The organism is Colwellia chukchiensis (assembly GCF_002104455.1).
Classification (GTDB): domain Bacteria; phylum Pseudomonadota; class Gammaproteobacteria; order Enterobacterales; family Alteromonadaceae; genus Cognaticolwellia; species Cognaticolwellia chukchiensis.
This window is the reverse complement of the sequence record NZ_NBOC01000024.1, coordinates 1-43,075: the sequence shown is the minus strand read 5'-3', so window position 1 is coordinate 43,075 and position 43,075 is coordinate 1. Positions and strand designations below refer to the sequence as shown.

Here is a 43,075-nt window from a genome sequence, read left to right as displayed (position 1 = left end):
AAATGGACAATGCCAATCCATAATTGGAACCTGACACTGTCACAATTAGCCATCCACTTCGAAGGTAGGTTAGATGGCGTATTAGATATTTAGCAATTTAGGCTGACACAGAATTCTGAACGCCCTCGATGAAAACGAACCAAATGATGGTCTAGCCTACGAAAAATTACTAGAGATTGATGTGATTTTTGTCGCAAGCAATGGTCACCCAGCACTAGAGCTTGTAAACCCTACCTTAAGCGATCTTGCCAAGTATCATTGGTTATTTCCAGGTGCAGGGGGCCCTCCTTTTCAGAAGCTCAGAGCAGCTTTTAAACGAACTGACACACAATTACCTGAAGATGTCTCAACAATAGCGAATAGACAAGTTATCTTCTCATTACTCGATGAGGGTATGTATTTGGCAGCAATTCCTTACCACCCTAGCTGCCTAGAGAGAAACTTAACAGACCTCAATATAATCAACGTTAATATTGAAAGAATCAGTTGGCCTATTCACCTGATTAGGCGAGAGCACACTATTTTGTCGCCGGCTTTGTTAGCCTTTATAGCCCAGATTAAAAATATCGTGGCTCAGTCGACCTGAGTATGGAGTTAAACGAAATCACCTTTGATGCCTCATTAATTCACTATACACTGCTTTTGTTCGGCAGCTTTGTGGCGACACTTACTGGCTCTCTTTTAGGCATTGGAGGTGGCTTTATTATTTTAGGTTTACTTTCCAGCCTATTTCCTATATCTGTTATGATCCCTTTACTTGCTGCAGTGCTAGCTTGCATAGATCTAAACAGAGCCATTGCATTTAAAGCTCACCTTCAAGTTACCATTTTCCATAGTTTCTTTATCGGTTGTGTCGTTGGCGTGATAGGTGGTGCCATTTTATTTGTATCATTACCTGAAAAATTAATAGGTACTGGCTTAGGTCTATTAATTCTTTTATCGTTAGTAAAACCAAGTTACAGGGTTAACTGGACATTTAAATATCCATTTGTTTGGGTTGGCACCATACATGCTTTTTTATCTTCGATGTTTGGCTATGGCGGCTTACTGCAAGCCGTTTTAATAAGAAAACGTCTGGGGAACCTGCAAATTACCGCCACTTTAGCCACCTGTTTTTTGATGCTAGAACTACTGAAGGTTAGCTCCTATGCCATTGCTGGCTTTGATTATCAGCCCTACATTGGAGTAATTATCGCCTCCGCTTTCGGAGCAATACCCGCTTCAATCTTAGGTAAAAAATTAGCACATCGGGTTAGTCATAAACTCTATCGCACAGTGCAAAAAATAATAATCATACTTATTGCCAGTAATATTTTATTCCGAGTTTGGACTTAACTTGCGCTTAATAACATCATCAGTAATGCCGAGCATCGAGCACTAATGAGATCTACAACATATCGCATTTTATAATTTTTACGCAACGTCGATGACAAATTTTTGCAAAAAACCAATTTACTGATTTAACGCAATACGCAGCACCGCTATTGGTAATAACGCCGTAAAATTTCTATGAAAGCCTTAGCAGTATTAGATATTGGAAGTCGTCGACGTGTAATAATCCCGACACGGCGACTAATTATTGGTGATGATAGCTCTCGATACGCTAGGTTTAACGCTTGAACTTGTTGTTTATAAAGGGCGGGAATTGCACTGATGCCTAAGTCGGTCGCAACCATTTGAACGACTGTTGCCAATTGATTGGTTTCCAAGGCGACGTTTAAGCCTATATTCTCACGAGCAAGCTCGCGCTCCATGAGCAACCTAATACTTGACGGGCGCTTCAACGTAATAAAAGGATAGTTAACTAAGTTTGACCAAGTGATTTTCTTTATGCTCACTAACGGATGTCTGCGAGGATAAACCGCAATAAATCGATCAACAAAGAGTGTTTCAAAGTTAAGGTCTTCAGTCGCATCTGGATCAAAGCTGATGGCAAACTCCACCTTTCCGGCTTGTACCATCTCTACAGCATCTTCTGCAATAACATCATGAACCTTCACTTTAATAGCGGGGTAGTATTGATGAAAAGACAGCAAATGTTGTGGCAATTGTGTGCTAGCAAAGGATGGCATAGCAGCAAGAGACAAAATACCACGCTGCGATAAAAATAGCTCTCTAAGCTCAATAAATGCGTTGTCAAAGTCAGAAAGCAGTCGTTTAGCAACCGGTAGAAAAAGCTCTCCCTCAGGAGTCAAAGCTAAGGTTCTAGTTGACCTTGTTAATAACCTTCCCCCTATGCTTTCTTCCAGATTTTTGATGGTAGTACTTAAAGCCGGTTGTGAAATATGCAATAACTCACTCGCCTCGACGAAGCTCTTGACTTCGATAACCGCCAGAAAAGCTCTAATTTGTTTAATGGTTACATTCATACATATTAATAAAAAAATACTATTAATCATTAATATTAATTAATTTTACAAATACTGGCAATTATTTAATGCTAAGAGTCTCAGTGACTAAAACAGAAGGGTTTCTCGACTTAGATTTAATTGAGTAAAGAAATACAAAATGACATGACAGGACTTAATAAAGTAGTGCAAAGTTATCAAGACGCAATGGCGGGCTTAGTTGATGGTATGACCATTATCTCAGGAGGCTTTGGTTTATGTGGCATCCCTGAAAACTTAATTGCAGAAATAAAGCGTAAAGGAACCAAAAGTTTGACACTTGTTTCTAACAATTGTGGTGTTGATGACTTTGGCTTAGGTGTATTACTACCCGAGCGACAAATTAAAAAAATAATTGCCTCTTATGTTGGCGAAAATGCTGAGTTTGAAAGACAAATGATGTCTGGTGAATTAGAAGTTGAGTTAACACCACAAGGTACTTTAGCGGAAAAAATGCGTGCTGGCGGCGCTGGAATCCCAGCTTTCTATACTGCCACAGGTGTTGGCACTTTGGTTGCGGCAGGTAAAACTGAGCGCCAATTCAATGATAGAGACTATATTTTAGAACAGGCCATCACCGGTGATTTTGCCATCATCAAGGCTTGGAAAGCTGATAGATTTGGCAACTTAGTTTATAGGAAGACTGCAAGAAACTTCAATCCGATGGCGGCAACGGCAGGTAAAATTACCGTTGCTGAGGTGGAAGAATTAGTTGAGCCAGGAGCCCTTGACCCTGATGAAATTCACACCCCTGGCATTTATGTTAATCGAGTTATTCAAGGCACCTTTGAAAAGCGCATTGAACAGCGCACCACTAGAGCTTCAGGAGAATCATAATGGCCTTATCAAGAGAGCAAATCGCCCAACGTGTTGCCCGTGAAATGAGAGACGGCTATTACGTTAACCTAGGTATAGGCATCCCAACTCTTGTCGCTAATTATATACCGGAAGATATCGCGGTGATGTTGCACTCAGAAAATGGGCTACTAGGTATGGGACAGTTTCCAAGCGAAGCAGAGCTAGATGCAGATCTTATCAATGCAGGTAAACAAACAGTGACCATGACAACGGGAGCATCAATATTTGACTCAGCAGAATCTTTCGCCATGATCCGCGGTGGTCATGTTGATTTGACGGTATTAGGCGCATTTGAAGTCGATGTTAATGGCAACATTGCCTCGTATATGATACCAGGTAAACTAATCAAAGGTATGGGCGGTGCGATGGACTTAGTTGCAGGCGCTGACAATATTATAGTCACCATGACCCATGCCTCAAAACATGGTGAGTCTAAATTGTTAACTCAGTGTTCGTTACCACTCACCGGCAAAGGTTGCATTAAAAAAGTGCTTACTGACTTAGCATTGATAGAGATTAAAAATGGTAAATTTCACCTGTTAGAACGTGCCCCTGGTGTTACGGTAGATGAAATCATTAAACTCACTCAAGGAGAGTTAGTGGTGCCAAAGTTTGTACCTGAGATGAGGTTCTGATAACTAAACTTAAATAAAAACGCACATGATTACTCAGGCCATACTGACGACCCCCAAATTAAGTAGCGCCAACAAACAAATATAATAGCTAAACGAAAGCTTAGATAAATAAAAAAGGCTGATTCTTGACGAATCAGCCTTTCAGTATTGATTAAGTTTAGTGGTGCGGTTGGGGGGACTTGAACCCCCACGACCTAAGTCACTAGCCCCTCAAGCTAGCGCGTCTACCAATTCCGCCACAACCGCGCATAACTAAACTTTTATTGTTTATTAATTTGGTACGTCGCTATCTTTTTCGGCCGCTATGTTGTCGCTAGCCGGAACATCTGCATTATCCGTTTTTGGCTCTATGCTTTCTGTTGGAATCGCATCAACAGCGGGAGCAACCTGCCCTGCTGGCGTATTGATATTATCCCATTCATCAGTAGCTTTCACGCGATTTGCCGTTAAGTTACCTAATATTAAGCTGATAGCGAAAAAAGCTATAGCCAAATAAGTTGTTGATTTAGTTAAAAAGTTACCAGAACCACTGGAACCAAAAATGGTTGCCGATGAACCCGCGCCAAACGATGCGCCCATATCAGCACCTTTACCATGTTGAATTAGCACTAGGCCAATTAAACATAAGGCAACGATCAAATACACTACAATTAACACTTGATACAACATTTTTTTATCCCTTTGCTGCCGAGCAAATTACGTTAAATTCTTCGGCTTTTAAACTAGCACCGCCGATTAATCCACCATCGATATCAGCTTGTGCAAATAATTGTTCACAGTTTTTTGCATTAACGCTACCACCATACAACAATGGTACTTTAACTGCGATACTTTCATCAATTTTCGCTATATATTCGCGAATAAATTGATGGGTTTCTTGGGCCATTTCTGGCGATGCTGTTTTACCTGTACCTATTGCCCATACTGGCTCATAGGCGATAACAACATCAGTAAATTTTTCAATACCAACTCGCTCAATCACAGGTTGTAGTTGCGCTGCCAATACTTGTTCGGTTTGTTCATTGGCACGCTCACTTTCGCTTTCGCCTATACATAAAATAGGCGTTAGACCAGCATTTAAAGCGGCTGCAACTTTTTCTGCAACAAGTTCGCTTGACTCATTATAAATACTGCGGCGCTCTGAATGACCAACAATGACATAGCTTACCCCAACCTCTTGCAGCATAGCTGTTGACACTTCACCGGTAAACGCGCCTTGTGCGTTCTCATTAAGGTTTTGTGCACCTAGCTGAATTGATGTCGACAGATTAAGCGCTGAGCTAGCCTGACTAAACGCCGCTAAGTAAGGAAAGCTCGGACATACAACCACGGCAACATTGTCATTTAAGGTAACCTTATTTAATTCTGAAACCATAGTGCTGACTAATGCTAAACCGCCATTCATTTTCCAGTTAGCTGCAACGATTGCGCGTCTATTCATTTTTCATTCCTAAATCAAAGCGGCGAGATATTAACTAACCTGCCGACAAGATACAAGTATTTCGCATCATATCTTGTTTAATTGCTTAATTATTGTGCTGCAAGGTCAGCTTTTTCGACCCGATATTAACAGGCAAGCTTTACCGCCTCGGCAATTTCATTGGCTAAAGCACTCACTTCCTCATGATCCGGTCCTTCAACCATTACCCTAATTAAAGGCTCAGTGCCTGATTTTCTCAGTAGTACGCGACCACGGCCCGCCAATCTAGCTTCAACGCTTGTAACGCTAGCTTTAACATCAGCATGGGTTAACGGGTCATTATCACCAGCAAATCTAACATTCACTAATACTTGTGGTAGCTTTTTCATGCCTTGGCGTAAATCAAACAACGATTTGCCAGTGTGACAAAGTGCTGTTAACACATTTAAGGCAGCAATAATACCATCGCCAGTGGAAGTATGTTTTAAGTTAATGACATGACCTGAGTTTTCAGCGCCTAACTGCCAACCTTTTTGCTTAAGCAATTCCATCACGTATCGATCGCCTACTTTACTGCGTGCAAAGGGTACGTCTATCTCAGCCAGTGCAAGCTCTAAGCCCATATTGCTCATTAATGTACCCACTACGCCACCTTCCATGGTGCCGTTATGTAAGTCATTACAGGCGATAACATAAACAGACTCATCGCCATCAACAACATAACCGGTATGATCTACCATCATTAAGCGATCACCATCACCATCTAGCGCAATACCTAAGTCTGCTTGATGTTCAACTACTGCCGCACTAATTGCCGCCATCGACGTAGCGCCACATTCATGATTAATGTTAGTGCCATTAGGAGAGGTGCCAATTTCAATCACTTGTGCGCCTAGCTCACGAAATACGTTGGGGGCAATATGATAGGTGGCGCCGTGGGCACAATCCACCACGATTTTCATACCATTTAAAGAGTACTGGCTTGGAAAGTTACTTTTACAAAACTCAATATATCGCCCGGCGGCATCTTCAATACGGTTCGCTTTACCCAAATGAGCTGACTCAACACAGCCCATGTCTTTATCTAACTCAGCTTCAATGGCTAACTCAACCTCGTCTGGTAGTTTTTGGCCATCTTGGGAGAAAAACTTAATACCATTATCATAAAATGGGTTATGTGACGCACTAATAACAATACCGGCTTCAGCACGGAAGGTTTTCGTTAAATAGGCAATACCTGGTGTTGGCATAGGGCCTAATAAACCAATGTTAATTCCTGCGGCAGAAAAGCCTGCTTCTAATGCCGACTCTAACATATAACCTGAAATACGCGTGTCTTTACCAATTAATACTTTTTTTGTACCTTGAGCGGCTAGTACGCGTCCGGCGGCATAGCCTAATTTCATAACAAATTGTGGCGTGATTGGGTATTGCCCCACTAAACCACGAATTCCATCGGTACCAAAATATTTTCTTACTGACATTTTTTTCTCCCTTTTGTTGAGCACAGGTGTTAATTTTAAAGACTAAGCGACTATTGGTATTGGTTAACCGCTTGCAATACCTTGAGCGCATCGACGGTGGCTTGTACATCGTGTACGCGAATAATATCTGCCCCTTGTTGAGCAGCAATAACAGCAGCACTAACGCTGCCCGCTAGCCGTTGGCTAACCTCTCTATTTAATAAATTACCTATCATGGATTTACGCGATAACCCCGCGAGAATTGGCAGTGAAAACTCACGAAAACGTGACATATTAGCCAGTAAATGATAATTGTGCGCCACTGTTTTGCCAAAACCAAAACCTGGATCTAAAATCAATCGCTCTCGGCCAATACCCGCCTCTACACAGGCATCAATACGCTGCTGAAAAAACGCCATGATATCACCAACAACGTCCGTATATTGTGGCTGAACTTGCATACTGCGTGGCAAGCCTTGCATGTGCATCAAGCAAATCGGAATGTTACTGTTAGCCACGGCCGCTAAACACCCGTCATTTTGTAACGCCCGTACGTCATTGATCAAGTCAGCGCCAGCTGCAATTGCCGCACGCATGACACAGGCTTTACTGGTGTCAATGGACACTAAAACCTGAAAATTTTGTTTAATGGCTGTTAAAATAGGAATAACGCGTGCTAATTCTTCTTCATCGCTAACACTGGCAGCACCGGGCCTAGTGGACTCACCGCCGATGTCTATAATCGTTGCACCATCTGCTATCATGCGGCTAACTTGCGCCATGGCTGGCGCTAATTGGCTAAATTGACCACCGTCTGAAAACGAATCGGGGGTAATATTGAGGATCCCCATTACCTGTGGGCTTGACAAGTCTAGTGTAGAATTTACACCCTTAAGTTGCTTAGTCACGACATTCTCTTGTTTACGTTGTAAAAATATGAATCTTAAATTGCACCAAAAAGAAAGCCTCAATAATGACTAAATCAACAGATTTAAATTATTGAGGCTGTTAGTTACGCTCGGTTACTCACTTGCTAATTATTTAGCAGGGGCATCTGAGGCGTCACTGTTATTGGTACTATCAGCTGATGATTTATTGTCATCATCTTTTTTAACTGACGGCTTATTAACATCACTGTTGCTGCCTGAACTGCCGTCTGAACTAGAGGCATCAAAATCTGCCGGTGGGCGCACTTTAACTCGATTCATCAAGTCATCAACTTGCAAAGCATCTATAGTTTCATATTCCATTAGCGCATCTTTCATGGCATGCAATATATCTTCGTTTTCTTTTAAGATTTTTTCTGCACGCTCATAATTTCGATTAACAAAGGCTTTGATTTCTTCATCAATTGCACGCGCGGTTTCGTCCGACATATTTAGCGATTTCGAAGAGGTTCGTCCTAAAAACACTTCACCTTCTTCTTCAGCAAACAACATCGGGCCTAATTTTTCAGAAAAACCCCATTGCGTCACCATCTTACGGGCAAGCTGGGTGGCACGTTCAATATCATTAGAGGCGCCGGTCGAGACTTTATCAAACCCGTATATCATTTCTTCGGCAATACGGCCGCCGTATAACGAGGAAATATTACTTTCTAAATGCTGTTTACTATGGCTAAACCTGTCTTGCTCAGGTAAATACATAGTCACACCTAAGGCTCTACCACGCGGCATAATACTGACTTTATAAACTGGGTCATGATCTGGCACTAAACGGCCAACAATGGCATGCCCTGCTTCATGATAAGCAGTCATTTCTTTTTCAGACTCTGTCATCACCATAGAGCGGCGCTCTGAGCCCATCATGATTTTATCTTTCGCTTTTTCAAATTCAGCCATACCAACCACACGACGAGCTGAACGGGCTGCAAATAACGCGGCTTCGTTGACTAAGTTAGCCAAGTCTGCACCGGAAAACCCAGGGGTACCACGAGCAATAACCGAGGCTTTCACATCGTCACCTAATGGCACTTTGCGCATGTGAACTTTAAGAATTTGTTCACGACCACGAATATCGGGTAAACCTACCGTCACTTGACGGTCAAAACGCCCTGGACGTAATAATGCAGGGTCTAGCACATCTGGGCGGTTAGTCGCAGCAATCACGATTACCCCTTCGTTACCTTCAAAACCATCCATTTCAACTAGCATTTGGTTCAGGGTTTGTTCACGCTCATCGTGACCACCACCCATACCGGCACCACGTTGGCGACCTACGGCATCGATTTCATCAATAAAGATGATACAAGGCGCTGACTTTTTCGCTTGCTCGAACATGTCACGTACCCGAGAGGCACCAACACCGACAAACATTTCAACAAAGTCTGAGCCTGAAATGGTAAAAAACGGCACTTTGGCTTCACCAGCAATGGCTTTTGCTAATAAGGTTTTACCTGTACCAGGTTGGCCTACCATTAATACACCTGACGGTATACGACCGCCAAGCTTTTGAAAGCGAGATGGATCTTTTAAGTAATCGACTAATTCTGATACTTCTTCTTTAGCTTCATCACAACCGGCAACATCAGCAAAAGTGGTTTTAATTTGGTCTTCGCCTAATAAACGCGCTTTAGATTTACCAAAACTCATCGCACCTTTACCGCCACCACCTTGCATTTGGCGCATAAAGAATATCCAGACCCCGATCAATAAAATCATCGGGAACCAAGAAACAAATATGGTCATTAAAAAGCTTGGTTCTTCAGGTAACTCGCCTGACGCATTTACACCTTGCTTGACCAAGTCATTGATTAAATCACGATCGTAACCACCTGGGATAACCGTAACAAAGTTTTCACCGCTGCGTTTAATACCATTGATAACGCCATTTCTATCAACGTCTACTTTTCTAATTTGCCCTTGACGGACATCTTGAATAAACTGTGTGTAATCTAGTTGCTGATCTTGGCCGCTTCCAGGGGTAAAGCTCTGAAAAACAGACATAAGCACAACTGCTATAACTAACCATAAAATAAGATTTTTCGCCATATCGCTCAACTTAATGACCTCTTGCTAATGTTCAAAATGGTGCGATGAAATAATTCCACCTAATTTACTACAATTTAAAGCCCGTCGCCACTAGATAAACTTCACGTGAGCGGGCACGCGATGATTCTGGTTTACGTGTTTTAACGGTTTTAAACGTCGCTCGAGCCTCTTTAACAAACTGCTCAAAGCCTTCTCCTTGAAACACTTTCACAACAAAAGCGCCATTTTTCTTTAATACTTGCTTACACATATCTAGCGCTAATTCCACTAAATACATGCTTCTTGCCGCGTCTGCGGCATCATTACCGGTAAAATTTGCTGCCATATCTGACATCACAACATCAATATTTTTACCATTAATACGGGTTAACAACGCGTCAAGCACCGCATCTTCACGAAAATCTCCTTGTAAAAACTCTACACCTGCAATCGGGTCCATGGCTAAAATATCACAAGCAACTACTTGCCCTTGTTCGCCGACAACCTTAGTGGCATATTCTGACCATCCGCCAGGGGCGGCACCTAAATCAACCACCTTCATGCCTGGCTTTAGCAGCTGATCTTTTTTGTTAATTTCTTCTAGTTTAAAAACTGCACGCGAGCGCAGCCCTAGTTTTTGTGCTTTTTTTACATATTCATCGTCAAAGTGCTCTTTTAGCCAACGAGCACTACTGGCACTGACCTTTTTTTTACTCATTCAATTCACTTAAATCTTGTGCTATTAACCTGATAATAACCATTAAGGTTTCGATAACTTTATTCACCACTAAAATAAGGTCTAGGCTATTTTACCAAAAACAAGCCAGAAAAGTACGTTAAAAGGCGAACACTTGCTAAACAATATTAGTATTACAAACTAGATGGAGGTAAAATAGCGATAATTCAAGCTAACTTGTAACGAAAATTGTTAATGAACTTAAATAAAAAACAAACTCAATATCTAAAGGGCTTAGCACATAGCCTTAAACCCGTTGTATTACTTGGTAATAACGGCCTAACGGAAGCGGTAGTTGCCGAAATAGACTTTGCCTTAAATCATCATGAATTGATCAAAGTTAAAATTCCAACTGATGACAGAGAAACCAAGGCGCTTATTGTCGACGCGATTTGTCGCGAAACTAATGCGATAAAAGTACAAGTAATAGGGAAAACCTTAGTATTGTACCGCGAAAGCCCAGAAAAAAAGATCAGAATCCCTAAGATTTAATCTCTTCACGACCTGAGCACTGTAGCTTTTACTGCTCTTTTGGATACCTAGATACATTAGAAAAAACTAATATACAATTGTACTAAACTCACTTAAAATAAGCGGTGATTTAAATCCGCGATTTTAGGAGTGTAAAGATGATTTTATCGGTAGCTGAATTAGTGGCACAAGCTAAAAAATCTGTGCAATGTGTCAGTGCAGCACAAGCTTTCGCCCGCAAAGATGCCACTTTTATAGATGTCAGAGAAGCAAGCGAAGTTGCCACATCGCCGGTTGCTAATTCATTGGCTATTCCGCGCGGTGTTTTAGAAATGAATATCGCTAAACATTGTGCAGATGCCAACATGGAAATTTATCTCCATTGTGCATCAGGTGGCCGAGCAGCTTTAGCCGCAGAGCAACTGCAACGTATCGGCTATAGCAATGTTAAAGCGATCAGCTGCGCCCATAACCAAGTATGTCAAGCACAGCAGACCCTTTAAAGCTGTTGGCTTTTGAAAATTTAATAACCATTAAAAAAACGCACTTACCTTTAGGTTAAGTGCGTTTTCATTTGTTCGCTATTTACTGTTGAGTTACACCAATTAAGGCTAACTACAGGCTAAATATGCTCCACCGCAATGATCTCATATTCAACCACACCACCTGGCGTAGTGATCTCTATTTCTGTATCAACTTCTTTACCAATTAGGCCACGCGCCATAGGTGAGTTAAGTGAGATGCGACCAGTTTTAAAATCGGCTTCATCGTCACCAACAATTTTGTAGGTGACTTCAACGTCAGTTTCAATGTTGAGTAAGGTTACCGTGGCACCAAAAATAACTTTGCCAGTATTTGGTATCTTAGTTACGTCGATGATTTGCGCGTTACTTAACCTACCCTCAATATCTTGAATACGTCCTTCACAAAAACCTTGCTCTTCTTTGGCCGCGTGATATTCAGCATTTTCTTTTAAATCACCGTGCTCACGCGCTTCTGCAATATCTTTAACAATACGTGGACGTTTTTCTGTTTTTAAAAACTTTAGTTCTTCTTTTAACTGCTCTGCACCAAGCAATGTCATTGGATATTTAGTCATTTTTCTCTTCTTTGTATAACAAGAAAGGTGGTTTACCTTTGCGACTTATAGTCGGTAACCACCTTGATAAAAAACTCATCGGCTTAGGCCTAGCTTGGGAGCAACTAAAAAGTGCTCCCAGCAAGCATCAGCTTTACTTACAACGTTGATGTAACTCTTGAATTGAGTTTACTACATTGCGGTCATCTGCAGCATGCGATTGGCAAGCAGCAAATGCAGCGTTCAATGTTGTAGTATAAGCAACTTTGTAACGTAAAGCACCACCGCGCAACACTTTAGAGTCTTCTATCGCTTTGCGGCCTTCGGTCGTGTTGATAATGTAGCTATATTCGCCATTTTTAATTCTATCTAGAATGTGTGGGCGCCCTTCATGTACTTTGTTCACCAAGCGACAAGGAATGTTAGCTTCACCTAACATGACAGCAGTACCATGAGTCGCATCTAATTCATAACCTAATGCTACCATTTGTTTTGCTAACTCAACCACGCGTCCTTTATCGCTATTACGCACCGAGATTAAGGCACGACCATCTTTAGGCACTGAAACACCCGCGCCTAAGTTCGCTTTCGCATAGGCTTCTTCAAAGGTATCTCCAACGCCCATGACTTCACCTGTTGAGCGCATTTCTGGCCCGACAAGTGGATCACTACCATGGAACTTGTTAAATGGAATAACCACTTCTTTAACGGAGAAATAAGGTGGAATAACTTCTTTAACAATACCTTGCTCTTTTAGCGATTTTCCGGCCATAACACGAGCGCCTACTTTGGCAAGCGGTACCGCAGTTGCTTTTGACACAAATGGAATGGTACGAGCAGCACGTGGATTAACCTCAATTAAATACACTTTGCCGTCTTTAACCGCCATTTGGGTATTCATTAAGCCGTTTACCCCCAACTCAAACGCGAGGTCGGTTACTTGCTTGCGCATCACATCTTGCACTTCTTGGCTCAAACTGTAGGCTGGCAATGAACAAGCCGAATCACCTGAGTGCACACCTGCTTGCTCAATATGTTGCATTATACCGCCAACAACAACATCAGTGCCGTCTGACACTAGGTCAATATCCACTTCAATGGCATCATCTAAGAAATGATCCAGTAACACAGGCGAGTCATTTGAGACACTCACGGCCTCGGTCATGTAACGTCGTAAGTCATCTAAGTCATAGACAATTTCCATGGCACGACCGCCCAGTACATAGGATGGACGAACCACTAATGGAAAACCTATGGCTTCTGCTTTCGCCATGGCTTCATCTAGCGAGGTTACTGTCGCGTTTTCAGGTTGTAATAAACCTAAACGATCAACGGCCTGTTGAAAACGTTCTCTATCTTCGGCGCGGTCAATGGCATCTGGTGAGGTACCAATAATCGGCACACCAGCCGCTTCTAGGGCGCGGGCTAATTTAAGCGGCGTTTGTCCACCATATTGCACGATAACGCCCTTTGGCTTTTCAATACGAACGATTTCCAGCACATCTTCAAAGGTGATGGACTCAAAATATAAACGATCTGAAGTATCGTAATCGGTTGAAACGGTTTCAGGGTTACAGTTCACCATGATAGTTTCGTACCCGTCTTCTCTTAGCGCTAAAGCCGCGTGTACACAACAGTAATCAAATTCAATACCTTGGCCGATACGGTTTGGGCCACCACCAAGTATCATGATCGATTCTTTATCAGTTGGGTTTGCTTCACACTCTTCATCGTAAGTTGAATACATATAAGCTGTGTCTGAGCTAAATTCCGCTGCACAGGTATCAACTCGTTTGTAAACAGGAAAGATGTCGGCATTATGGCGTTTTTTGCGCACTTCGGCTTCGGCAACACCAATTAAAGCGGCTAAGCGAGAATCGGCAAATCCTTTACGTTTTAATTGTCGTAAATAGGCTGGCGTCAGTACTTTTAAGCCACCTTCAGCGACTTTTGCTTCTTCGAGCACTATATCTTCTATTTGCACTAAGAACCAACGATCAATTTTGGTTAGGCGGAAAATATCATCAACCGATAAGCCTAAACGAAAGGCATCGGCAATATACCAAATACGATCAGAGCCCGCTTCTTGCAACTCGTGCATAATTTTAGTTTTAGCGCCTGGCTGCGTAACATCAACCATAGGGTCAAAGCCACTTACACCAACTTCTAAGCCGCGTAAGGCTTTTTGTAATGATTCTTGTTGGTTACGGCCAATCGACATCACCTCACCGACTGATTTCATTTGCGTGGTCAGGCGATCTTCTGCGCCGGCAAATTTCTCAAAGTTAAAGCGTGGTATTTTTGTTACCACATAATCAATGGTGGGCTCAAATGAAGCTGGTGTTGCGCCACCCGTTATATCGTTTGATAATTCATCAAGGGTATAACCGACCGCCAGTTTTGCGGCAATTTTTGCAATGGGGAAACCGGTTGCTTTTGATGCTAAAGCTGATGAGCGTGAAACCCGTGGGTTCATTTCAATGATCACCATACGGCCAGTATTAGGACAAATGCCAAACTGCACGTTGGAGCCACCGGTTTCAACACCAATTTCGCGTAATACCGCAATCGAGGCATTACGCATAATTTGATATTCTTTATCAGTTAAGGTTTGCGCAGGCGCAACGGTAATAGAATCACCCGTATGAATGCCCATAGGGTCGAAATTTTCAATCGAACATATAATGATACAGTTATCATTTTTGTCACGCACCACTTCCATTTCGTACTCTTTCCAGCCGATCAGAGATTCGTCAATCAATAATTCTGAAGTTGGCGACAGATCTAAACCTCGAGTACAGATTTCGGTAAATTCTTCACGGTTATAGGCAATACCGCCGCCGCTCCCCCCCATAGTAAATGATGGGCGAATAATACAGGGAAAACCTATCCGCTTAGAAGTTTCGTGCGCTTCTTCTAACGAATGCACGATTTCAGCGCGCGGTGTTTCTAAGCCAATTGCTTTCATGGCTTTATCAAAACGACTGCGATCTTCTGCTTTGTCAATGGCATCAGCAGTAGCGCCAATCATTTCAACGTTAAACTCTTTTAATACCCCTTGCGCTTCTAGCTCTAGCGCACAGTTTAAGGCCGTTTGCCCACCCATGGTAGGTAACACTGCACAAGGACGTTCTTTTTCAATAATTTTGCGCACCACTTCCCAATGAATAGGTTCAATGTAAGTGGCATCTGCCATTTCTGGATCTGTCATTATGGTGGCAGGGTTTGAGTTAACTAATATAACTCGGTAGCCTTCTTCACGCAGCGCTTTACAGGCTTGTGCGCCAGAGTAATCAAACTCACATGCTTGACCAATAACAATCGGGCCAGCGCCTAAGATCAAGATAGTTTTTAAATCAGTACGTTTTGCCATTATATAATCTCTCTTTTCTTGTCTTGGAACTAGGCTTGTTTAGCCGCTGCAATTAAGTCAATAAACTGGTCAAATAATGGTGCGGCATCGGCCGGACCAGGGCTAGCTTCTGGGTGACCTTGGAAGCTAAATGCTGGTTTATCGGTACGTTTGATACCTTGAATAGAACCGTCAAATAATGACTTATGAGTCACAGCAAGATTTGCTGGCATGTTAGTTTCATCTACTGCAAAGCCATGGTTTTGAGCAGTGATCATTACAACATTGCGGGCAAAGTCTTTCACCGGGTGGTTACCACCATGGTGACCAAATTTCATTTTCATGGTTTTTGCGCCACTGGCTAAGGCAAGTAATTGGTGACCTAAACAAATACCAAATACCGGAATATCTGTCGTTAAAAATGTTTTAATGGCGCTAATGGCGTAATCACAGGGTTCAGGGTCGCCTGGACCATTAGATAAGAAAATACCGTCTGGGTTCATTGCTAACACATCGGCCGCTGGTGTTTGTGCTGGTACGACGGTTAATTTACAGCCACGGTCCACTAACATACGCAAAATGTTACGCTTCACGCCAAAGTCATAAGCAACCACATGAAACGGTAGTTTTTCTGGTTGGTCGGCTAAACAGGTATGCCCTTGCCCCAACTGCCAACTACCTTGCGTCCACTGATAGGCTTCTTGGGTAGACACCACTTTGGCTAAATCCATACCCTTAAGGCCAGGAAACGCTTGTGCTTGCGTCAGTGCTTTCGCTGCTTCTTGCTCTTCGTTGGCTAGGTCACCTGCCAGAATGCAACCATTTTGTGCGCCTTTTTCTCTTAGAATTCTCGTTAATTTTCGGGTGTCAATATTAGCAATGCCTAAGATATTTTTTGCTTTTAAATAATCACTTAAACTTTGTTCACTACGAAAGTTACTTGCCAGTAGAGGTAAGTCTCGTATCACTAAACCTTTTGCCCAAATAGCATCAGACTCTTCATCTTCGCTATTAGTGCCTGTGTTGCCTATATGTGGATAAGTTAGGGTAACAATTTGCTCTGCATATGAGGGATCTGTCAGAATTTCTTGGTAGCCAGTCATTGAGGTATTAAATACTACCTCTCCAACGGCCGCCCCTTCTGCACCAATAGCGGTGCCCTTAAATACAGTGCCGTCTTCAAGCACTAACATGGCAGATTTAGTCAATTTGACCTCCGTTAAGAAGAAAGAATGTAAAAGGTAAAATAACGCGTTGGTTACCATTACCGAAAAAAGCGATACGCACAAAAAATGCCAAAAACTTTAGCCCGTTCATCATGAACCGTAAATTTTTGACAAAATCCACTTATTTTACGCTTCAAACCATCCTTCGTCTAGTTATAATTGTAAAAAACTATCTACTTTTAACGTAATTGATACCAAAGCATCAAAAGTAGCACTCATCTATTGAAAAAACGCAGTAAAAGGCTAACCAATTAGTCAACTTTTAGTATTTTACTGCTCGGGTAAAGTTAATCTTTTAAACCCAGTACATCTTGCATATCATAAAAACCTGCTTCTGCTTCACTTAACCAAAATGCTGCACGCATGGCGCCAAGTGCAAAAGTCATTCGAGAGCTGGCTTTATGGGTGAGTTCAATTCGCTCACCAAGGTCGGCAAAGTATGCGGTATGCTCACCAACGATATCGCCAGCGCGAATCGTGGCAAAACCTATGGTATTGCCATCTCGTTCATCAGTAATTCCTTCTCGACCATAAACGGCTACTTTATTTAAGTCTCGACCTAAGGTATCAGCAATAACTTGACCCATTTTCATCGCCGTGCCGGAAGGCGCATCTTTTTTAAATCTGTGGTGCGCTTCAAAAATTTCTATATCAGTATAGTCACCAATCGCTTTAGCGGTAACTTCAAGTAGCTTAAATAATAAGTTGACGCCAACACTGGTATTGGGTGCTAATATCACTGGCATAGTTTTAGCGGCGGTTTGAATGATTTCAATTTGCGGCTCAGAAAAACCCGTAGTGCCAATTACTAACGCTTTTTTATGTTGCTGGCACCACTTAAGGTGTTCAAGTGTCGATTCAATGGCGGTAAAATCAATTAAAACATCAGCGGCAGCTAATGCTTGAAGGTCGGTGCTGGTTTGCTTACCTATCGCGCCGATACCGGCTAACTCGCCAAGATCAAAGTCTTCAAATGACGAGCCTTTACGAACACTGCCACCGACAAGCTCAATCGACTTATGCTCGACAGCCGCTTGTATTAAATTACGCCCCATTCGGCCGCTACACCCTAAAATGGCAACTTTTACTTTCATGATTATTAGTTCCTACTTGTCATTTTATCTGAACTGTTATTGACAATATTAAAAGCGATAGCTAAATCCTGCGATTGACTTAGCTCTTGCGAGACAACGGTAAATATTTTCCATTGTCCGTCAGACAAGGTTAAATTGTAAAAGGCTGAAAATTCGGTAAAAACTTCATCGCTCGGGCCAATAAACTGCCAATCAACACAGGCTAACACTAAGTGCTTACTCAGCTGACTAAAGCTAGCCTTTAAGGTCGAAAAGTGTGAAATTTCGGCCTGCTTTAAAACGGTAAATATGTCAGTAAACTCGTGCTTAAATGCTTCGCTATTGTTAATTAATACGGTTTTATCCGGGGTATGTAAAGTAACAGGCATGTGATAACAGCGCTGAGCCATGGCAATATCTCGTTGCTCAAACGCGACCAGATAAGCTTGAAAGAACTGCTCAATCTTGGCTTTATCCATAGCGATAATAGTACTCCAACATTTTTCCAATAAACATCACAGAAAACACCCCGCTAACTAAATTAAGCTTATAAAAAAGCCCTCAATCGAGGGCTCTTAAAATTACAACGCTATTAGCTGACAATCGCTAATAACTCAACTTCGAAAACTAAAGTTGCATACGGAGGAATTGCACCTTGTGAACCACGCTCACCGTACGCTAAGTTGTAAGGTACATATAAGCGCCACTTAGAACCTTCGGTCATTAACTGTAGCGCTTCAGTCCAACCAGCAATAACGCCACCTACTGGGAATTCTGCAGGTTGACCACGATCAACAGAGCTATCAAAGATATCGCCATTAATAAAGGTACCGTGGTAATGAGTGCGTACGGTACTCGCAGCAGTTGGCTTATCACCGTCACCTGTTGCTAATACTTCGTATTGTAAACCCGATTCAGTCACTGTTACTTCTTCACGCTTGGCGTTTTCTGCTAAGAAGGCTTCACCTTCTGCTGATTTTTCTTTCGCTTGCGCTTGCTCTAGCTCTTGTAATTTTTTCGATACAATCGCAAAGGCTTCGTTAAGTGCTTCATCCGATACTTGGCTAGCAGTATTGGCAATAGCATCAGCTAAACCCGCTTGTACAGCTGTTACGTCAAAATCTTTAAAAGGGTTATTGCGCAACTGATCACCTAATTGACGACCTACACCGTAACTTACGCGTTGTTCGATTGTTTCAAATTTATTTTCAGACATTATTTAATCTTCACATTTATTTATACGATAAAAATTCGCGGTAGAATACCATAAAGTTAGCCTTCGCTGTAGTGCTAGCATGGCGAATTTTGTTATTTATTATACTTTTTATTTTTAGGACTCATTCTCGGCACTGGTTGACAACTTAGCTGCTTTGCTCAATGTTTAGCTGCGGATAGCTTGTAGCAATTTGCTCATAACATTGCTTTAACACCGGTGCCGATAGGTTAAGTTGCTGCACTAAAGTTAACGGGTAGGCAACCAAAACATCGAATTCAGATAAGCTAGCTGCTTTTAAATCACGCTGCATTGATGTTTCACTACTATCGGGTAGTCGGGCAAGAAAACTCAAAGTTTCTTTAATATTTTTTTCACTTAGCTTTACCCCAACAGCACGGGCGATATCAGCATATTCATTAACAATGCGTTCTAATAAAAAACTAAGATGACTTTGTGCGCGAATTTCACCTAAGGTTAAGTTTTTGGCGGCCGCTAGTGCCCCCCAAGCCGCCACGAAAATATATTTTCGCCATAAGGCTAGTTGCATATCGCGAGTAACACCAACGCTGATACCGGCTAGCTGCAAGCGCTTGGCTATTGCACTTAGTTGTTCTGTGTCAGCCGTTGTGGCCACTTTGCTACAAACCCCTAGGGTAATATGAGGCTTGGCGCCAGTATGGTGAATAGTGCCATCGGCAGTTTTTTCGGCGATAATTTTTGCTAAACCACCATAGATATTGGCTAAGTCAATACCTTGTACCTGCATTACATCAACAGCATTTACACCATTTAATAATGGAATAACACGCGTATGTTTTGCGATTAAAGGCTTTATTTGTGCCAGTGCTGACACTAATTGATAAGATTTTACAGATAAAAAAATCACATCAGCAGCCATTGGTAAGCACGCTTGTTTTAGCTTGTCTGGCGCTATAACATTCACCTTAGCAAGTTGGGTGTCACCTTCGATACTTTTTATCGTTAACCCAGAGCGCTGCATAATTTGCAACTGTTTGCCACGCGCAACAAATGTGACGTTTTCACCATGCTGGGCTAGCCTGCCACCAAAATAGCCACCAACCGCGCCGCAACCAACAATAACAAAATGCATCTCTGAACCTTTTCCACCATAAAGTAATGCTGAAGTTTATCACGACATCAAAGCAATGTTCAGCCGCTATGCTTTAATTTAACGCAGTGACTCGGTTAAATAACGCATAAAAGCTTTACTCGCTTGAGAAACATAATGGCTTTTCTTCCACGCTAAGCTCAGTTTAAAAGCAATTTTAGGTTGAAACGATACCGCGGTAAGCTCAGGCTCTGATGCTAAAATGCGTGACAAACAAGTGGTAATGCCAAGCTGATTTTTCAACAACGATTTTTGCAACTCAGTCAGGTTAGTCTCCATACGAATATCTAAGCTTAACTGGTGCTTTTTCGCATAGTGACTCACCACTTCTCGTAAATAGTAGCCTTGATGAAACAGTATCAAAGGTTGCTGACAAAACTCAGCCAACGATAAGGAGTTTTGCTTGGCAAACGGGTGTGAATTTGCCATACCAGCCACCACTTCTTCATTGATCAACTCAGTGTATCGCAGCTGTGGGTTTTCTAAATCACCGCGAATTAACGCCAAATCTAACTCTCCGTTAAGCAACATTTGCTCAAGCGCCGCGGTACCTTGGTCAATGACTTGGATTTTGATATGCGGGTATTTTTGCTTAAACTCACTTAATACCTTAGGAAAGTAATACGACCCCATCATGGCAGAAACGCCAAAGCGAATACTCCCTCGTGCTAAGTCTTTTAACTCTTTCAGTTCCAACTCAACTTGCTTTGCTTGGTTTAATAACTGTTTTGCTAATGTAAACAGCACCTTGCCTTCCGCGGTAAGCAAGGCATTTTTTTCCGCACGATTAATTAACTTTAACCCCACTTCCTGCTCTAATTTTTGCATCGCAATAGTTAATGCTGGCTGCGCAATACCAATTTTCTCAGCGGCGCGGGTAAAACTCCCAAGCATCGCTAACTGCGAAAAATATTCTAATCGTTTTAAGTTCACCCTTACACCATATGTAAATTATATAAAAACTATAAAAACTATATATTATATTTATCGCAAAATGAAAGCTAGAGTATCAAGTAGATTATGGCAGCGCAGAAATAAGCCACATAGTCGGTAACTAAAACGCTTTAAAAATACCCATTGAGTGAGAAAGACGATGAATACAAACGTAAAGCAAATTGAAAATGAAATTAAATTAAACTCACATGGTTTCTCAGTTACGCCATTTGCCGCCAATCCACGCTTACAAGTCGTAAAATTAAGCTCAGAAACGGTAAAAGGCTTTATCGAACAAGCATTGCCTTTTGGTGTACAAGCCATAGAGTATAAACCGTTTTTACGCTTTCATGTCGCGGATATACTCAATAAATTGACCCAAGACACATTAGGCCCGCTACTCCTTGCTACCATTAAAAACCGAGCAACCGGTGGCTTTATGTTGCAATGCGAACCAGTAACCATTGAATATCAACCACTTGAGTTCAATATTTTACTCTCCACTGCCGTCTCGCACCTGATAGGTGTTCCAAACCTAGACGCCATGTACGGCAAATTTTATGCGCGCTTTAGCGTTAAAAATGAAGATAACAGTGATAGCTATTTGCGCCAAGCACATCGCCGCATGGAATTGCATAATGACGGCACCTATGTAAAAGAGCGCACTGACTGGGTATTAATGCAAAAAATCGCCGAGAAAAATATGACAGGTGGTGACTCGTTATTATTGCATGTTGATGACTGGCAAGATTTAGAAAAGTTTTACCACCACCCGTTGGGTAAAGAAGATATACAATGGACATCACCTGCAAGTAAAAATATTCCCTACAAAATTCAGCATCCGGTATTTTTTGAAACAGATGAAAACGGCCGACCTAAAATGCTCTTTATTGACCAATTTGCCGAGCCGCTCAATATGGAACAAGGCCGGTATTTATATGAAATGGGTTCATCGCTTGAGTCAGAGCAAAATACCTTTAATGTTCGGGTGCCAGTGGGGAGTATGTTGGTGATCAATAACCATGCGTGGCTACATGGCCGCGATAAGTTTGTTGCTGATAAAGGTCTATATCGCGAATTATTGCGCCAACGTGGTGCTTATTATGAAAACGCAAAATTAACACAGTAACACTTGGGAATACTTTATGTGCTATGACTACATTATCATCGGTGGCGGCATTGTTGGCGTATCAACCGCATGGCAATTACAACAACGCTACCCTGATAAAAAAATATTATTATTGGAAAAAGAAAACCAATTTGCCGCTCATCAAACCGGTCATAATAGCGGCGTTATTCATGCGGGTGTCTACTATGAGCCAGGGAGCTTAAAAGCTAAGTTTTGTCGAGAAGGCGTTCAAGCAACCATTGACTTCTGTCAGCAACATGGTATCGCTTTTGAGCAGTGTGGAAAGTTACTGGTGGCAACCAATAACCTTGAACTTAAGCGCATGCAGGCTTTATTTAAACGATGCCAGGACAATGGTTTAGATGTGGAACTATTAGATCAGCAGCAACTAAAGATCCGTGAACCTAATATTCGCGGACTTGGTGCTATTTTTGTAAAAACCACAGGCATAGTTGATTACCAGTTAATTACCACAAAAATGGCCGAAGTTTATCGGTCATTAGGCGGCGAATATCGACTCAATACCCAAGTTACTGCGCTAAAAGAGTGCCCAAATAATGTCACTGTAACGACAAACAATGGCTCATTCTCAAGCCAATATTTAATCACTTGCTCTGGGTTAATGGCGGATCGCGTGGTGAAAATGCTCAATATCGACATTGACTTTCAAATTGTGCCATTTCGTGGTGAGTACTATCAATTACCCGCCAATAAAAACGCGATTGTCAATCACCTAATCTACCCGATTCCAGATCCTGACTTACCGTTTTTAGGCGTACATTTAACGCGCATGATTGATGGTAGTGTCACTGTAGGCCCTAATGCTGTGTTAGGTTTTAAGCGTGAAGGTTATGGTAAAATCAATGTCAGCTTTACCGATATAAAAGACATGGTAATGTTCCCAGGGTTTTGGCGTGTTTTAAGAAAAAATTTACGCTCAGGCCTGAGCGAATTAAAAAACTCACTGTTTAAAAGTGGCTATTTAGCGTTAGTGCAAAAATATTGTCCTGAAATAACACTCGAAGACCTTAAACCATACCCAGCAGGTATTAGAGCACAAGCCGTGATGAATGACGGTAGCCTAGTGCATGACTTTTTATTTGCTAATAGCGCTCGCACCATCAATGTTTGCAACGCCCCTTCACCGGCCGCAACTTCGGCGATTCCAATTGGTAATTACCTTATTGATAAAATCGATCAGCACTTTAGCTAAGAGCAAAAGCTAATCGCTCATTTAATACTCGTATTAGTTTTTACATCAAATTCAATTACAAACAAAGCAGCAGAACCTGCTGCTTTGGCTAACTTGGCTTTGACAATAAGCTAGCAACTTGTGGTTTTAGGCTAGCAATCAACGCCGTATAGCCCTTAGATAAGTCCTCAACCTAATATGTGTTCCAATTTAGCCACAGCAAACAAAGGCAATAAGCCGGGTTTTAAATAACGGCGACTGTCATAACGGCACACAAAAAAACTTCTAGACGTCTAGATTGACATTTAATTAAAGCAAATTATAATCACCTTCCCCATAGACTTTCCATGTAAATTAGTTATTGTTTAACCAGTATAATAACTAATAATAAAGATCCTATTCATGAGCACTAATACGATTCAACCCCGCCAATCATCAAACAGCCAAAGCCAAGCGCACGCCAGTTTAAAAAGTTTATTACCTTTTGCGGTTTTTTTAGCGCTATTTCTCGGTACTGGCATAGTGCTCACGTTACAAGGGGTTGACTTTGCGTTTTATCAATTGCCCGCCAGCATTGCGATTATTCCGGCAATATTGATCGCTATATATATGGGACGAGACAGTGTTAACGACAAAATTAGTCAGTTTATACAAGGCGCTGGTCATCAAAATATTATTACCATGTGTATAATTTATTTATTAGCGGGCGCATTTGCTGCGGTTGCCAAAGCCACTGGCAGCGTTGATGCCAGTGTACAACTGGGGCTGTCGCTTTTTCCTGATTATTTTTTATTGCTTGGTTTATTTTTAGTGGCGGCTTTTCTTGCTACCGCTATGGGCACGTCAATGGGCACCATTGCCGCCATTGCTCCTATCGCTCTTGGTTTTATAGAGTCGGCTAATATTGATGCTAGCTTAGTTGCTGGCTGTATTATATCAGGGGCAATATTTGGTGATAATTTATCGATTATCTCAGATACCACAATCGCCTCTACCCGCAGCCAAGGTGCCCACATGAAAGATAAGTTTCGCGTTAACTTTAAGTTCGCGATACCGGCTGCACTGATTTGCTTAGCCATGATTGCGGCCAATGGCGTCAGCATTAACCATGAAGTCAACCAAGACATAGATGTTATTGGCTTCTTGCCCTACATTGTTATTTTAGCGTTAGCCCTGTCTGGGATGAATGTTTTTATGGTCTTAATGATAGGTATAATTTTAGCCGCTGCCATAGGTATGATTAACCATGGTTATCAAGTAGCAACTTGGGTCAGTGATATCAACCAAGGTTTTGCCAGTATGCAAGATATCTTTATTTTATCACTGTTTATTGGCGGTTTAAGTGAGTTAGTAAAACGCCAAGGTGGCTTAACGGCGCTGACTAAGCGTATTGAGCGATTAACCGAAAAGGTGAGTCCAAACAATAAAAAACGCGCGGCCGGCATTGGCATTGGCGCACTGGCATTTTGTTGTAATTTTTTTACCGCCAACAATACCGTCTCAATTATTGTCGCAGGCGAAACGGCAAAGAATTTAGCGCAAGAGGGTAAACTGAGCCCTGCCCACTCGGCAAGCTTATTAGATATATATGCCTGTATCAACCAAGGTTTATTACCTTATGGCGCACAAGCATTGTTGTTAGGTGCAAGCTTAAAAATTTCACCGTTAGCCGTTGTAGCAAATGCTTACTACCCAATGATTTTATTTGTGGTCGCCTGTTTTGCTTTTTGGCGGATCACTAAATAATAAGCCGAAACTTCAGGTTAAGTCGCAGTTTGGCAATTGAGATTGCTCGTTATTGACTGACACTTGTATCCCTGCAACCGTTTGCCATTAGCCTAAATTTTGCGCTTTACTGGCAAGCTTAGGTTATTTATCGCCAATGTCTTTGCCGGTCTTTAATTTGTAGATCAGGTGTATGCCACCTAAAAGCATCACCATAGCGCAAAATGCCCAAAAGTAGCTGCCTACGAGCAAAGCACTGACCAAGCTTAAAAGTGCGATAATAACGATAAAAAACTGAGTAAACATAATAATCTTCCCTAGTTAAGTGTTTGATGCAAATCATCATTGCATTGTTGCACAAAAAAGATACGCAAAAAAATCCATTATTTTTGTCACACCATATGAACAATACTGTGCTTAGCGATAAAGCGCCTAAAAGTAGCGTAACTTGCGTTATGCCAATAACTTCTCGGTAACCGCTCTACATTTTTATCTGCTTTGCTCTAATAACGCAAGCTTTTGCCAAGTCATTACCACTTAACTTTTACTCAGGTTTTTAACTGCAGCCAAGATAAACTCAGCCTCTTAAATCACCTTAAAATGATAAAGAGGCTTATTGGCATACAGAGTGCAAAATAAAAGCTATTGATTATGGCAACTAATGGCTTTCGCTTGTTTAAAAAGCGGCAAAGAGTTGGAAAGGTGCGCCGTTAATTGTTTAATACGGGTTTCATTTGAAGGGTGAGTAGACATAAACTCTGGGGGCGAGCTTTTAGAAACCTTCGCCATATTTCGCCATAGCGTGATACTGGCTTCGGGATCAAAACCAGCCCGAGCCATTAAGTCTTGACCCACAATATCCGCTTCGCTTTCATGACTACGACCATATGGCATTAACACACCATATTGTACCCCTAATCCTAAGCCTGCCATCACCATATTGCGACTCTCAATATTTTGGCTTTCAAGTAAAACATTAACTAATGACAGGCCCATTTGGCTCACTTGGTTTGACGATAATCGCTCATTTGAGTGCCCCTCAATCACATGTGCTACCTCATGACCAATAATGGCAGCAAGTTGGTTTTGATCTTCAGCTACCGCTAATATACCAGCATAAACGCCAATTTTACCGCCTGGTAGCGCAAAAGCGTTCACTTGCTCTGAGTCAAACACCACCACTTCCCATGTGCCATCATGAGCCGATTTTGGCACTTGGCTTGTGATGGCGCTCGCCACACACTGTACATATTGATTCAGTGCTGGCGACTGACTAATTTTCTCATTTGCTTTCATTTCTTCAAAAGACGTGCTGCCCATCACACTTAGCTCGCTCTCCGACATCATCATTAATTGCGAACGACCTGTCGATGACTTGGTGCAGCCAGTTAAAATAATTAATGCTAAGCCAATGATTAACTTATGTTTCATGTAAAATCCTAGAATTATCTATCGGAAAATAACCGTAAAAGATTGTGTTTTACAACCCTTTAGCTATTTCTTAACTTCTGATTGAGTACGCTAACAAAAACGCTATACTCGCCGTTGCTTTAATTTAAAAGCTATTCTAAATAAAGAGAATATAAAGTGCTATGCTAATTAATGCTGAATTAGCTTAGCGACAAAAACCTATGGAACTTCGGTCTTTAGTCAAACGGTTTTACTGATTTAATCAGCGTTTCTATACCTTTACTAACACCATAAATATCTTCAGGATAAAAACCCAGTGTGACATGAAAGTCTTTGGGTTTTAACAACACATTTTGTCGAATATATTGCCCTTCACTTGATGACGCCACAACAAAGTAACTGGTTTTATCCCCCTTACCAACGCGACCTAAGCCATACAAGTGCACTTGAAATTTTGTGAACATTTTTAATCGATCTTTGTTAACTGTTTGATATTCATAAGGGTTAATTAATGTAACATGAAAACTGTGATGATCACGCATTGCTTGGTGACTGCGATAAAGCGCAAACTGCTCTGCGCCAAGTTGAGTTTTTAATTGCGTTAAATACAGGCTTAACTCTGCCGCAGGCACTGTACCCCCTAAATAGCGCAAGCCTGTGCTATCTTCGAGCTCAATGATGTCAAGCGTCAAAGTCTTATCTGCTTGTGGGCTATCTGCTGGCAAATGTTGTTTTTGGGCCATTGCTCGCGCTAACGGGGATAAATTTTCTTTCTTAGCAGACTCGGTTTTCGTTGTTGACCAGTCGTCACTTTGCTGCGCATTACTTAACGCTATGGTGTGCTTTGCTAGTAATAGCTGTTCGGGTAATGCCACAACAGCCTGACTTGCCGTTGCTGGTTTAGCCATCAACCAATGTAAGCCAGTCATCATGAACAGTATTGCCACGGTAGCACTTAGTTGGGGTATTTTTATCAACAAGGGGATCAGCATGGTCTTCTCTACATCAGTAAGCACGAATTAGACTATTAAGCTTAACAGTTTGCAGCGTTACTGCTAATGAAAAGTTGATGCGCCATGATAAGTGCTTAGAAACGCCCCTGACATTTGCTGACTTTTATCGATATACTGGCTTACTATAGCCGCTAGCTTAACAAGGTTAAACTTACCCATTTTAATGGTAGAACAGGAGCTTACTTTACTGAATGACTTTTTCCATTAGTCCAGAAACATTTAATTATATTGCTATTTCATTGGCCCGTTACAAATGGCAGTTGCTGTTATGGAGTGTATTTTTATTGTTATTGTTTGTTGCTTTACAAAGCCAAATACAACACCAAACTCCAGGAGCCTTGGTGTGGCTGGCTATTTTGATCCTTTTTATTGCCATAGAAAGCTTAGTGATTGCCGCCTTTATGTTTTTCTTTCAGGTACTGCCGTCGAGTCGTGAAGAAAACCGCAGTTGGTATAAGTTTTACCGATTTATAGAATGGTGTGAGACTTTGCTGTTTACCCTTTTATTACCGCTACCGCTGGTGCTATTTATTTATGCCTACCTTCGCTTAGGTCTTGGTTAAGAGGGCGTTATTAGCTAGGCTCACGCACAAAGGTGAACTTTATGCGTGAGCCAAAACAAAATTAACGACTACAACCTTGATAAAGCACTACTTTTCAAAGCATGGCTTTGGTAGTCACGAGTGTAAGCTAGTCCTAGTGCGCAAAATGTTTCGGCGTTGCCAAACTAGCCTTTAAAGCACTGCTGCTATCAATGGCTCACATTACCAGCACATCAATCGCCAGCGATTAAATCTAAGTAAGCTTGCTCAGTAAGCACGCTAACGCCTTTATCTTCTGCCGCTTTGATCTTGGTTTCGCCTACTTTTTCACCGGTTACTAAATAAGTGGTTTTACCCGTCACTGATTTTGCCACTTTAGCACCCAAGGACTTTGCTTGTTTTTCCATATCACCGCGCGAACCTTGCTGCATTGCACCGGTAAAAACAATTACCGTACCAGCGATTGGCGAACTAGACTCAACTTGCGCTGATGCTTTTGGTGTTGCCGCTAAATTGAAACCGAGTTGATAAACCTTAAAAAACTCTGCTTTAATATTAGCCAGTCCTTCAACAATGGCTTCAGCACTTAACTGAGCAAAGCCGTCAATTTTTACCAGCTCGGCTGCGGTTAAATCAAATAACGCTGTAATACTATGGTGTTGCAGTAAGTTTTCACAGTTACCTGCGCCTAAGCGGCTAACACCAAAGGCAGATAAAAATCGCCAGTCTTCGATTTCAATCTCGCGGCTTGCTTTAAGTTGATCGAATAAGTTTTGCGCGGTTTTATCGCCAAAACCAAAACTTGCAAACTGGTGTACTTGCAGCTGGTATATTTCATGAATATGTTTAATGCCGTAATGGCTCAGCTTTTCAATGACTTTTGGACCAAAGCCATCATTATTGCCTAAGGTTTTAAAAAAATGAATCAGGGTGTTTTCGGTTTGTGCCGGACAGTCGCTCTTGTTCGGGCAAATAAGGTGATCAGACTCCCAAAGCAAATGCGAGTTACAACTTGGGCATTGCTCGGGCAGCTGTGGCTTTGCTTCTTTAATCACTTTTTCAATTTTGGGGATCACTAAACCACTGCGCACTAATTGCACAACGGCGCCAGGGCCTATCCGTTTTGATTTAACCATGTTGTAATGATGAACGGTTACGCGACTGATAGTGGCTCCGCTTAGTTTAGTGGGCACAAGTTCGGCAACAGGTGATATGCGCCCTGTTCTTGAGGTTTGCGGAATAATGTTAACGACTTCGACCTCGGCTGACTCTTCATTAACTTTATAGGCGATTTGCCAACGATGATTTTTTCTGGTCGCCCCCATATGGGCTTTAATTTCGCTGTGGGTGGCTTCCAAAATAACGCCATCAATATCAAAGTCTACCGCTTGCCACATTTGCGCAATAATGTCGTCAAAATGCTCAATAATATCGCTGTAATGCGCAGTTTTATTAACAAGCAAAGCGAACGGATAAAACACACAAGCACCGTCATCAATGGCTTTTTGTACGTTCTCATCAACTTTCTTTTCAGCAATGATCGCCGCTTGAATATTTCTAGAGTTTTCAAAAAACTCGCTTAACTCTTCATCAAAATAGCTTTTTTTAATGACGATTTCACCTGGCCCTAAGCCTCGCTCACCTTTGGCTGCAACTTTTAAACCTCTAGCGAAGGCTCGACTGATATCTTGACCTCGGTAGCCATCACCACGGGTATACAGGGTTTTACCATCATCATAGGCGGCATAACCGTCAAGTTTTGGTGTAACACGCAGTTCAATATCAGCCTTCGCAATGTTGAGCTCTTGTGCGGCTTTTAAAATTCGTTTCAACCATTTTTCTATATCCGTTAAGGTGTAGGCTTTTTCCGTCGACAACATACGCTCGGGTAGCTCGACGGTTTTCGCGGTTGCTAACACTTCAGGCTCAACCGTATGAAGATAAACATGCTGCGGATTTATGTCACTAAGCATGGCAATATATAAATCATATTGCGCGTCAGTTAGTACGGGTAGCCCTGCACGATATAGGGCATTTGCGGTACTTAATACTTGTACCAACTCTGCTTCATCTAATGCCGATTTGGCAAACAAGGCACTCAGTTGTTCAACATTTTGTTGCGCATCTACTTGCTGTAAAACGGTTAATTGCTCAGGGGTAAAATTGACGGCTAACATCTGGCCTATCCTTAATAGTAACATCTGCTAAAACCGATTAGGCCTGTTCTTCAGACCTTAGTCAGTGATTAGCATTATCGACAAAATCCGCGCTAAGATTAAAGGTCTTTGTGGTTACGCCCCATGCTTAACCTCAAAGACGATATGGTGGACTAGCTGCGTGAAGTTTAAAATGAGCTAATACGATTTTTACGTTCAAACTCGCGTATACGCCCCATGTAATGTTGCTCGGTTTGTTTGGTCATGACGCTGCGTTTATCATCTAGTAGCTGGCCACCAAATTCAACCGCAAGTTGTTTGGCGGCATTTAACATTTGCTCAAACACCTCAAAGGCATCGCCAGCATTGGGCAAGGTCATAAAAAGTGTCACACCTTGGGTACTAAAGTTTTCAATATCATCTAGATCAAAGGTACCCGGATTGCGAATATTCGCTAGGCTAAAAGTTACTTTACCGTTACCGGCGTTGTCTTGATGGCGATGAAAAATATTCATGTCGCCATATTTCATTCCTAAGGTCAGCAAGCTAGGCAATAGCGCCGCACCTGAAATGGTCAGGCCCTCTGGCATCACCACCGAAAGCACCAATACTTGCTGCTCTGGCTCAGTTACCTCTTGTTGTTCGTTAGCGGTAGCAGACATAGTTGGCATGTCTTTTATTGCTTGCTCTTCAAAGTCAATTTCCATCTGTTTGCGTTTAACTGCCGCTTGACGATCGTTTGCTTTACGCAAATCTGGTTTTGCTTGTGTTACCGGCTGTTGATAAACAGGCTCTGTTTTAGCGGCAGGCTTACTTGACTTGGTTTGCGCACTATTAGCGTCGGTAGACGATTTTGTCACCTTAGCTTGCTGCGTTGTCACGGCTGCATCATCATTATCGGCATCAGATAAGGCTTGTTGTTTTAAATGCTCTGGCACAGTGTCGTCATCATTCAGTAAAGCACCAAAGTTTAGCCCTTGTTGATGAACTTGTTTATCCAATTGAGCGTCAGCTGTACCTCGCGCTTGGCTTGTTAGCGAATTTTCATCAACATTGCTGCTATTTGTTAAAACCTCTTCATGTTGAGGATTAATGCCAATGACTTTAACTTTACTGACGCCATCTTGATCAAAGCCTGAGCCATCAAACCCTCTTGGCTCTGGGGTTATTGGCTCTTCTTTAGCCTTTAGTTTATACGGATTTTTCTGTTTTCTTATGGTCCAATACCCATGAATGAAAATAGCTGCTATCACAAGCGCACTGATAATAATGAGTGTATTTCTGATGTTATCTTCCATTACTTAGCCTATTTTTATACTTCTACCATGGCAACAGCTTCGTCAATATCAACCGCTACCATACGTGAAACCCCAGGTTCAAACATAGTAACGCCAGTTAAGTGTGACGCCATCTCCATCGCGATTTTATTATGACTGATATAAATAAATTGCACTGTTTGCGACATTTCTCGAACTAAATTACAAAACCGGCTAACATTTGCGTCATCTAAAGGAGCGTCCACTTCATCAAGTAAACAAAATGGTGCCGGATTCAAGCGAAAAATTGCGAACACTAATGATAATGCGGTCAGCGCTTTTTCTCCACCTGATAATAGGTGAATTGAGCTATTTTTTTTGCCCGGCGGCCTCGCCATGATAGCAACGCCGGTTTCTAATAAGTCGTCACCGGTCAGCGTTAAGTAGGCTTGACCACCCCCGAACACTTTTGGAAACAAGGCTTGTAAATCTTTATTAACCTGATCAAAGGTTAACTTAAATTTATGCCGACTCTCTTTGTCAATTTTAGCTATCACGGCCTCTAATGTTGTGATGGCGTTATTAAGATCTTGATCTTGTTGGTCAAGGTAACTTTTTCGCTGGTATTGGCTTTCATATTCTTCAATAGCGGCTAAATTTATCGCCCCTAGCTGTTGAATATCTTTTGCTAGTTTGACCAAATGCGCTTGCCAATGTGATGTCTTCGCTTGAGCTGGCATCGCCTTAACCACATGTTCAATATCTTGTTGTAACTCGCTTAGCACTTCTAGCGCACTTTCAGCCCGTAATTTAAAACCTTCGCTGTCCAGTTGTAAACGTGCTAGCTGCTCTTTCAAGCTGGCTATTTTTGCTTGGCAACTTTTATAATTACGCTCTAATTCCGCTAACTGGGTTTGACTGTCATTAAGCTGTTGTTGATTATGCTGCAACTTATCGTTAATAGCTCCTAAGTTATCGAGCCATTGTGGTAATTGCGCTTCAAATGCTTTGAGTGGCGCCGAGTTTTCATTATCCAGTTGTTGATTATTATTAAGTCTTTCAGTTAGCAAGTTAATATTTTTTTGATTAACGGCAATATTTTGCTCCGCTTGTTGGCGTTGACTTTTCAATTGTTCAATCGCCAAGCTCAATTGATGCCGTTGTTGGTACAGGTTTTGACTGCGCGTTTGCGTATCGGCGATGGTTTGCTGAATTTGCTGCTGTTGTTGCGCTAACTGGTCAATATTGTGCTCAGCGTTTGTTTGCAATGGTGCTAACGCTGCTTGATATTCTGCTAATTTTGTTTGCGCTCGTTTGTCACGCTCTTGCAGTTGCGCAATTTGCTCACTTAAACTTTTATCTTGCGCTTGCTGGTGGGCCACATTTTGCACTAACGATAGTAAACTTTGCTCAAGCTTATGAATATCTTGTGTTTTACTATCAAGCTGGTCCTGCGCGCTATTTTTATCAGCACTGAATTGCTTCAGGCTTTGCTGAGCTATGTTTAGTTGCTGTGTTAATTCTTGCTGGCGGGTTTGTAATTGTGCAAGTTCACTTTGCGCTGCATCACATTGGCGTTGCAAACTGAGATAATCATAGCCCTGCTCTCTTTTGCCCTTAGATAACATATGGTGACTTAACCATGTGCCGTCTGGACAGATAACACTTTCTCCTGCCTGCAAATGACTCAGTTGCTGCTTGGCGTCTCGATAGTTATCTGCAATATGAATGCGGTTAAAGTATGCCGTTAAGGCACTTACTCCCGAGACTTTACTTGCTAATGTTTTATTTTTTATCGCCACCGATGTACTCATTATTGGCTTTTGATTGCGACACGGTGAGGGGAGCTGTTGATAAACAAAGCACAAATTATCCGCGGCTAAATTGCCGTTAACATCAGCATCAGGCAAGCTATTAAGCAGGTGCCCTGCCAGATAATGCGATAAAACCAACTCAACCGCTAGCTCCCAACCTTCAGTAACTTTTAGTTGAGTCTGCAAATTAACAACACTTTTGATGCCCTGTTCCTGAAACCATGTTGCTTGTTTTTCACTCCATGGTGAACGATCGTTAAGCGCTAGCTGTGATCGCGCTAACGCTTGCTGTTTTACGCTTAATTGCGCCTCAACAATAGCCAGTTCTTGGTTTAGCTGCTGTGTTGTTGCTTGCAATTTAGCTAGTTGTGAGTTGAGTTTTGCAACTTGATACTGTAACTGTTGCACGGCTTTTTGCGCTTCGCACTTAGCTTGCTCTAGCACTTTTGTTTCTGCTGGCTCAGCTAAAATCAGTAACGCCCGTTGCTCGCTTAGCGCTATAATTTGCTCGTTCAACTGTTCAGTAATGGTTTGCTGCTGGGTAATTTTGGCTTGCAAGCCTTGTTTCTGCTGTTGCAATTCATGGCTTTTTTGCTGGGCTAGTTGCCATTGTCGCTGCAACTGTTGTTGCTGATCTGTTTGCTGAGTTAACTCGGTTTGGCACTGTGTTAAATCACGCTCGAGTATTTGCAACTGGGGTTGCTGTTGAGCTAGTTGCTGATTGTACTTTTGCAGCTGCTCTTGCTCTGACGCGATCAAACCTTGGGCGTTAAGTAATTGCTGCTGAGTCTGTTGATTTTCACTTGCTGTTTTTTTTGCTTGCGCTTGCAAGTATTTTACTTGCTGTTCGGCGCGGGCAATTTCTTGCGTCAAATTAAGCTTTTGCTGCTGTAACGCTTGATTACTATCGTTACACGCTAAAATCTTGGCTTTTAATGCAAGCATTTGCACATCATAGCCACTAAGCTGAGTGTTATAACCTGCTATTTTTTCGGCTAAACTGGCAATGCTTGCTTGATGCTCTTGATATTGCTGTTGGTATTTTTGCCAGCGTAACACCGCCAACTCTGCTTTGTATTTGCGCTCTTGTTGCTTTAAGTCTCGAAAGCGTTTGGCAGCTTCTGCTTGTTGGTGTAGCTTGTCTATTTGTACATCTAGCTCTGCGCGAATATCACTTAAACGGGCTAAGTTCTCACGGGTATGCCGGATTCTATTTTCAGTTTCTTTACGGCGTTCTTTGTATTTGGAAATGCCGGCGGCTTCTTCAATAAATATGCGAAGCTCTTGCGGTTTTGATTCAATTAACCGAGAAATCGTACCTTGTTCGATAATCGCGTAACTGCGCGGTCCTAAACCTGTACCTAAGAAAATTTCACTAATGTCTTTACGACGACATTTGCTGCCATTTAAAAAGTAACTATTAGTCCCTTCACGATTAACCAAGCGACGCACCGATACTTGGCTGCGATCTGCCATCTGACCTTGTATCTTGCCCTGCGCGTTATCAAACACGAGCTCAACACTGGCTTGACCTATAGGTTTTCGTGACGCCGCGCCATTAAAAATAACATCGGTCATGGCTTCACCACGCAAGTTTTTAGCCGAGCTTTCTCCTAACACCCAACGCACGGCGTCAATAATATTAGACTTACCACAACCGTTAGGGCCCACAATCGCGGTCATTTGTTGCTCAAATGCCACCGTGGTAGGATCAACGAAAGATTTAAAGCCTGCTAATTTTATATGCTTAAGTCGCATTAAATGAAAAAACCTACCCTAGCTGCAATGACTATTTTTTGTGCTAATACCGCGTAAAGGGCGAGCCAATGCAAGTAAATGAATAAAAACCAACGCAATGGCGGCAACTGTAACAGAGATTGATGTATTTTGTAACATCACAACCCTGTTCATATTTTGCCGAGCACCCTATAATCGAACTTTGTATATCAATTAGTTAGGTTAATAAAACACCAATGTATACTCAACAAAAATCGCCTCTTGCTAAAGGGGGTGCCGGTTACTTTATCAAAGGCTTTGAATTGATCCGCACACCGGGTATTCGTCGATTTGTTTTTATTCCGCTGACCGTCAATTTACTGCTATTTAGCTTTGCCTTTTATTACCTTTTTATTCAGTTGGAGCATTATATGCACTTATTTGAGGATTGGTTAGGCAACTCCTTTGCTTGGTTAAGCTCTGTGGTATGGCCATTAGCCATTATCTTTATATTGATAATTTTCTCTTTTATATTTAGCTCAGTCGCCAATTGGCTTGCGGCACCATTTAATGGTCTACTGTCAGAAAAAATAGAGGCATTATTATTAAAGCAACCATTAGATAACGGTGGTGCTTTAGATGTCATTAAAGATACCCCGCGTACTTTAAGTCGCGAGTTTAGTAAGCTGACTTATTACTTACCCCGAGCTGTTGGCTTCTTTTTACTGTATTGGATATTACCTGTCATTGGTCAAGTATTGTGGTTTTTATTCCTTGCCTGGATGATGGCGGTGCAATATAAAGATTACCCGTTTGATAACCATAAAATTAGCTTTATACAAATGCGCAATGCCTTAAAGCAACGCCAAGGCCTAAGTTACAGTTTTGGTATTAGTACCGCGATATTCTCTATGATTCCCATTATTAATTTAATTGTAATGCCGGTGGCTATTTGTGGTGCGACCGCGCTATGGGTCGATCACTATCGAGATGATTTTGTTGACCGTGCATAGAAATCAAATAACAATCAACAACTTAACAATATTTAAACGCTTAGTGCAAACAGTAAACTAATATTGCAATATTTTTACTCAGCTCTGTTGCCACAATAATCGCTGCTTGGTAATTAAGCGGGTAATATTTGACAGCGAATCGCGCAAAGCGCAAACTAAAAACATATAAGTCATTGCGATGACTTTTCAGACTTGATAACTGATTAATTTATAAGTGTGGGTTGTTCACGATATCAAGATAAGGCGATAAAAATTTAAAAGGATCTGCGATGCAAGCACAAGGCTTAATAACAAAAAGCGCATTATTATCTGTCAGTTTATTACTGTTAATAACAAGTGTCAGTGCATTTTCAGCAAACATTGATCAGGACCGCGTTGATATTCCGGTAACAGAAGACGCTCGCATATTTGCGCAGTTTAATGAGCAAACACCTGCAGTGCTGAATTATTTTACCACTGAAACTGAGGCTAACGTCATCGCCTTTTATCAAAAACACTATGGTGAGCCAAAGCAACGTGAGCGTAAACGTGGTCGCTTAACCTTGCGTTATCAACAAGACTCTTTGAAAATTCGTGTGGTTATCTCTCAACAAAACCAACTGCGTCAAGTGGACGTGATGGTTGAAAAAGCTCTGAGTTCGTAATTATGTTTGCAGCCAGTGCTATAACAAGCTGGCATGTAAAAAAATAAGAGCTACTTAAACATGCCAGTGCCAGCTAATGCTGGTGGCCAAAAAAAACATCGCAATTGCGATGTTTTTTGTTTTCCTAATCAGCACGGAATTATTTTACTAAAATATCATCTACTGTGCCTTGCGCCAGTGGATGATAACCAGGGCGCGCCTTACGATAAACGGCTTGCGCCCATTCTTTACCTGATGCTGATTTTGCTAACTCTTTGTACAACGGGACGATTAACTTACGACGACCAATTGATTCTAAGTATTCTGCCATAGCAGGATAAACTGCATCATAACCCGAGCGTAGTGCTAATAAATACCACGCATGTGCTACTTCAGCGTTGCTGCTTAAGGTTAAGTTAAATGCTTTATCTAGTAACGCCATTCGCGCATTGGAAATGTTTAATGGCAAGTTATTAATAAAATGCAACCACTCATGTATGGTCCAATTTTGCGTAGGTATTTGTGCCAACTGCAACTGATCTTGACCCCATTTAGCAATATAGTCATTAATTTTAATAAAGGCGTCAGAGCGAGGCTTAGGTGTAAAGCTTGGTAAACCTTGCTCATAAATCCACTCATTTAACTCTGCATCACTGACAATATTAGCGTACTTGTGCGTTAAGTGTTGCTTTAAGTAACTGACAAACTTTTTGGTGCCGATACTTTCAAAGGCATGATCATCGAAATATTGCATAATGAAGCGGTCGAACTTATCACGACCAAATTTTTCTTCTAAGTACAATAGGAATAATTGTCCTTTGGTATAAGGGACACCAGAAAAAGCTTCATCAGGATCACGACCATTAAGATCTATGTACAACTGAGTATCACCTGGTGCAAGTTCGGCAATTTCATAACTTAAATTTTGGGCATCGAGGGCACGCTCCATAACCGCTCTATCAACACCAAATACCGCTTCCATGATCCGGTTTTCAACATAACTGGTAAAACCTTCGTTTAACCAGAGATCACGCCAACTTTCATTGGTGACTAAATTACCAGACCAAGAATGCGCTAGCTCATGGGCAATAAGGTTAACTAAACTTTTGTCACCCGCAACCACGGTCGGGGTAATAAATGATAACCTCGGGTTTTCCATACCACCAAAAGGAAAACTCGGCGGTAATATCAATAGATCGTAACGGCCCCAACGATAGGCACCAAAAAGCTTTTCCGTTTCATCGATCATTAACTGGGTATCGTCAAACTCAGCAACCGCACGGTCTAAAATATAGGGTTCAGCGTAGATACCGGTTTGCTTGCTCATGGCTTTAAACTTTAAGTCACCAACAGCAATAGCGATTAAATAAGCTGGGATCGGCTGCGGCATAGAAAATAAATAATCACCGTCGCGCTCAGTATCTGGCACATTGTTAGCGCTCATTACCGCGAGTAAATCATCTGAGGTTTTAATGCGGGCATCATACGTCATTCGCACACTCGGGGTGTCTTGAATAGGGATCCAAGAGCGGGCGTGAATCGCTTGGTTTTGGCTAAACATAAAGGGCTTGTCTTTGCCCGCTGTTTGCTCAGGTGATAACCACTGCAAGCCTGAGGCTTGCGGCAATGAGTTATAGTAAATACGCAACGTAGGCGTTTGAAAAGGCGTGTTAATGGTTAATTTAGCACCCATTACGTCATCACGAGGGGCGAGCTTAAAAGCTAACTTTTGCCATTGGCCGTTAACATTTTTTGCCATAACACGATGAATATCTAAATCGCGAGTGTCTAAATGCACCTGAGCGGCATTATCGCTGAGCCAATTTAGCGACAACTCAGCAAAACCGGTTAACGATTTATTGGCAAAATCAACGTCTAAATCTAAATATAAATGACTGACTTTAACTTGTTGATAGTTGGCATAGGTTAATGTATCTGCGACTTCGGCAGTGGCGGTTGCCGACCATGAAAACTGCACCAGCGTGCAGATAATGACGGCGATACGAATAAATAATTTCATAAATTTTACCCTAAACAAAAGAGGCCTGTAGATTACAGCGAATCAACAGGCCTCTTCAAGTGCTATTTAGGATATAACAGCAAAGTGTAATAAATATCGTGCTAAATCAATAAAATCCTGGTGCTAGGGTTGCTCCATACGAACCACAACCCGGCGGTTTTTGCTACGCCCAATCAAGGTTTCATTAGAGGCAACATGGCGCCTTTCGCCATAGCCATTCGCTTCAATGCGACTCGCGTCGATACCATTTTTAACAAAAAGATCACGCACTTTATTCGCTCGTCGCTCTGACATTTTCAAGTTGGTATTTCGGCCACCATAACTATCTGAGTAGCCGTCAACCAATACCAACTCTAAGTTGGGATCAAGTGCGAGATACTCGACAATCATATCCATACGTTTTTGAGATGCTTTAGTTAGTTTGTCCGAGCCAAATTGGTAGTTAAGCACAGTATAGGCAATATCTTCAAAATTAAAATTCAGCAAGTTGGCTACACAAGTAACAAATGCTTGATATGCTTTCTGAAAGCGTGCAGTTGACAAGCCCACACTAATTTTATCGCTAGCACTATACCAATCATCATAATAGAAAGTAGGGCTCATGCCCTGCTCTAACTCACTAAGCATATGCCATGCCATTTTCTTAGGCAGACTGGGTGAGAACTGTTTATGTAACTTCATATCCGCGAGTACGCGCCCAGCCTTACCCGGTCGCCAATTAGGCGCTTCTGAGCGAACTTCAGCTAAAGCGTAGCTGTCAGGAAGTCGCATCATCTCCAACTCAAATTCCATATTCATCTTACGACTTGCCGAGCTATAAAACTTAGCAGCACCATAACGGGGAATTTGATGAGTTAATGTGCATTGCAATCGGGAGTCATCCGTTAATTGCCAAGTAGAGTTTTCAATATCGGCACGATATTGCTTTACGCCGGCATTTGATTGAGCGCTCAATAATAATAAGATGACAGGGATAAGAGTTTTTTTCATAACATTAGCTTTCAAGTCTATGATGCAAAGTTTACTAGCGACACCTTTTATTATCGACAACATCAGCAATAACTTTAACAGTTATCTAAAGAATTCCATAAATTAATTTCATTGCCTTAACTTTCGATGATGCCTTGCGCTAACATTTCTGCGATAATCTTGGCATTATTTCTTTAAGAAGATAGCTGTTTCCTTTATGTCTGACAATATAACGAGTGAAAACGCTCAAACGCCATTACTCTCTCAACGTTTTCGTGGCTATTTCCCTGTAGTTATTGATGTTGAAACCGCAGGCTTTAATGCACAAACCGACGCCTTATTAGAAATTGCTGCCACCACGCTGAGCTTAGATGAAAATACCGGCCAATTCAGTTTAGACGAAACAATACAATTTAATGTTGAGCCATTTGAAGGTGCCAACTTAGAGCCTGCAGCACTAGAGTTTACCGGCATAGATCCTAGCAACCCACTGCGCGGCGCCGTTGATGAGAAGAAGGCCTTAACTGAAACCTTTAAACTGATCCGCAAAAAAATGAAAGCAGCAGGTTGTCAACGCGCGATCATGGTGGCGCATAATGCAGCTTTTGATCTTGCTTTTGTCAATGCCGCCATCGCACGCTGCGCCATTAAACGCTCTCCTTTTCATCCTTTTGTAAGTTTTGACACCGCCACCTTATCGGGCTTGGCGTTAGGTCAAACGGTTTTAGCAAAAGCCTGCACTGCCGCTAACATAGAGTTTAATAATAACGAAGCGCACTCTGCCTTGTATGACACAGAAAAAACAGCAGAGTTATTTTGCTATATTGTCAATAAGTGGCAGCAACTCGGTGGTTGGCCATTAGCTATTGATGATGACAATAACACCGCTAGCATTTAAAACTTGGTTTTGCTTTTTCGGCGATTACTTTTCCTTAAGAGTAAATTTCTCAGGGCGATAATCATCATACAAAATGCTAAGAAATGACTTATCGCGAGACTGGTTTTTAACAGCAATAATATAGCGACTGCGACATAAATATAGGGTAAGTATTCATACAGAAACTCGGGTAATATGTTGTTATTTTTAGCTGTTTTGTGACGATCGACTCGACGATGGCTCGAACGTGTGACTAAGGTAATGCAAGCTGCAGCATAAAATAACCCTGCCGAGATAAATACCACCCAAGTTTCATAAAACGCCAATAAATATGCACTCACTAAAAAGTAAGCGTATGGCAGGTTTTCATAAATGAACTTGGGAAAAAACATTCGCAATCCTTTTACCTTTTCTCAATATTGCATACAACTCCATATACTTAGTCAATAATAGCCATAAATGAATCTTTTACAACGGCTTTCGCTTGTCCTGACTAAATTAAAGGCAAAAAAAAACCGCAAAATGCGGTTTTTTATCAGCAAATAACTAAGCGATTAAAGCTTATCTGCGTTATCTGTTAGGTACGAAGCAACGCCTTCTGTTGTTGCTGTCATGCCTTTGTCACCTTTGTTCCAGCCCGCTGGACAAACTTCGCCATGCTCTTGGTGAAATTGTAGTGCATCAACCATACGGATCATTTCATCAACGTTACGACCTAAAGGTAAATCGTTAACCACTTGGTGGCGAACAACACCGTCTTCATCAATTAAGAATGAACCACGAAATGCAACGCCCGCTTCTGGGTGTTCAACATCATAGGCTTGACAAATTTCATGTTTAACATCCGCCACTAAAGTGTACTGAACTGGACCAATACCACCTTCGTTGACCGGCGTGTTACGCCATGCGTTATGAGAAAATTGTGAATCGATTGATACACCAATAACTTCAACACCGCGACTTTTGAACTCTTCCATGCGGTGATCAAATGCTAACAACTCTGAAGGACATACAAAAGTAAAATCAAGAGGATAGAAGAAAACTACCGCTTTTTTACCTTTAATTGTTTCGGCAAGGTTAAAGCTATCTACAATCTCACCTGAGCCTAACACTGCTGCTGCGGTAAAGTCTGGTGCTGCACGACCTACTAATACACTCATTATATTCTCCATTTTTTAAAATAAATATTTGAGTTTGCTGAACTTGCATATGCAAGAGACGCGATAAATCAAAAGCTCAGCATAACTCACGTTATTCGATGTTAACTCCACCTAGTATGGTGGCGATAAATGAAAATTCAATAGCAATTAAGAACTTTCTTCTGAGCCGTACTTAGCGGCGGTTTCAGTGATCAAGGTTTGCAATTCACCTTGCTGATACATTTCCATAATAATGTCACAGCCACCTACTAATTCACCATCAACCCATAGCTGCGGGAATGTTGGCCAATCGGCATACTTAGGAAGCTCTGCTCGAATGTCTGGGTTTTGTAAAATATCTACATAAGCAAACTTCTCGCCACATGCCATTAATGCTTGTGACGCTTGTGACGAAAAACCACAACTAGGTAGCTTTGGTGAGCCCTTCATGTAGAGAAGAATGCTGTTTTCACTGATTTGTTCTTTAATACGATCTATGGTTTCCATAATGCCCTCAAAAATTAATACTTATTGTCTTTTACCCTGCCAATAAAACAGCGCAAACACACAAGACAATAATTACTAATGCATAAAAAATTATATATTAAAACATATTAGCCTTGATAAAACCTATAGCAATACCTATATAAGTGGGTAAACTAAGTAAACTTTAATACCCGAGTAGTTTACTAGGTTTTAGAAAAAAACAAACTACTTCTTTAAATTTACATTAAGATTAAATTTTTATAATCACTATCTGGAGAATATAATGGCTATAGAGTTACCCGCACTACCATATGCAATGGACGCACTAGCACCTCACATTTCGCAAGAAACTTTAGAGTTTCACTATGGTAAGCACCACAACACCTATGTGGTTAAATTAAACGGTCTTATTGAAGGTACTGATTTTGAAGGTAAGTCTTTAGAAGATATCGTTAAATCATCATCAGGTGGTGTTTTCAATAATGCCGCGCAAATTTGGAACCATACGTTTTACTGGCATAGCTTAAGCCCAAATGGTGGTGGTGAGCCGACTGGCGCACTTGCCGATGCTATCAATGCTAGCTTTGGTTCATTTGCTGAGTTTAAAGCTAAATTTACTGACAGCGCTGTTAATAACTTTGGCTCTAGCTGGACTTGGTTAGTGAAAAATGCCGACGGCAGCTTAGCGATCGTTAATACCTCAAACGCGGCAACGCCATTGACTGATGAAGGTGTTACCCCACTACTAACCGTAGATTTATGGGAACATGCTTACTATATTGATTACCGCAACCTTCGCCCAAGCTACATGGAAGCTTTCTGGGCATTGGCTAACTGGGAGTTTGCCTCTGCAAACTTTGCTTAAGTTATAGCGTATTTAGTATCTGACGTTAGTATCAAACAAAAAGGTCATCCCTATGGATTAATGCCGTTCGGATAAGGATCATTCCTTATATCGCAACGGATATCGGCTCGGAATATAAAGCACCGAACGTGGAAACGTTCGGTGCTTTCTTTTATCTGGAAGTATGAAGTGTTTTATATCTGCT

40 protein-coding genes and 1 tRNA gene are annotated in these 43,075 nt (G+C 41.7%); 14 read left to right on the top strand and 27 right to left on the bottom strand.

Translation table 11 applies throughout. From position 1 onward, the window contains the following. The first annotated feature begins 112 nt into the window (after nucleotides 1–112). The gene (locus tag B6K83_RS17180) at nucleotides 113–586 is read left to right on the top strand and encodes a LysR substrate-binding domain-containing protein (RefSeq protein ID WP_085286094.1); all 474 of its coding nucleotides are present in this window, start codon (nucleotides 113–115) and stop codon (nucleotides 584–586) included. Nucleotides 587–588: 2 nt separating this feature from the next. Next, nucleotides 589–1,335: a TSUP family transporter gene (locus tag B6K83_RS17175; RefSeq protein WP_085286093.1), complete on the top strand. Its 747-nt coding sequence runs from the start codon at nucleotides 589–591 to the stop codon at nucleotides 1,333–1,335. Between the two features lie 146 nt (nucleotides 1,336–1,481). On the opposite strand, the gene B6K83_RS17170 is transcribed toward B6K83_RS17175, so the two are convergent. Continuing rightward, nucleotides 1,482–2,369, bottom strand: a complete 888-nt coding sequence (locus B6K83_RS17170) for a LysR family transcriptional regulator (protein ID WP_085286097.1) — start codon at nucleotides 2,367–2,369, stop codon at nucleotides 1,482–1,484. A 144-nt stretch (nucleotides 2,370–2,513) separates the two neighbouring features. Between B6K83_RS17170 and B6K83_RS17165 the strand changes: the two genes are divergently transcribed. Both B6K83_RS17165 and B6K83_RS17160 read left to right on the top strand, forming a co-directional pair. Then, nucleotides 2,514–3,224, top strand: a complete 711-nt coding sequence (locus B6K83_RS17165) for a CoA transferase subunit A (protein WP_085286096.1) — start codon at nucleotides 2,514–2,516, stop codon at nucleotides 3,222–3,224. Continuing rightward, entirely contained in the window at nucleotides 3,224–3,880 is a 657-nt protein-coding gene (locus B6K83_RS17160; protein ID WP_085286092.1) for a 3-oxoacid CoA-transferase subunit B, read from the top strand. The genes B6K83_RS17165 and B6K83_RS17160 overlap by 1 nt, the downstream gene beginning before the upstream one ends. Before the next feature lie 161 nt (nucleotides 3,881–4,041). Here the strand turns inward: B6K83_RS17160 and B6K83_RS17155 are convergent. From B6K83_RS17155 to rlmE, 7 genes are all read right to left on the bottom strand, one after another. Then, nucleotides 4,042–4,126, bottom strand: a tRNA-Leu gene (locus B6K83_RS17155). 24 nt (nucleotides 4,127–4,150) lie between these two features. Then, nucleotides 4,151–4,546 (bottom strand): preprotein translocase subunit SecG, encoded by a 396-nt coding sequence (secG, locus tag B6K83_RS17150; protein WP_175474850.1) that lies wholly within the window; start codon nucleotides 4,544–4,546, stop codon nucleotides 4,151–4,153. Nucleotides 4,547–4,553: 7 nt separating this feature from the next. After that, nucleotides 4,554–5,321 (bottom strand): triose-phosphate isomerase, encoded by a 768-nt coding sequence (tpiA, locus tag B6K83_RS17145; RefSeq protein WP_085286090.1) that lies wholly within the window; start codon nucleotides 5,319–5,321, stop codon nucleotides 4,554–4,556. 125 nt (nucleotides 5,322–5,446) lie between these two features. Further along, complete coding sequence (gene glmM / locus B6K83_RS17140; RefSeq protein ID WP_085286089.1) at nucleotides 5,447–6,784, bottom strand: phosphoglucosamine mutase; 1,338 nt, start codon at nucleotides 6,782–6,784, stop codon at nucleotides 5,447–5,449. A 50-nt stretch (nucleotides 6,785–6,834) separates the two neighbouring features. Continuing rightward, entirely contained in the window at nucleotides 6,835–7,614 is a 780-nt protein-coding gene (folP, locus tag B6K83_RS17135) for a dihydropteroate synthase (RefSeq protein WP_085286088.1), read from the bottom strand. Nucleotides 7,615–7,800: 186 nt separating this feature from the next. Next, nucleotides 7,801–9,762 (bottom strand): ATP-dependent zinc metalloprotease FtsH, encoded by a 1,962-nt coding sequence (ftsH, locus tag B6K83_RS17130; protein ID WP_085286087.1) that lies wholly within the window; start codon nucleotides 9,760–9,762, stop codon nucleotides 7,801–7,803. A 58-nt stretch (nucleotides 9,763–9,820) separates the two neighbouring features. Next, a complete protein-coding gene (gene rlmE, locus B6K83_RS17125; RefSeq protein WP_085286086.1) occupies nucleotides 9,821–10,450 on the bottom strand; it encodes a 23S rRNA (uridine(2552)-2'-O)-methyltransferase RlmE in 630 nt (209 codons plus the stop codon). 213 nt (nucleotides 10,451–10,663) lie between these two features. On the opposite strand from rlmE, the gene yhbY reads away from it, so the two are divergent. After that, nucleotides 10,664–10,960 carry a ribosome assembly RNA-binding protein YhbY gene (yhbY, locus tag B6K83_RS17120; protein WP_085286085.1) on the top strand — a complete coding sequence of 99 codons (297 nt, stop codon included), beginning with the start codon at nucleotides 10,664–10,666 and terminating at the stop codon, nucleotides 10,958–10,960. Between the two features lie 137 nt (nucleotides 10,961–11,097). Beyond that, nucleotides 11,098–11,442 (top strand): rhodanese-like domain-containing protein, encoded by a 345-nt coding sequence (locus B6K83_RS17115; protein ID WP_085286084.1) that lies wholly within the window; start codon nucleotides 11,098–11,100, stop codon nucleotides 11,440–11,442. Between the two features lie 119 nt (nucleotides 11,443–11,561). On the opposite strand, the gene greA is transcribed toward B6K83_RS17115, so the two are convergent. From greA to B6K83_RS17075, 8 genes are all read right to left on the bottom strand, one after another. Beyond that, nucleotides 11,562–12,038: a transcription elongation factor GreA gene (greA, locus tag B6K83_RS17110; protein ID WP_085286083.1), complete on the bottom strand. Its 477-nt coding sequence runs from the start codon at nucleotides 12,036–12,038 to the stop codon at nucleotides 11,562–11,564. 133 nt (nucleotides 12,039–12,171) lie between these two features. Further along, the gene (carB, locus tag B6K83_RS17105) at nucleotides 12,172–15,390 is read right to left on the bottom strand and encodes a carbamoyl-phosphate synthase large subunit (RefSeq protein ID WP_085286082.1); all 3,219 of its coding nucleotides are present in this window, start codon (nucleotides 15,388–15,390) and stop codon (nucleotides 12,172–12,174) included. Between the two features lie 29 nt (nucleotides 15,391–15,419). After that, a complete protein-coding gene (gene carA / locus B6K83_RS17100; protein ID WP_085286081.1) occupies nucleotides 15,420–16,577 on the bottom strand; it encodes a glutamine-hydrolyzing carbamoyl-phosphate synthase small subunit in 1,158 nt (385 codons plus the stop codon). Between the two features lie 305 nt (nucleotides 16,578–16,882). Next, complete coding sequence (gene dapB, locus B6K83_RS17095; RefSeq protein ID WP_085286080.1) at nucleotides 16,883–17,689, bottom strand: 4-hydroxy-tetrahydrodipicolinate reductase; 807 nt, start codon at nucleotides 17,687–17,689, stop codon at nucleotides 16,883–16,885. A gap of 5 nt (nucleotides 17,690–17,694) precedes the next feature. Then, nucleotides 17,695–18,147, bottom strand: coding sequence for a hypothetical protein (locus tag B6K83_RS17090; RefSeq protein WP_085286079.1), 453 nt, complete (start codon nucleotides 18,145–18,147; stop codon nucleotides 17,695–17,697). 113 nt (nucleotides 18,148–18,260) lie between these two features. Beyond that, the gene (locus B6K83_RS17085) at nucleotides 18,261–18,884 is read right to left on the bottom strand and encodes an FKBP-type peptidyl-prolyl cis-trans isomerase (RefSeq protein WP_085286078.1); all 624 of its coding nucleotides are present in this window, start codon (nucleotides 18,882–18,884) and stop codon (nucleotides 18,261–18,263) included. Between the two features lie 145 nt (nucleotides 18,885–19,029). Beyond that, nucleotides 19,030–19,995, bottom strand: a complete 966-nt coding sequence (locus tag B6K83_RS17080) for a ketopantoate reductase family protein (protein WP_085286077.1) — start codon at nucleotides 19,993–19,995, stop codon at nucleotides 19,030–19,032. A gap of 78 nt (nucleotides 19,996–20,073) precedes the next feature. Then, nucleotides 20,074–20,946, bottom strand: a complete 873-nt coding sequence (locus tag B6K83_RS17075; protein ID WP_085286076.1) for a LysR family transcriptional regulator — start codon at nucleotides 20,944–20,946, stop codon at nucleotides 20,074–20,076. A gap of 160 nt (nucleotides 20,947–21,106) precedes the next feature. Here B6K83_RS17075 and glaH point away from each other — a divergent pair, with 160 nt between their 5' ends. The 3 genes from glaH to B6K83_RS17060 all read left to right on the top strand — a co-directional run bounded on the left by glaH (nucleotide 21,107) and on the right by B6K83_RS17060 (nucleotide 25,013). Next, on the top strand, nucleotides 21,107–22,075 hold the full coding sequence (gene glaH / locus B6K83_RS17070; protein WP_085286075.1) for a glutarate dioxygenase GlaH: 969 nt from the start codon (nucleotides 21,107–21,109) through the stop codon (nucleotides 22,073–22,075). Between the two features lie 16 nt (nucleotides 22,076–22,091). Then, complete coding sequence (gene lhgO, locus B6K83_RS17065; RefSeq protein ID WP_085286074.1) at nucleotides 22,092–23,288, top strand: L-2-hydroxyglutarate oxidase; 1,197 nt, start codon at nucleotides 22,092–22,094, stop codon at nucleotides 23,286–23,288. Between the two features lie 381 nt (nucleotides 23,289–23,669). Beyond that, nucleotides 23,670–25,013, top strand: a complete 1,344-nt coding sequence (locus B6K83_RS17060) for a Na+/H+ antiporter NhaC family protein (RefSeq protein ID WP_085286073.1) — start codon at nucleotides 23,670–23,672, stop codon at nucleotides 25,011–25,013. A 123-nt stretch (nucleotides 25,014–25,136) separates the two neighbouring features. Here B6K83_RS17060 and B6K83_RS18480 read toward each other — a convergent pair whose 3' ends face one another. The 3 genes from B6K83_RS18480 to B6K83_RS17050 form a co-directional block, all read right to left on the bottom strand. Beyond that, a complete protein-coding gene (locus B6K83_RS18480) occupies nucleotides 25,137–25,298 on the bottom strand; it encodes a hypothetical protein (RefSeq protein ID WP_175474848.1) in 162 nt (53 codons plus the stop codon). A 336-nt stretch (nucleotides 25,299–25,634) separates the two neighbouring features. Next, a complete protein-coding gene (locus B6K83_RS17055; protein WP_085286072.1) occupies nucleotides 25,635–26,423 on the bottom strand; it encodes a M48 family metallopeptidase in 789 nt (262 codons plus the stop codon). Between the two features lie 215 nt (nucleotides 26,424–26,638). After that, a complete protein-coding gene (locus B6K83_RS17050; protein ID WP_139175618.1) occupies nucleotides 26,639–27,418 on the bottom strand; it encodes a hypothetical protein in 780 nt (259 codons plus the stop codon). 188 nt (nucleotides 27,419–27,606) lie between these two features. On the opposite strand from B6K83_RS17050, the gene B6K83_RS17045 reads away from it, so the two are divergent. Next, nucleotides 27,607–27,978 carry a hypothetical protein gene (locus B6K83_RS17045; RefSeq protein WP_085286070.1) on the top strand — a complete coding sequence of 124 codons (372 nt, stop codon included), beginning with the start codon at nucleotides 27,607–27,609 and terminating at the stop codon, nucleotides 27,976–27,978. A gap of 212 nt (nucleotides 27,979–28,190) precedes the next feature. On the opposite strand, the gene B6K83_RS17040 is transcribed toward B6K83_RS17045, so the two are convergent. The 3 genes from B6K83_RS17040 to smc all read right to left on the bottom strand — a co-directional run bounded on the left by B6K83_RS17040 (nucleotide 28,191) and on the right by smc (nucleotide 34,941). Further along, nucleotides 28,191–30,134 carry a BRCT domain-containing protein gene (locus B6K83_RS17040; protein ID WP_085286069.1) on the bottom strand — a complete coding sequence of 648 codons (1,944 nt, stop codon included), beginning with the start codon at nucleotides 30,132–30,134 and terminating at the stop codon, nucleotides 28,191–28,193. Between the two features lie 167 nt (nucleotides 30,135–30,301). Beyond that, nucleotides 30,302–31,411, bottom strand: coding sequence for a cell division protein ZipA (gene zipA / locus B6K83_RS17035; RefSeq protein WP_085286068.1), 1,110 nt, complete (start codon nucleotides 31,409–31,411; stop codon nucleotides 30,302–30,304). Between the two features lie 14 nt (nucleotides 31,412–31,425). Then, nucleotides 31,426–34,941 (bottom strand): chromosome segregation protein SMC, encoded by a 3,516-nt coding sequence (gene smc, locus B6K83_RS17030; RefSeq protein WP_085286067.1) that lies wholly within the window; start codon nucleotides 34,939–34,941, stop codon nucleotides 31,426–31,428. Nucleotides 34,942–35,156: 215 nt separating this feature from the next. On the opposite strand from smc, the gene cysZ reads away from it, so the two are divergent. Then, complete coding sequence (gene cysZ, locus B6K83_RS17025; RefSeq protein WP_085286066.1) at nucleotides 35,157–35,912, top strand: sulfate transporter CysZ; 756 nt, start codon at nucleotides 35,157–35,159, stop codon at nucleotides 35,910–35,912. Nucleotides 35,913–36,181: 269 nt separating this feature from the next. Continuing rightward, nucleotides 36,182–36,556 carry a hypothetical protein gene (locus B6K83_RS17020; RefSeq protein ID WP_085286065.1) on the top strand — a complete coding sequence of 125 codons (375 nt, stop codon included), beginning with the start codon at nucleotides 36,182–36,184 and terminating at the stop codon, nucleotides 36,554–36,556. A gap of 139 nt (nucleotides 36,557–36,695) precedes the next feature. Here B6K83_RS17020 and B6K83_RS17015 read toward each other — a convergent pair whose 3' ends face one another. After that, entirely contained in the window at nucleotides 36,696–38,543 is a 1,848-nt protein-coding gene (locus B6K83_RS17015; RefSeq protein ID WP_408607245.1) for a M1 family metallopeptidase, read from the bottom strand. A gap of 135 nt (nucleotides 38,544–38,678) precedes the next feature. Continuing rightward, nucleotides 38,679–39,545, bottom strand: coding sequence for an OmpA family protein (locus tag B6K83_RS17010; protein WP_085286063.1), 867 nt, complete (start codon nucleotides 39,543–39,545; stop codon nucleotides 38,679–38,681). A 196-nt stretch (nucleotides 39,546–39,741) separates the two neighbouring features. Here B6K83_RS17010 and rnt point away from each other — a divergent pair, with 196 nt between their 5' ends. Next, a complete protein-coding gene (gene rnt, locus B6K83_RS17005; protein WP_092251474.1) occupies nucleotides 39,742–40,422 on the top strand; it encodes a ribonuclease T in 681 nt (226 codons plus the stop codon). Here rnt and B6K83_RS17000 read toward each other — a convergent pair. The 3 genes from B6K83_RS17000 to B6K83_RS16990 form a co-directional block, all read right to left on the bottom strand. Further along, entirely contained in the window at nucleotides 40,419–40,793 is a 375-nt protein-coding gene (locus tag B6K83_RS17000) for a hypothetical protein (protein WP_085286062.1), read from the bottom strand. The two genes, rnt and B6K83_RS17000, sit on opposite strands and share 4 nt — an antisense overlap. A 162-nt stretch (nucleotides 40,794–40,955) precedes the next feature. Beyond that, nucleotides 40,956–41,561 (bottom strand): peroxiredoxin, encoded by a 606-nt coding sequence (locus B6K83_RS16995; RefSeq protein WP_085286061.1) that lies wholly within the window; start codon nucleotides 41,559–41,561, stop codon nucleotides 40,956–40,958. A gap of 147 nt (nucleotides 41,562–41,708) precedes the next feature. Next, the gene (locus B6K83_RS16990) at nucleotides 41,709–42,047 is read right to left on the bottom strand and encodes a Grx4 family monothiol glutaredoxin (protein WP_085286060.1); all 339 of its coding nucleotides are present in this window, start codon (nucleotides 42,045–42,047) and stop codon (nucleotides 41,709–41,711) included. Nucleotides 42,048–42,309: 262 nt separating this feature from the next. Between B6K83_RS16990 and sodB the strand changes: the two genes are divergently transcribed. Continuing rightward, nucleotides 42,310–42,891: a superoxide dismutase [Fe] gene (gene sodB, locus B6K83_RS16985; RefSeq protein WP_085286059.1), complete on the top strand. Its 582-nt coding sequence runs from the start codon at nucleotides 42,310–42,312 to the stop codon at nucleotides 42,889–42,891. Nucleotides 42,892–43,075 lie beyond the last annotated feature (184 nt).

What these genes read in the sequence shown, in the direction of transcription:
- B6K83_RS17175 (WP_085286093.1), top strand. Translation starts at nt 589, where the DNA reads ATGGAGTTAAACGAAATCACCTTTGATGCCTCATTAATTCACTATACA.
- B6K83_RS17170 (WP_085286097.1), bottom strand. Translation starts at nt 2,369, where the DNA reads ATGAATGTAACCATTAAACAAATTAGAGCTTTTCTGGCGGTTATCGAA.
- B6K83_RS17165 (WP_085286096.1), top strand. Translation starts at nt 2,514, where the DNA reads ATGACAGGACTTAATAAAGTAGTGCAAAGTTATCAAGACGCAATGGCG.
- B6K83_RS17160 (WP_085286092.1), top strand. Translation starts at nt 3,224, where the DNA reads ATGGCCTTATCAAGAGAGCAAATCGCCCAACGTGTTGCCCGTGAAATG.
- tpiA (WP_085286090.1), bottom strand. Translation starts at nt 5,321, where the DNA reads ATGAATAGACGCGCAATCGTTGCAGCTAACTGGAAAATGAATGGCGGT.
- glmM (WP_085286089.1), bottom strand. Translation starts at nt 6,784, where the DNA reads ATGTCAGTAAGAAAATATTTTGGTACCGATGGAATTCGTGGTTTAGTG.
- folP (WP_085286088.1), bottom strand. Translation starts at nt 7,614, where the DNA reads ATGGGGATCCTCAATATTACCCCCGATTCGTTTTCAGACGGTGGTCAA.
- rlmE (WP_085286086.1), bottom strand. Translation starts at nt 10,450, where the DNA reads ATGAGTAAAAAAAAGGTCAGTGCCAGTAGTGCTCGTTGGCTAAAAGAG.
- yhbY (WP_085286085.1), top strand. Translation starts at nt 10,664, where the DNA reads ATGAACTTAAATAAAAAACAAACTCAATATCTAAAGGGCTTAGCACAT.
- B6K83_RS17115 (WP_085286084.1), top strand. Translation starts at nt 11,098, where the DNA reads ATGATTTTATCGGTAGCTGAATTAGTGGCACAAGCTAAAAAATCTGTG.
- greA (WP_085286083.1), bottom strand. Translation starts at nt 12,038, where the DNA reads ATGACTAAATATCCAATGACATTGCTTGGTGCAGAGCAGTTAAAAGAA.
- carB (WP_085286082.1), bottom strand. Translation starts at nt 15,390, where the DNA reads ATGGCAAAACGTACTGATTTAAAAACTATCTTGATCTTAGGCGCTGGC.
- dapB (WP_085286080.1), bottom strand. Translation starts at nt 17,689, where the DNA reads ATGAAAGTAAAAGTTGCCATTTTAGGGTGTAGCGGCCGAATGGGGCGT.
- B6K83_RS17090 (WP_085286079.1), bottom strand. Translation starts at nt 18,147, where the DNA reads ATGGATAAAGCCAAGATTGAGCAGTTCTTTCAAGCTTATCTGGTCGCG.
- B6K83_RS17085 (WP_085286078.1), bottom strand. Translation starts at nt 18,884, where the DNA reads ATGTCTGAAAATAAATTTGAAACAATCGAACAACGCGTAAGTTACGGT.
- B6K83_RS17080 (WP_085286077.1), bottom strand. Translation starts at nt 19,995, where the DNA reads ATGCATTTTGTTATTGTTGGTTGCGGCGCGGTTGGTGGCTATTTTGGT.
- glaH (WP_085286075.1), top strand. Translation starts at nt 21,107, where the DNA reads ATGAATACAAACGTAAAGCAAATTGAAAATGAAATTAAATTAAACTCA.
- lhgO (WP_085286074.1), top strand. Translation starts at nt 22,092, where the DNA reads ATGTGCTATGACTACATTATCATCGGTGGCGGCATTGTTGGCGTATCA.
- B6K83_RS17060 (WP_085286073.1), top strand. Translation starts at nt 23,670, where the DNA reads ATGAGCACTAATACGATTCAACCCCGCCAATCATCAAACAGCCAAAGC.
- B6K83_RS18480 (WP_175474848.1), bottom strand. Translation starts at nt 25,298, where the DNA reads ATGTTTACTCAGTTTTTTATCGTTATTATCGCACTTTTAAGCTTGGTC.
- B6K83_RS17055 (WP_085286072.1), bottom strand. Translation starts at nt 26,423, where the DNA reads ATGAAACATAAGTTAATCATTGGCTTAGCATTAATTATTTTAACTGGC.
- B6K83_RS17045 (WP_085286070.1), top strand. Translation starts at nt 27,607, where the DNA reads ATGACTTTTTCCATTAGTCCAGAAACATTTAATTATATTGCTATTTCA.
- B6K83_RS17040 (WP_085286069.1), bottom strand. Translation starts at nt 30,134, where the DNA reads ATGTTAGCCGTCAATTTTACCCCTGAGCAATTAACCGTTTTACAGCAA.
- zipA (WP_085286068.1), bottom strand. Translation starts at nt 31,411, where the DNA reads ATGGAAGATAACATCAGAAATACACTCATTATTATCAGTGCGCTTGTG.
- smc (WP_085286067.1), bottom strand. Translation starts at nt 34,941, where the DNA reads ATGCGACTTAAGCATATAAAATTAGCAGGCTTTAAATCTTTCGTTGAT.
- cysZ (WP_085286066.1), top strand. Translation starts at nt 35,157, where the DNA reads ATGTATACTCAACAAAAATCGCCTCTTGCTAAAGGGGGTGCCGGTTAC.
- B6K83_RS17020 (WP_085286065.1), top strand. Translation starts at nt 36,182, where the DNA reads ATGCAAGCACAAGGCTTAATAACAAAAAGCGCATTATTATCTGTCAGT.
- B6K83_RS17010 (WP_085286063.1), bottom strand. Translation starts at nt 39,545, where the DNA reads ATGAAAAAAACTCTTATCCCTGTCATCTTATTATTATTGAGCGCTCAA.
- rnt (WP_092251474.1), top strand. Translation starts at nt 39,742, where the DNA reads ATGTCTGACAATATAACGAGTGAAAACGCTCAAACGCCATTACTCTCT.
- B6K83_RS17000 (WP_085286062.1), bottom strand. Translation starts at nt 40,793, where the DNA reads ATGTTTTTTCCCAAGTTCATTTATGAAAACCTGCCATACGCTTACTTT.
- B6K83_RS16995 (WP_085286061.1), bottom strand. Translation starts at nt 41,561, where the DNA reads ATGAGTGTATTAGTAGGTCGTGCAGCACCAGACTTTACCGCAGCAGCA.
- B6K83_RS16990 (WP_085286060.1), bottom strand. Translation starts at nt 42,047, where the DNA reads ATGGAAACCATAGATCGTATTAAAGAACAAATCAGTGAAAACAGCATT.
- sodB (WP_085286059.1), top strand. Translation starts at nt 42,310, where the DNA reads ATGGCTATAGAGTTACCCGCACTACCATATGCAATGGACGCACTAGCA.